Origin of the sequence: Aureimonas sp. AU4 (assembly GCF_001463765.1) — a bacterium.
GTDB lineage: Bacteria > Pseudomonadota > Alphaproteobacteria > Rhizobiales > Rhizobiaceae > Aureimonas.
The window spans coordinates 1-55,827 of record NZ_BBWK01000008.1; the positions used below are offsets into that span (position 1 = coordinate 1).

General features: G+C 69.6%; 55 protein-coding genes, 1 other RNA gene, 1 pseudogene and 1 other annotated feature (1 of these 58 only partly in view). Of the genes and pseudogenes, 39 read left to right on the forward strand and 18 right to left on the reverse strand.

The window, feature by feature from the left end:
• A pseudogene (locus tag AUL35_RS03730) lies at positions 1-249 on the reverse strand (hypothetical protein); the annotation flags it as partial.
• A 195-nt stretch (positions 250-444) separates the two neighbouring features.
• On the opposite strand from AUL35_RS03730, the gene AUL35_RS03735 reads away from it, so the two are divergent.
• From AUL35_RS03735 to AUL35_RS03745, 3 genes are read left to right on the forward strand one after another with little or no spacing between them, the layout of a single operon-like run.
• Positions 445-1,638, forward strand: a complete 1,194-nt coding sequence (locus AUL35_RS03735) for an MFS transporter (protein ID WP_062012156.1) — start codon at positions 445-447, stop codon at positions 1,636-1,638.
• A gap of 56 nt (positions 1,639-1,694) precedes the next feature.
• Complete coding sequence (locus tag AUL35_RS03740; protein ID WP_062012158.1) at positions 1,695-2,327, forward strand: SCO family protein; 633 nt, start codon at positions 1,695-1,697, stop codon at positions 2,325-2,327.
• Complete coding sequence (locus AUL35_RS03745) at positions 2,324-3,184, forward strand: 50S ribosomal protein L11 methyltransferase (RefSeq protein ID WP_062012160.1); 861 nt, start codon at positions 2,324-2,326, stop codon at positions 3,182-3,184. The genes AUL35_RS03740 and AUL35_RS03745 overlap by 4 nt, the downstream gene beginning before the upstream one ends.
• Before the next feature lie 48 nt (positions 3,185-3,232).
• Here AUL35_RS03745 and AUL35_RS03750 read toward each other — a convergent pair whose 3' ends face one another.
• Both AUL35_RS03750 and AUL35_RS03755 read right to left on the reverse strand, forming a co-directional pair.
• Entirely contained in the window at positions 3,233-3,442 is a 210-nt protein-coding gene (locus AUL35_RS03750; protein WP_062012162.1) for a hypothetical protein, read from the reverse strand.
• A gap of 192 nt (positions 3,443-3,634) precedes the next feature.
• Entirely contained in the window at positions 3,635-4,114 is a 480-nt protein-coding gene (locus tag AUL35_RS03755) for a MerR family DNA-binding transcriptional regulator (protein ID WP_082666083.1), read from the reverse strand.
• Positions 4,115-4,377: 263 nt separating this feature from the next.
• Here AUL35_RS03755 and AUL35_RS03760 point away from each other — a divergent pair, with 263 nt between their 5' ends.
• The 4 genes from AUL35_RS03760 to AUL35_RS03775 all read left to right on the forward strand — a co-directional run bounded on the left by AUL35_RS03760 (position 4,378) and on the right by AUL35_RS03775 (position 10,560).
• Positions 4,378-8,229, forward strand: coding sequence for a peptidoglycan-binding protein (locus AUL35_RS03760; RefSeq protein WP_062012164.1), 3,852 nt, complete (start codon positions 4,378-4,380; stop codon positions 8,227-8,229).
• A gap of 91 nt (positions 8,230-8,320) precedes the next feature.
• Complete coding sequence (locus AUL35_RS22740) at positions 8,321-9,247, forward strand: sulfite exporter TauE/SafE family protein (RefSeq protein ID WP_062012166.1); 927 nt, start codon at positions 8,321-8,323, stop codon at positions 9,245-9,247.
• Positions 9,244-10,062, forward strand: a complete 819-nt coding sequence (locus AUL35_RS22745) for a TIGR02186 family protein (RefSeq protein ID WP_062012168.1) — start codon at positions 9,244-9,246, stop codon at positions 10,060-10,062. The genes AUL35_RS22740 and AUL35_RS22745 overlap by 4 nt, the downstream gene beginning before the upstream one ends.
• Before the next feature lie 3 nt (positions 10,063-10,065).
• Entirely contained in the window at positions 10,066-10,560 is a 495-nt protein-coding gene (locus tag AUL35_RS03775; protein WP_062012170.1) for a DUF3429 domain-containing protein, read from the forward strand.
• 6 nt (positions 10,561-10,566) lie between these two features.
• Here AUL35_RS03775 and pdeM read toward each other — a convergent pair whose 3' ends face one another.
• Positions 10,567-11,286 carry a ligase-associated DNA damage response endonuclease PdeM gene (gene pdeM / locus AUL35_RS03780; protein WP_062012172.1) on the reverse strand — a complete coding sequence of 240 codons (720 nt, stop codon included), beginning with the start codon at positions 11,284-11,286 and terminating at the stop codon, positions 10,567-10,569.
• Between the two features lie 117 nt (positions 11,287-11,403).
• Positions 11,404-11,460 (forward strand) — a sequence feature (sul1 is cis-regulatory element that is thought to sense ions involved in sulfur or methionine metabolism; They are found in Alphaproteobacteria).
• A gap of 76 nt (positions 11,461-11,536) precedes the next feature.
• On the opposite strand from pdeM, the gene AUL35_RS03785 reads away from it, so the two are divergent.
• Positions 11,537-13,036 carry a SulP family inorganic anion transporter gene (locus tag AUL35_RS03785; RefSeq protein WP_062012294.1) on the forward strand — a complete coding sequence of 500 codons (1,500 nt, stop codon included), beginning with the start codon at positions 11,537-11,539 and terminating at the stop codon, positions 13,034-13,036.
• A gap of 52 nt (positions 13,037-13,088) precedes the next feature.
• On the forward strand, positions 13,089-14,249 hold the full coding sequence (locus AUL35_RS03790) for an HPP family protein (RefSeq protein WP_062012175.1): 1,161 nt from the start codon (positions 13,089-13,091) through the stop codon (positions 14,247-14,249).
• A gap of 4 nt (positions 14,250-14,253) precedes the next feature.
• On the opposite strand, the gene AUL35_RS03795 is transcribed toward AUL35_RS03790, so the two are convergent.
• The 3 genes from AUL35_RS03795 to AUL35_RS03805 are packed head-to-tail and all read right to left on the reverse strand — an operon-like array spanning position 14,254 to position 18,458.
• Positions 14,254-16,815, reverse strand: a complete 2,562-nt coding sequence (locus tag AUL35_RS03795; RefSeq protein WP_062012177.1) for a ligase-associated DNA damage response DEXH box helicase — start codon at positions 16,813-16,815, stop codon at positions 14,254-14,256.
• 39 nt (positions 16,816-16,854) lie between these two features.
• Positions 16,855-17,517 carry a YitT family protein gene (locus AUL35_RS03800; protein WP_062012296.1) on the reverse strand — a complete coding sequence of 221 codons (663 nt, stop codon included), beginning with the start codon at positions 17,515-17,517 and terminating at the stop codon, positions 16,855-16,857.
• A gap of 23 nt (positions 17,518-17,540) precedes the next feature.
• Positions 17,541-18,458 (reverse strand): methyltransferase domain-containing protein, encoded by a 918-nt coding sequence (locus AUL35_RS03805; protein WP_082666085.1) that lies wholly within the window; start codon positions 18,456-18,458, stop codon positions 17,541-17,543.
• A gap of 103 nt (positions 18,459-18,561) precedes the next feature.
• On the opposite strand from AUL35_RS03805, the gene AUL35_RS03810 reads away from it, so the two are divergent.
• Positions 18,562-19,593 carry a ligase-associated DNA damage response exonuclease gene (locus AUL35_RS03810; protein WP_062012181.1) on the forward strand — a complete coding sequence of 344 codons (1,032 nt, stop codon included), beginning with the start codon at positions 18,562-18,564 and terminating at the stop codon, positions 19,591-19,593.
• Positions 19,594-19,600: 7 nt separating this feature from the next.
• Here AUL35_RS03810 and AUL35_RS03815 read toward each other — a convergent pair whose 3' ends face one another.
• The 4 genes from AUL35_RS03815 to gap form a co-directional block, all read right to left on the reverse strand.
• Positions 19,601-20,332, reverse strand: coding sequence for an SGNH/GDSL hydrolase family protein (locus AUL35_RS03815; RefSeq protein WP_156417820.1), 732 nt, complete (start codon positions 20,330-20,332; stop codon positions 19,601-19,603).
• Positions 20,333-20,435: 103 nt separating this feature from the next.
• Positions 20,436-22,325, reverse strand: coding sequence for an autotransporter domain-containing protein (locus AUL35_RS03820; RefSeq protein WP_062012183.1), 1,890 nt, complete (start codon positions 22,323-22,325; stop codon positions 20,436-20,438).
• A gap of 155 nt (positions 22,326-22,480) precedes the next feature.
• On the reverse strand, positions 22,481-23,674 hold the full coding sequence (pgk, locus tag AUL35_RS03825) for a phosphoglycerate kinase (protein WP_062012185.1): 1,194 nt from the start codon (positions 23,672-23,674) through the stop codon (positions 22,481-22,483).
• Positions 23,675-23,771: 97 nt separating this feature from the next.
• On the reverse strand, positions 23,772-24,785 hold the full coding sequence (gene gap, locus AUL35_RS03830) for a type I glyceraldehyde-3-phosphate dehydrogenase (RefSeq protein ID WP_062012187.1): 1,014 nt from the start codon (positions 24,783-24,785) through the stop codon (positions 23,772-23,774).
• A gap of 323 nt (positions 24,786-25,108) precedes the next feature.
• Here gap and AUL35_RS03835 point away from each other — a divergent pair, with 323 nt between their 5' ends.
• From AUL35_RS03835 to AUL35_RS03855, 5 genes are all read left to right on the forward strand, one after another.
• A complete protein-coding gene (locus AUL35_RS03835) occupies positions 25,109-25,384 on the forward strand; it encodes a DUF4164 family protein (RefSeq protein ID WP_062012189.1) in 276 nt (91 codons plus the stop codon).
• A 25-nt stretch (positions 25,385-25,409) separates the two neighbouring features.
• A complete protein-coding gene (locus AUL35_RS03840; RefSeq protein WP_062012191.1) occupies positions 25,410-25,775 on the forward strand; it encodes a cell division protein ZapA in 366 nt (121 codons plus the stop codon).
• A 165-nt stretch (positions 25,776-25,940) separates the two neighbouring features.
• Positions 25,941-26,732, forward strand: coding sequence for an SDR family oxidoreductase (locus AUL35_RS03845; RefSeq protein ID WP_062012193.1), 792 nt, complete (start codon positions 25,941-25,943; stop codon positions 26,730-26,732).
• A 42-nt stretch (positions 26,733-26,774) separates the two neighbouring features.
• Positions 26,775-26,934: non-coding RNA, 6S RNA (ssrS, locus tag AUL35_RS03850), on the forward strand.
• A 42-nt stretch (positions 26,935-26,976) separates the two neighbouring features.
• A complete protein-coding gene (locus tag AUL35_RS03855; RefSeq protein ID WP_192847034.1) occupies positions 26,977-27,576 on the forward strand; it encodes a 5-formyltetrahydrofolate cyclo-ligase in 600 nt (199 codons plus the stop codon).
• Here the strand turns inward: AUL35_RS03855 and AUL35_RS03860 are convergent.
• Positions 27,524-28,072, reverse strand: a complete 549-nt coding sequence (locus tag AUL35_RS03860; protein ID WP_062012195.1) for a CAP domain-containing protein — start codon at positions 28,070-28,072, stop codon at positions 27,524-27,526. The genes AUL35_RS03855 and AUL35_RS03860 overlap by 53 nt on opposite strands.
• A 93-nt stretch (positions 28,073-28,165) precedes the next feature.
• Here AUL35_RS03860 and AUL35_RS03865 point away from each other — a divergent pair, with 93 nt between their 5' ends.
• From AUL35_RS03865 to AUL35_RS03875, 3 genes are all read left to right on the forward strand, one after another.
• Positions 28,166-28,795: a glutathione S-transferase family protein gene (locus tag AUL35_RS03865; protein ID WP_062012197.1), complete on the forward strand. Its 630-nt coding sequence runs from the start codon at positions 28,166-28,168 to the stop codon at positions 28,793-28,795.
• 59 nt (positions 28,796-28,854) lie between these two features.
• Positions 28,855-29,679 carry a TIGR00282 family metallophosphoesterase gene (locus AUL35_RS03870; protein WP_062012199.1) on the forward strand — a complete coding sequence of 275 codons (825 nt, stop codon included), beginning with the start codon at positions 28,855-28,857 and terminating at the stop codon, positions 29,677-29,679.
• A gap of 65 nt (positions 29,680-29,744) precedes the next feature.
• Entirely contained in the window at positions 29,745-30,002 is a 258-nt protein-coding gene (locus AUL35_RS03875; RefSeq protein WP_062012201.1) for a hypothetical protein, read from the forward strand.
• Here the strand turns inward: AUL35_RS03875 and AUL35_RS03880 are convergent.
• Positions 29,999-30,802, reverse strand: a complete 804-nt coding sequence (locus AUL35_RS03880; RefSeq protein ID WP_192847035.1) for an MBL fold metallo-hydrolase — start codon at positions 30,800-30,802, stop codon at positions 29,999-30,001. The two genes, AUL35_RS03875 and AUL35_RS03880, sit on opposite strands and share 4 nt — an antisense overlap.
• A 191-nt stretch (positions 30,803-30,993) precedes the next feature.
• Between AUL35_RS03880 and AUL35_RS03885 the strand changes: the two genes are divergently transcribed.
• On the forward strand, positions 30,994-31,743 hold the full coding sequence (locus AUL35_RS03885) for a YebC/PmpR family DNA-binding transcriptional regulator (RefSeq protein WP_062012203.1): 750 nt from the start codon (positions 30,994-30,996) through the stop codon (positions 31,741-31,743).
• Positions 31,744-31,758: 15 nt separating this feature from the next.
• Here the strand turns inward: AUL35_RS03885 and AUL35_RS03890 are convergent, their stop codons facing one another.
• From AUL35_RS03890 to AUL35_RS03900, 3 genes are read right to left on the reverse strand one after another with little or no spacing between them, the layout of a single operon-like run.
• Positions 31,759-32,310, reverse strand: a complete 552-nt coding sequence (locus AUL35_RS03890) for a TadE/TadG family type IV pilus assembly protein (protein ID WP_062012205.1) — start codon at positions 32,308-32,310, stop codon at positions 31,759-31,761.
• Positions 32,307-32,831 carry a TadE/TadG family type IV pilus assembly protein gene (locus AUL35_RS03895; protein ID WP_062012207.1) on the reverse strand — a complete coding sequence of 175 codons (525 nt, stop codon included), beginning with the start codon at positions 32,829-32,831 and terminating at the stop codon, positions 32,307-32,309. The genes AUL35_RS03890 and AUL35_RS03895 overlap by 4 nt, the downstream gene beginning before the upstream one ends.
• A gap of 3 nt (positions 32,832-32,834) precedes the next feature.
• Positions 32,835-34,238, reverse strand: coding sequence for a TadE/TadG family type IV pilus assembly protein (locus AUL35_RS03900; RefSeq protein WP_062012209.1), 1,404 nt, complete (start codon positions 34,236-34,238; stop codon positions 32,835-32,837).
• Between the two features lie 193 nt (positions 34,239-34,431).
• On the opposite strand from AUL35_RS03900, the gene ruvC reads away from it, so the two are divergent.
• The 5 genes from ruvC (at position 34,432) to ruvB (ending at position 37,353) form a co-directional block, all read left to right on the forward strand.
• On the forward strand, positions 34,432-34,950 hold the full coding sequence (gene ruvC / locus AUL35_RS03905) for a crossover junction endodeoxyribonuclease RuvC (protein ID WP_062012211.1): 519 nt from the start codon (positions 34,432-34,434) through the stop codon (positions 34,948-34,950).
• A 63-nt stretch (positions 34,951-35,013) separates the two neighbouring features.
• The gene (locus AUL35_RS03910; protein WP_062012213.1) at positions 35,014-35,271 is read left to right on the forward strand and encodes an AbrB/MazE/SpoVT family DNA-binding domain-containing protein; all 258 of its coding nucleotides are present in this window, start codon (positions 35,014-35,016) and stop codon (positions 35,269-35,271) included.
• Positions 35,252-35,659: a type II toxin-antitoxin system VapC family toxin gene (locus AUL35_RS03915; protein WP_062012215.1), complete on the forward strand. Its 408-nt coding sequence runs from the start codon at positions 35,252-35,254 to the stop codon at positions 35,657-35,659. Before AUL35_RS03910 ends, AUL35_RS03915 begins: the two co-directional genes overlap by 20 nt.
• Entirely contained in the window at positions 35,656-36,273 is a 618-nt protein-coding gene (ruvA, locus tag AUL35_RS03920) for a Holliday junction branch migration protein RuvA (RefSeq protein WP_062012217.1), read from the forward strand. The genes AUL35_RS03915 and ruvA overlap by 4 nt, the downstream gene beginning before the upstream one ends.
• Positions 36,274-36,303: 30 nt before the next feature.
• Positions 36,304-37,353, forward strand: a complete 1,050-nt coding sequence (ruvB, locus tag AUL35_RS03925; protein WP_062012219.1) for a Holliday junction branch migration DNA helicase RuvB — start codon at positions 36,304-36,306, stop codon at positions 37,351-37,353.
• On the opposite strand, the gene AUL35_RS03930 is transcribed toward ruvB, so the two are convergent.
• Positions 37,350-37,940 carry a phosphatase PAP2 family protein gene (locus AUL35_RS03930; RefSeq protein ID WP_062012221.1) on the reverse strand — a complete coding sequence of 197 codons (591 nt, stop codon included), beginning with the start codon at positions 37,938-37,940 and terminating at the stop codon, positions 37,350-37,352. The two genes, ruvB and AUL35_RS03930, sit on opposite strands and share 4 nt — an antisense overlap.
• A gap of 111 nt (positions 37,941-38,051) precedes the next feature.
• On the opposite strand from AUL35_RS03930, the gene ybgC reads away from it, so the two are divergent.
• The 14 genes from ybgC (at position 38,052) to serA (ending at position 54,145) form a co-directional block, all read left to right on the forward strand.
• Complete coding sequence (gene ybgC, locus AUL35_RS03935; RefSeq protein WP_062012222.1) at positions 38,052-38,498, forward strand: tol-pal system-associated acyl-CoA thioesterase; 447 nt, start codon at positions 38,052-38,054, stop codon at positions 38,496-38,498.
• 220 nt (positions 38,499-38,718) lie between these two features.
• Positions 38,719-39,441, forward strand: coding sequence for a protein TolQ (tolQ, locus tag AUL35_RS03940; RefSeq protein ID WP_062012224.1), 723 nt, complete (start codon positions 38,719-38,721; stop codon positions 39,439-39,441).
• A gap of 40 nt (positions 39,442-39,481) precedes the next feature.
• A complete protein-coding gene (gene tolR, locus AUL35_RS03945; RefSeq protein WP_062012226.1) occupies positions 39,482-39,937 on the forward strand; it encodes a protein TolR in 456 nt (151 codons plus the stop codon).
• A 10-nt stretch (positions 39,938-39,947) separates the two neighbouring features.
• Positions 39,948-41,078 (forward strand): hypothetical protein, encoded by a 1,131-nt coding sequence (locus tag AUL35_RS03950; protein WP_062012228.1) that lies wholly within the window; start codon positions 39,948-39,950, stop codon positions 41,076-41,078.
• A gap of 122 nt (positions 41,079-41,200) precedes the next feature.
• Entirely contained in the window at positions 41,201-42,499 is a 1,299-nt protein-coding gene (gene tolB, locus AUL35_RS03955; RefSeq protein WP_062012230.1) for a Tol-Pal system beta propeller repeat protein TolB, read from the forward strand.
• An 88-nt stretch (positions 42,500-42,587) separates the two neighbouring features.
• On the forward strand, positions 42,588-43,136 hold the full coding sequence (gene pal / locus AUL35_RS03960) for a peptidoglycan-associated lipoprotein Pal (RefSeq protein WP_062012232.1): 549 nt from the start codon (positions 42,588-42,590) through the stop codon (positions 43,134-43,136).
• A gap of 227 nt (positions 43,137-43,363) precedes the next feature.
• Entirely contained in the window at positions 43,364-44,359 is a 996-nt protein-coding gene (gene ybgF, locus AUL35_RS03965) for a tol-pal system protein YbgF (RefSeq protein ID WP_062012234.1), read from the forward strand.
• A 107-nt stretch (positions 44,360-44,466) separates the two neighbouring features.
• Entirely contained in the window at positions 44,467-45,669 is a 1,203-nt protein-coding gene (tilS, locus tag AUL35_RS03970) for a tRNA lysidine(34) synthetase TilS (protein WP_244493659.1), read from the forward strand.
• An 83-nt stretch (positions 45,670-45,752) separates the two neighbouring features.
• Complete coding sequence (gene ftsH / locus AUL35_RS03975; RefSeq protein WP_062012238.1) at positions 45,753-47,690, forward strand: ATP-dependent zinc metalloprotease FtsH; 1,938 nt, start codon at positions 45,753-45,755, stop codon at positions 47,688-47,690.
• A 166-nt stretch (positions 47,691-47,856) separates the two neighbouring features.
• Positions 47,857-49,203, forward strand: coding sequence for a phosphoglucosamine mutase (gene glmM / locus AUL35_RS03980; protein WP_062012240.1), 1,347 nt, complete (start codon positions 47,857-47,859; stop codon positions 49,201-49,203).
• Positions 49,204-49,339: 136 nt separating this feature from the next.
• On the forward strand, positions 49,340-50,173 hold the full coding sequence (locus tag AUL35_RS03985; protein WP_062012242.1) for an outer membrane protein: 834 nt from the start codon (positions 49,340-49,342) through the stop codon (positions 50,171-50,173).
• Between the two features lie 181 nt (positions 50,174-50,354).
• A complete protein-coding gene (locus AUL35_RS03990) occupies positions 50,355-51,116 on the forward strand; it encodes an outer membrane protein (protein WP_062012243.1) in 762 nt (253 codons plus the stop codon).
• A gap of 129 nt (positions 51,117-51,245) precedes the next feature.
• On the forward strand, positions 51,246-52,421 hold the full coding sequence (locus AUL35_RS03995) for a phosphoserine transaminase (protein ID WP_062012245.1): 1,176 nt from the start codon (positions 51,246-51,248) through the stop codon (positions 52,419-52,421).
• A gap of 131 nt (positions 52,422-52,552) precedes the next feature.
• A complete protein-coding gene (gene serA, locus AUL35_RS04000) occupies positions 52,553-54,145 on the forward strand; it encodes a phosphoglycerate dehydrogenase (protein WP_062012247.1) in 1,593 nt (530 codons plus the stop codon).
• Between the two features lie 66 nt (positions 54,146-54,211).
• On the opposite strand, the gene AUL35_RS04005 is transcribed toward serA, so the two are convergent.
• On the reverse strand, positions 54,212-55,150 hold the full coding sequence (locus AUL35_RS04005; protein ID WP_062012249.1) for a DMT family transporter: 939 nt from the start codon (positions 55,148-55,150) through the stop codon (positions 54,212-54,214).
• Between the two features lie 220 nt (positions 55,151-55,370).
• On the opposite strand from AUL35_RS04005, the gene AUL35_RS04010 reads away from it, so the two are divergent.
• A protein-coding gene (locus AUL35_RS04010) for an adenylosuccinate synthase (protein WP_062012251.1) crosses the window boundary here: on the forward strand, positions 55,371-55,827 show its beginning. Its footprint extends 839 nt past the window's final position; 457 of the gene's 1,296 nt are visible here — the first part of the coding sequence; the start codon lies at positions 55,371-55,373; its stop codon lies off the right edge, out of view.

Sequence of the window (55,827 nt, forward strand, 5' to 3'; positions counted from 1 at the left end):
CGCGCCCGCCATGCCGGCGGCGGCGCCCGCCGCCGGGGCCGCGGCCTGGCCGGGCGTCGTCATGGAGCGCTGCACGGGGGCGGCGGCCGGCGCGGTGCTGGTGGCCGGTGCCGACTGGTACGTGCGCGTGCCTCGGCTGCCGAACGAGCCGCCGCGACGGGCCTCGGCGTAGTCGACGGCCATGCTGGAGAAGATCAGCGTCAGGGCTGTCAGGCCCACGGCAAAGCGAGCGAAGGGGCGACGGGTCATGAACTCAAGGGTCCTCGAAGGCGATACACGGGTTGATATAGGTGGGCCGCACCGCCTTTTTGAATGAGCGAGGAGGCTTCGTCCCCGCACGCCGAGTTCACGATTGCGCCATCCGGCGCGGAACCGAGGCGGCGAGCGCCGGTTTGCGCTGCACAATCGGGCGTCCTATACCGCGCGCGAGGAAGGACCAGCGCCATGTCCCCGATCGTGTCGGAACCCGTTACCGCCCGCCTGTCGCGCGCGGCGGCGCTCGTCATGGCCGTCACGAGCGGCCTTCTGGCGGCCAACCTCTATTACGCCCAGCCGGTCGTCGCGCTGATCGGCCGGGATCTCGGCATGAGCCCGGCGCTCGAGAGTCTGATCGTCACCGCCGCGCAGATCGGCTACGCCCTCGGTCTCGTTCTTCTGGTGCCGCTCGGCGACGTCGTCGAGAACCGGCGCCTGATCCTTTCGAGCCTTGCGGCCTGCATTCTCGGACTCGTCGGCCTCGCGCTCGCGCCGGCGGCCGGCTGGCTCTTCCTCGCCATGCTGCTGGTCGGCCTCACCTCGGTGGGGGCTCAGATGATCGTGCCGCTGGCGGCCCATTTCGCCGCACCGCACGAGCGCGGGCGGATCGTCGGCAACATCATGACCGGCCTTCTCGGCGGCATTCTCCTCGCGCGGCCGCTGTCCAGCTTCGTGGCCGGCACGTTTGGCTGGCGGGCGATCTTCTGGATTTCGGCCGCGCTGCTTCTGGTTCTCGCGCTGATCGGCCGCCGCGCCTTTCCCGAACGGCGACCCGCCCATGCGCAAAGTTACGGCGCGTTGATCGCCTCGCTCGGCGGCCTCCTGCGCACGCAGCCCGTGCTGCGTCGTCGCGCGATCATCCACGCGGCGCTGTTCGCGAGCTTCGCCTTGTTCTGGACCGGCGCGCCCCTCCTTCTGCTCGGCGAGCCGTTCCATCTGTCGCCGCAGGCGATCGCGCTGTTCGCGCTGAGCGGAGCGCTCGGCGTCCTCGCCGCGCCCGTCGCCGGACGTCTGGCGGATCGCGGGCACGCGCGGGCGGGAACCGTCGGCGCGCTGCTTCTGGCCGCCGCCGCCATGGCTCTGGCTCTCACGGCCTCGCACTCGCTCGCCGCGCTGGTGGTCGCGGGCGTCCTCCTCGACCTCGGCGTCCAGGCCAACCTCGTGATCGGCCAGCGCGAGATCTTCCTGCTCGACGGGACGATCCGCAACCGCCTGAACGCGGTCTTCATGTCGACCTTCTTTCTCGGCGGCGCGCTCGGCTCGGCGCTGACGAGCCCGCTGATCGAGGCGTTCGGCTGGCATGCGGTGGCGCTCCTCGGAACGCTGTTCCCGCTCGCGGCGCTCGCCTATTTCCTGTTCGGCGAGCGACGGCGCGCCCGCTAGCGGGCCGTACCGCCGCCCGCTAAGAGGGGCGCGACACGCAGAAGGACATCGACGCCATGACCGCAACGCCTCCGCCCGCCCGGCCGCCGCGCCGTCGCCTGCCGATCCTTCGGATCGGACTCTGGCTGCTGGTGGCCGCGGTGCTGGCGCTTCTCGTCCTCGTCTGGGCCTTCGGTCGCATGGAAACCGCGAACGTCGCGGACGCGGCGGTCTATGGTACGCCGTTCCAGCTCGTCGACCAGAACAACAAGCCCGTGAGCGAGGCCGTCCTGCGCGGGCGACCGACGGCGCTCTTCTTCGGGTTCACGCACTGCCCCGACGTGTGCCCGACGACGCTCTACGAGATGGCGGGCTACCAGAAGGCGCTCAAGGCGGAGGGCAAGGACCTCGGCGTCGTGTTCGTGTCGGTCGATCCCGAGCGCGACACGCCCGACATCCTGCGCACCTATGTCGGCGCGCTCTCGCCCGACATCACTGCCGTCACGGGCGATCCCGCCAAGGTCTCCGAGATGGTGAAGGGCTTCGGCATCCATGCCGCCAAGGTTCCGCAGGGCGACGACTACACGATGGACCACACGGCCTCGGTGATCCTTCTCGACCGCGAGGGCCGCTTCTTCGGCACGATCGCCTATGGCGAGGACCCGAAGGCCGCCCGCGCCAAGCTCGAGCGCCTCGCGGAGCGCACATGACGCAGGTCCGTTTCCATGCCGAGGGCGCGCGTGCGAGCGTCTCGCCCGTCTTCGACCGCCTCGACGCGCTGTTCGGCGAGGAGGGCGCACCGGTCTCCATGGTGGAGCTCGACGAGGCCGCCGACCGGCACGAGGTCTCGGTGTACTTCGAGGATGGCGAGACGGTCGACACGGATGCCGTGCGCGCGGCCTTCGCGCCGCTGGAGCCCGAGCGCGAGGACCTGCCGGATATCGACTGGATGGCGAGCGTGCTCGCGGACCTGAAACCCGTCCGGGCCGGCCGCTTCCTCGTCCACGGCGCACATGACCGGCACAAGGTCCGGCCCCACGACCTCGCCATCGAGATCGAGGCCGGACAGGCCTTCGGCACGGGCCACCACGAGACGACGGCGGGCTGTCTTGAGATGGCGGGGCGCCTCATCGCGCGCCGCCGTCCCCGGCGGGTCCTGGATCTCGGCACGGGCAGCGCGGTTCTGGCGATCGGCGTGGCGAAGCTTTCCCGCATCGCGGTGACGGCGACCGACATCGATCCGGTCGCGGTTCGGGTCGCGGCCGCTAACGCGCGGCTGAACGGGGTTCACACGCTCGTGCGCACCAGCGTCGCGACGGGACTCGAGGGTGAGGCGATCCGGGAGGGCGCGCCCTTCGACCTGATCCTTGCCAATATCCTGGCGGGTCCGCTCATGCAGATGGCGCCGAAGATGGCGGCGGTGCTGGCCACCGGCGGCGATCTGATCCTGTCGGGCATTCTGGCGCGTCAGCGCCGCGGCGTCCTGGCCGCCTATCGCGGGCAGGGGATCTACCACCGCTCGACGCTGTGGCGAGGCGACTGGGTGACGCTGCACCTGTCGCGCTGACGGCGCCCGCGCGCGGCGCGGGCGTTCCGGCTTCTCGGTATGGCGCCTTCAGAAGCGCTGGGGCGCTGCGGCCTCGAAGCGCGAGCTGGCGAGCGTGCTGGCGAGATTGGCCGACTCGATGTCGAGCATCATCAACCGGCCCGTCCCGTGCAGCGAGCGCGCCGACGGACGAGACCGGTCACCGGTCACGGGGCGGCGCACCGGGGCGCGCAGGTGAGAGGAGACGTAGCCGAAACGTTCGGTGCGGGCGGACAGCATGGGATTCTTCGAGCCTTTCGGGATTTCTGGATCTCCCGAGGCTAATATGATGCACTGCAGCAGGATCAGCTACCCGCCTTGGCGCATAGGTTGTCTTCGCTTCTTGCAGGGCAGTCGAACTGTATTGTTCATGAATTCTTCACGATTGTCGGGCGGGAGCCTCGCCCCGCCCGCGCGCCGGCACCGGCCCCGTCAGGCCGAGCCGCGCTTTTCGCGGCCGCGAACGAAGCTCATCGTCACCTCCATCGCATGGAGCGACTCCTGAATTTCTCGCTCCTGCTCCTCCAGGATCTTTCGCTGCTCTTCCATGCGTGACAGGGCGAATTCGATCTGCTTCCGCTCGCCGTTCGGCTGATAGTAGATCTCGATGATCTGCTTGGCCTCCGTCAGCGAGAATCCGAGGATCTTGCAGATCAGGACGAGGCGCAGGCGCATCCGGTCGCGCCGCGAATACAGGCGCGTCGTGCCGCGCCGCTCGGGCGAGAGAAGACCCCGGTCCTCGTAGAAGCGCAGGGTGCGAAGCGTGACGCCGAACTCCCGCGCCAGGTCGCCGATCTTGAAGACCGTGCGCTCGCCGTCTCCGTCGCTGCGGACCGAAAGGCCGAGCAGTTCCTCGATCCCGACGCGGAATCCCTCCTCGTCTGCGCGTTCGAGGTCAGTGCGTTCTGTCATGTCATGCCACGCGTCGGCGCTTCAGTGCGCCATAAGGGGGATTCGCAGAAACACCCTCCCGAGTGCTTCCGCTTTGATGAGAAACAATTTGCGTCGATTTCTCAAGGCCGGACGAAAGGCCGCAGCGGCCGTGAATCCAGCTTCAATCCCGCTTGTCTTTCTATTCCGTTACCGAAATCCAGCGACGTTGAAGCGTCGACCTGGGGACGGCGGCGAGACGGACAGCTCGAGAGCCGGACAACACACGACGTCAGGGGCGGGCAATGTCGCGACAGGATGCGCAGGTTCAGAAGCGAACAGGGGACGCCGGTCGCGGTTCGGAGAACTCCTTCGCCTCGCTCAGCAAGACGCTGGAGGACCTGGAGGCGCGCCTGACGCGCCTGTCGAGCGCGCCGCGCCGGGGCGCCGAGCCCGTGGCCGCCCCGGAGCCGGCTCCCGCCCTTGCCGGGGAACTCGACGGCGCGCTGCCGACCCAGGCCGAGTTCGCGCTCGACACGCCGGTCCCATCCCCCAGTGACCGGCTCCGCGCGATGACGCAGGCCCGCCGCTCGCGCAACACGCTCGCCGCCGAAGCCTCGCCGCTGGCCATGGAGCGCCAGCGCCTGGCCATCGCCCTGCAGGAGCCCGCCGCCCGTCCGGCCGAGCCCGCCCGCCGCGCCAAGGCGGCCGCGCAGGCCGCCGAGGAGATGCGTCTCCAGAACGAGACCCTCAACCTCGTGCGCGATCTCGCCGGCGAGGTCGTGCAGCTGCGCGCCGAGGTCGGCTCGCAGCCGGGCGTGATGGACAGCCGCTTCGAGGAACTGCGCGCCTCCTTCGTCGAACTGAAGCGCATGATCGGAGCCCGCGAGGGCACGGACCGCATCGGGGCCGAGATCTTCGAGATCATGGAGGCGCTGACCGAGCTGACCGCCGGCACCGCCGACCAGGGATCGCTCGACGCCCTGCGCGCCGAGGTCGACCAGATTTCCGGGCTCGTAGGCCAGATGGCGCGCGAGGAGTCTCTGGAAGCGGTGCAGCGCCGGTGGGACGAGTTCGAGTCGCGCATCGGCGACCGGATCGAGCTCGACAACCAGGCCAAGCGCGACCTGCGGGTCGAGCTGGAGCGCCTGCGCGGCTCGCTCCGCTCGCTCGCCACCGAGGAGCAGATCCTCGCCGTCCAGCAGCGCTGGGACGAGTTCGAGTCGCGCTATCTCGAGACCGCCCGCGCCCAGACCGAGGAGACGCTGACGCGCTTCCTGCGCGACGAGCTCGGCACCCTGCGCGACAAGCTCGACGCCGTTGTCTCGCAGACCGGCGACGAGGCGATCGCCGCGCGCATCGAGGCGGCGTCCGAGCGCACCCGCGAGGCGCTGGAGGCCAGCGTCGAGCGCCTGTCGGACCGCATGGGCGAGATCGAGCTGACGCTCGCGAGCCTGCCCGAGCTTCTTCAGGTCGACCGCATGGAAGCCCGCATCCAGGCGCTCGCCGAGGGTGTGGAGGCCCTGACGCGGGAGGTCCGCGACCCCGACCTCGACCGCTTCGCGATCGTGGAAGAGCGTCTCGACGACATTTCCGCCGCGCTTCTGGTCGCGACCACGGCCGAGCGCCGCGTCGAGATCGACATGGCGCCCGTGGAGCGCATCGAGGCGCGCGTCGCCGAACTCAGCGCCCGTGTCGACAGCTTCGTCGAGGCGGGACATGCCGACATCCTCTCGACCCAGATCGCGGTCCTCACCGAGCGCATCGAGGGCATCGGCGCCCGTCCCACGGGCGACGAGGAGATCGTGCGCCGCATCGACCGGCTGAGCGAGCGTGTCGAGACGCTGTTCCGTACCGCCGCGCCCACGATCGATACCGCCGTGTGGGAGGAGCGCCTCGCCACCATGGCCGCCCGGCTCGAGGAGACGGCGGCCGGGCAGGGCGTCGACACCGACGCGGTGCGCGCGCTCGAGGTCCAGATCCAGCGCCTCGCCGAGCTCCTGGGCGATTCCCCGCTTCTGTCGGGCTCGGAAGGCGAGGTGTCGCGCCGGCTCGACGCGGTCGAGCAGCAGCTCGGCGAGAGCCGCGAGGCGGTGCTGATCGCCGCGCGCGCGGCGGCCGAGGAAGCCCTGCGCCGCATGCAGGAGGAGGGGCTCCGCCGCGAGACCGCCTATGTCGAGGAACTCGCGCAGGATCTGCGCAACCTCGAGGCGCTGAGCCGCGACAGCGACGAGCGCACCTTCGGCGTCTTCGACGCGGTTCACTCGACCCTCACCAAGATCGCCGAGCGCCTCACCTCGATCGAGGCCGAGATGCGGGCCGACGGCGCGCCGCCGGTGCTGCGCGAGGCGGCCAAGGCCGAAGCCGACGACGCGCGCCGCATCGAATGGGCTGCCGCCCGCGTGGCGGTGGGAACACCAGCGGCCGAGGCCGCCGAGCCCAAGGGCCTGCGCGCGGCGATCAACCGCCACCTGTCGCGCCGCGCGGCGCCCGTGTCCCGTCCGGTCGAGGCCGAGGCGCGCCGCGAGCCCGAGGTCGCCGCCGTGAGCGCGCCCGCCGTGCCCCCGGTCGAGGAGGCGCTTCCGCCGCCCGCCGAGCTCGAGGCGCCCGCGCTCGACACCACCGACATGGTGATGCGCGAGGCCAACCGGCCGCTCGAGCCCGGCTCCGGCACGCCCGACATCGCGGCCCTTCTGGAGCGGGTGCGCCTGCAGCAGCGCGGCCTCGAGCCCGCCAGCCCCGAGCCGGCCGCCAAGGCCGACTTCATCGCCGCCGCCCGCAAGGCCGCCATGGCCGCCGCCGCCGAGGCCGAGGCGCTGCGTGAGAGCGACCGCCAGGAGCCTAGCGACGGCAAGGCCGCCTCGCGCCGCAGCCGCAAGCCCATCCTGATGGCGGTGGGGGCCGTGCTCCTGGCCCTGATGGCGATCCCGCTCGGCCAGCGCTACCTCGAGACCGGTTCGCCCGTGGTCGCCGACCTGACGCAGGAGGCTCCCGTCGATGCCCCGGCGACGGCGCCTGTCGAGACGGCGGAGATGACGGCGTCCAACGGTCCGGCCGAGACGCTGGCGACGGCCGCCGAGCCGCCGCACGAGGTCTCCCCCGAGGCGCCCGCACCTGTCGAGACACAGCCCGAGGTCGCGGCCGAGGCCGCCGCGCCGCCCGCCGAGGAGACCACGCCGGTCGCCGGGACGGTCGCGCCGGTCGCCGCTGCGGAGGCTTCGGCCGCCCCGGCGGTTGAGGACGCAGACCTCCTCACGCTCGCCAGCCAGCGCCTGCCCGAAACCGCTCGCGGCGCTCTGCCCGCCATCCCCGCCGGCGTCGATGCGCCGAAGCTCGTCGAGGCCGTCCAGGCCGGCGAGCCCATGGCCCTCTTCGAGGTCGGCCTGCGGCTGATGGAGGGACGCAACGGCCCGGCCGATCCGGCCGCCGCGATCAACTGGTTCGGCCAGTCCGCCGCGCGCGGGTTCGCCCCGGCCCAGTACAGCCTCGGCACGCTCTTCGAGAAGGGCAACGGGGCGGCGCGCGACACCGTGGCGGCCAGCCAGTGGTATCGTCTCGCCGCCGACCAGGGCAACGTGCGCGCCATGCACAACCTCGCCGTTCTCTATGCCACCGGCATCGACGGCCGCTCGGACGCGGGCGCCGCCGCCCAGTGGTTCGAGAAGGCCGCGAGCTACGGCATGCGCGACAGCCAGTACAATCTCGGCATCCTCTACGCCCGGGGCTCGGGCGTCGACCAGAACCTCGCGCAGTCCTACCGCTGGTTCTCGATCGTCGGCGCGGCCGGCGACAAGGACGCGCAGGACAAGAAGCTCGAGGTCGCCAAGAGCCTGTCGCCCGAACAGAAGGCGGAGGTCGATGCTGAGGTCGCCGCCTGGAAGCCGCTGCCGCGCTCCGAGGAGGCCAACACCGTGCGCGTGCCGGCCGACTGGAACGGGGGCGACGGTCGCACGGCCTCGGTCGACATGAGCCGCGCCATCCGCAACGTCCAGGCCATTCTCGGCAAGCTCGGCTACGACGCGGGCACGCCGGACGGCGTGGTGGGCGCGCGGACCGAGGCCGCGATCCGCCAGTTCCAGTCGAAGTCCGGCCTCGAGGCCACCGGCCGCATCGACGAGCCGCTGATCCGCGCCCTTCTGGAGCGCAAGGACGCCTGAGGGGCGCTCCTCATGGTTTGACTTGGAAAAGGGGTTCGGGCCATGTCGGTCCGGGCCCCTTCTTGCATCGCACACCGCCGAGAGACGCGACGTGCTGCTCTATCTTCCGATTGCCGAGATCTCGGTCAATGTCTTCGTGATCGTCGCCATGGGCGCGGCGGTCGGCTTCCTGTCGGGCCTGTTCGGGGTCGGCGGCGGCTTCCTGATCACGCCGCTCCTGATCTTCTACAACATCCCACCGGCGGTCGCGGTCGCGACCGGCGCGAACCAGGTCATCGCCGCCTCTTTCTCGGGCGCGCTCGCCCACTACAAGCGCGGCACGGTGGACCTGAAGCTCGCCGCGATCCTGATCGCGGGCGGCGTGGCGGGCTCGGCGCTGGGCGTGTGGATCTACACGCTGCTGCGCCGCATCGGTCAGCTCGACCTCGCCGTCTCGATCCTCTACGTCCTGCTGCTCGGCACGGTGGGCGGGCTGATGCTCGCCGAAAGCGTGCAGGCCATGCTCCGCGTCAAGGGCGGCGGCTCGGGCGAGGTGCGGCGCGGCCACCACAACTGGGTCCATCGCCTGCCGCTCAAGATGCGCTTCAAGCGCTCCAAGCTCTACGTCTCGGCCCTGCCGGTTCTCGGCCTCGGCGCCGGGATCGGCGTGCTCGGCTCGGTGATGGGCGTGGGCGGCGGCTTCATTCTCGTGCCCGCCATGATCTACCTCCTGCGCGTGCCGACCAGCGTCGTGATCGGAACCTCGCTCGTCCAGATCATGGCGACCGCCGCGATCACCACGATCCTGCAGGCCGCGACCAACGAGACGGTCGACGTCGTGCTCGCCTTTCTCCTGATGCTGGGCGGCGTGGTCGGGGCGCAGTTCGGGGCGCAGGCCGGCGGCAAGCTGCGGGGCGAACAGCTGCGCGCGCTGCTCGCGGTCCTGGTCCTGATGGTGGCCGCGCGCCTCCTCGTGGAACTCGCCGTGGTGCCGGGCGACATCTTCTCGATCGCGCTGCCGAACGGGAGCGAGGGGTGAGGCGGCGTCTCGCGGCGCTCGCCGCCGCCGCGCTCGCGCTTCTCGCGGGTCCTGCGGTCTCGCAGCAGGCCGCGCCGGTGCCGGGCGCCGAGCCGACGCTTCAGACCGAAACCTTCGAGATCGGCCTGTCCACCGAGACGATCGCGGTCGGCGCCAATTTCGGCGGCGCGCGGCTCGTCGTCTTCGGCGCGCTCGACAATGCCGACCAGCGCCTCCTGCGCCAGGGCCGCTACGACATCGCCGTGATTCTGGAGGGGCCGCGCCGCGACCTCGTCGTGCGCGAGAAGAGCCGCGTTTTCGGCATCTGGATCAACAGCCGCTCGGAGCGCTTCCGTTCGGTCCCCCAGTCCTATTCCGCCGCCGCCACGCGGCCCCTTCGCGACATCGCGCCCGCCGCGACGCTTCGCCAGTTCGGCATCGGCATCGAGAACCTCGCCTTCTCGCCGCTCCGCCCGCCGACCGGGCTCCTCGACGAGCGGGCGGACTTCTCGGGCGCGCTGCGCCGGCTGAAGACGCAGAGCGGCCTCTTCGCCGACGAGATCGGTACGGTCGAGTTCGTCAGCCCGACGCTGTTTCGCGCCAACCTCGTCCTTCCCGCCGACCTGCCGGTGGGCCGCCACGTCGCGCGGGCCTTCCTGTTTCGCGAGGGCGTCTATCTTCGGGAGCGCGACGAGGACGTGTGGGTCCTCAAGACCGGCATCGAGAGCCGCATCTCGGCCTTTGCCGCCGAGAACGGCGTCCTGTACGGACTGCTCGCGGTGTTCGTCGCCATTCTGACCGGCTGGCTCGGCCGGCTCGCCTTCAAACGGGATTAGCTGATGCAAAAGGAATTCGACGACCGGCCGCGCCGCCCGCGCTCCGAGCAGATGGTGCGCGCCGCCTGGATCCTCGGGCTGGGCGGTCTCATCCCCTTCGTCGCCGGCACGTTTCTGATCGTCACCAACAACGAGACGGTGGACCCGACGACGCTCTGGTTCGCGGTCTCCGCCTACGCGGCGGTGATCCTGTCCTTTCTCGGCGGCATCCGCTGGGGCGCGGCATTGAACGAGACGGCGCGCCGCTCGCCCACCACGCTCGCGCTCTCGGTGCTGCCCTCGATCGCGGCCTGGGTGATCGTGCTCCTGCCCGCGCCCTGGAGCTTCGTGGGCTTCGCGGTCGCCTTCACCGTGCAGGGCGTGTGGGACGTGACGGCGATCCGCGAGGGCCGGATCGAGACGCCCTGGTTCGCCAAGTTGCGCGTCGTGCTGACCGTCGTCGTCGTCCTGTGCATGGTGGCCGTCAGCGTCGCGACCAACCAGCCACTGGCCTTCTGAGCGCGGTCAGCGCGGGCTTAGCATCCGGAACGGGATCGGATAGATCCGCGCCGATCCGATCACCAGCGCGCGGGCGGCGTCCGTGTCGAACAGTCCGCCGAAGGCGCGGTCGAGGACGTTGAGGCCGCCCGTCGTCACCCCGAAGCTCGGCATCACCATGCGGGTGCCGTCGGTCGCGAAGCACGCGCCCCGCACCGAACCGCCGCGCCCCGCGACGCGGGCGACCGGATGAAGGTGCCCGGCGATCTCGCCGGCGCGCGGACCCGCCGTGGGCTCGTGGCGCAGGACGAACGGGCCGATCTCGACTTCGTCAGCGGCCCGTCCGCCGAGACCCTCGGGCGGCAGGGGGTCGTGGTTGCCGACGATCCAGATCCAGTCGCGCGCTTGCGTCAGCGCGCGCAGCCGCTCGCGCAGTGGCTCGGGCATGAGGATCGCGCCCGCGCGGTCGTGGAAGCTGTCGCCGAGCGCCACGACGCGCGCCGGGCGGTAGCGCTCCAGCGCGCCTTCCAGAAGTCCGAGCGTCGCCATCGTGTCGTAGGGCGGCAGAAAGGCACCGCGCCGTGCGAAGGCCGCGCCTTTCTCGAGATGAAGGTCGGATACGACGAGAAGGTCTTCGTCCGGCGCGAAGACGACGCCCGACGGGTCGCAGACGAGACGTCCTCCGTTCAGAAGCGTCTCCACGCCCTCGCACTCCGCCTGTCTGATCCGCCGCGCCAGACTGTTCATGCCACTCGTTCCCGCCTCTCGTGAACCCTTGGAATCGTCTCGCATACCGTTTGGCAAGGCGTCCACACGTCGCGCCCGCTTGCCTTGACGGCCGGATCCGGCGATAACGCGGTGCACAACGGACCCGGCTTCCATGCCGGGTGGCTATGCCGGGCGCCGATCCCCCGGCCAATCCAGACGACGCAGCTTCGCAAACGAACCACCGCCCGGCCTCCCGGCGGCGCGTCGTCCAGATCTCGTGTTTCCGCTCATGTTCACATCCGCCAACTGGCGTGCCGCACCCTTCGGCACGCGTGCCGACTGGCTCGGCAACGTCCGGGGAGACCTTCTTTCCGGCCTCGTCGTCGCGCTTGCCCTTATTCCCGAGGCGATCGCCTTCTCGATCATCGCGGGCGTCGATCCGCAGGTCGGCCTCTACGCCTCGTTCTCGATCGCCGTCCTGATCTCGATCTTCGGCGGTCGTCCCGGCATGATCTCGGCCGCGACCGCCGCGACCGCCGTGCTCATGGTCACGCTCGTGCGCGACCACGGCCTGCAATATCTCTTCGCCGCGACGATCCTGGCCGGCGTCGTTCAGATGCTGGCCGGTTTCCTGCGGCTCGGCGATCTCATGCGCTTCGTGTCGCGCTCGGTGATGACGGGCTTCGTCAACGCGCTCGCGATCCTGATCTTCCTCGCGCAGCTGCCCGAGCTGATCGGCGTGCCGGCGATGACCTATGTCCTGCTCGCCGGGGCGCTCGCCATCATCTACCTCCTGCCGCGCGTCACCACCGCCGTGCCGTCGCCGCTGGTCGCCATCGTCGCGATCACGGCGGTCGCGCTCGCCTTCGGCATCGACGTGCGCACGGTCGGCGACATGGGCCAGCTGCCGTCCAGCCTGCCGAGCTTCTTCCTGCCCGACGTGCCGCTGACCTTCGAGACGCTGCGCATCATCGCGCCCTATTCGGTGGGCATCGCGATGGTCGGACTCCTGGAGTCGCTGATGACCGCGCAGGTCGTCGACGACCTGACCGACACCCCGTCCGACAAGAACCGCGAATGCGTGGGGCAGGGCATCGCCAACTTCGTGACCGGCTTCTTCGGCGGCATGGCGGGCTGCGCCATGATCGGCCAGTCGGGCATCAACATCCGCTCCGGCGGGCGCGGGCGCCTGTCCTGCTTCTTTGCCGGCGCGATGCTCCTGTTCCTGATCGTAGGCTTAAGCGACTGGGTGGCCGTGATCCCGATGCCGGCTCTGGTGGCCGTCATGATCATGGTGTCGATCGGCACCTTCGACTGGGGCTCGATCCGCAGCCTCGTGACCCATCCGCGCCGCTCCTCGGTCGTGATGCTGGCGACGGTGATCATCGTCGTCTGGACGCACAACCTCGCGCTCGGCGTGTTCGCGGGCGTGCTTCTGTCGGGCCTGTTCTTCGCCTCGAAGATCGCGCAGATCTTCGCCGTGTCCTCGCGCCGCGAGGGGGGGACGCGCACCTACATGGTGGAAGGTCAGGTCTTCTTCGCCTCGGCCGGCAAGTTCGTGGACAGCTTCGACACGCGCGAGCCGCTGGCACGCGTCGTGATCGACGTGACCCGCGCCCACATCTGGGACCTCACCGGCGTCGGCGCGCTCGACAAGGTGGCTCTGCGCTTCCGAAAGGCCGGCGTCGAGACGGAGATCGTCGGCCTCAACGAGGCCTCGCGCACGATCGTGGACAAGCTCAGCATCCGCGACCGCCCCGACGCTCTGGAACTGACGTCGGGCCATTGAGGCGGCGCCGGGGCGGGCTTGGCGTCCGCCCCGGCTCCCCTCATAAGGGGCCATGCCGATACGCCGTTTGATCCTGGGTCCCGTGCCCATCGCCGTCAGCCGCAGGGAGCGCCTTCGTTCGGCGCTGGGAGCGGCGATCGGCATAGCGGGGACGGGCCTCGTCTGCACGCTCGCCCTCGGGCAAGCGCCGTCGCTGCCCGCGCTGATCGCGCCGATGGGCGCCTCGGCGGTCCTCCTTTTCGCGGTGCCCGCCAGCCCGCTCGCCCAACCGCGCTCGATCCTCGGCGGAAACCTCATCGCCGCGATCGTCGGCGTGGCCTTCGCCCGCCTCGTGCCCGATCCGCTCGCGGCGGCCGCGCTCGCGATCGGCGTCTCGATCGCGATCATGATGTCGCTGCAATGCCTCCATCCGCCGAGCGGCGCGATCGCGCTGACGGCGGTGCTCGGCGGTCCGGCGATCCGGGAGCTCGGCTTCGGCTTCGTCGTCTGGCCGGTCGCGGCGAACTCGCTTCTCCTCCTTCTCGTCGCGCTCGCCTTCAACCGGCTGGTGGGGCGCACCTATCCGCACCGGCCTCCGATCGCGCCCCCCGCGCACGAGACACGCGATCCGCCGGCCTCGGCGCGGGTCGGCATCACGTCGGCCGATCTCGACGCGGTTCTCGCGGACTACGACGAGCTTCTCGATATCGACCGTGGCGACCTCGAAGCGATCCTGCGGCAGGCGCAGATGCGGGCCTTCGGCCGGCAATCGGGACGCGCGACCTGTTCCGCGATCATGTCGCGCGATGTCGTGTCGATCGATCCCGCCGCCTCGATCATCGAGGCCTTCGACCTGATCCGGCGCCACCACGTCAAGGCCCTGCCGGTGGTGGACGACGGTCGGACGGTGGTCGGCATCGTGACGCAGACCGACCTTCTCGACAAGACGCCCTGGGGACCGCGGGGCCCCGCGCTGCGGGCGCGGGACAGGGTCTTGCGGGGGCTCCGCCGGGGCCGACGAGATCCGGCCAGCATCGCCGACATCATGACGAGCCCAGTGCGTACGATCGCGCCCACAAGCACCCTGGCCGATGCCGCGCGCGTCATGGCTGTCGCGGGACTTAACCACCTGCCGGTCGTGGCGCCCGACGGGCGGCTGGTGGGCATCGTCTCGCAATCCGACCTGATCGTGGCGCTTCTGGCGGAGCGCGGCCTGGAGGCCGCGCCGGCCTGATGCGTCAGGTCACGTAGTTCGAGCGGTAGCGGCTGGCCTCGCCCAGCGCGCGGATGATGAGATCCTGCTCCATCGCCTCCTGCAGCACGTCGTCGCGCGCCTCGCCGTCGACGCGCTCGCGCCCCGCCTCCAGCATGATGGGAACCGCGAGCGGCGAGATTTCCTCGAGGTCGCGATGCAGGATGTGCCGCTTGATGCGGGCCAGCAGGTCCGACACGCGCTTGACGTCGAGGAGGCCGGTCGCCGCGTCCGCCCAGGTCGCGCGAAGCAGGATGTGATCGGGCTCGTGCTGGCGCAGGACGTCGTAGACGAGGTCCGAGGAAACCGTCATCTGGCGCCCCGTCTTCTCCCGGCCCGGGTGGTTCTTCGTCACCAGCCCCGCGATCACCGCGCATTGCCGGAAGGTGCGCTTCAGGAGCCAGGAGTCGGCCATCCAGGCTTCCAGGTCGTCGCCCAGCATGTCCTCGTCGAAGAGCTCGTCGAGCGAGAGCCGGCCATCGCCGATCATCTCGCCCATGTCGCCCTTGCCCCAGATCGACAGGGCGTAGTCCGTGGCGACGAAGCCGAGCGGCTTGGCACGCATGCGCTCCAGGCGGCGCGTCAGCAGCATGCCCAGCGTCTGGTGGGCGAGGCGGCCCTCGAACGGATAGGCGACCATGAAGAAGCGGTTGCCGTTCGGAAAGGTCTCGATCAGGAGGTCGTTCGGTCCGGGAATGCTCGACTTGCGAGCCTGGATCTCCAGCCAGTCGTGGACTTGGGGCGGCAGGGCGTCCCATTGCTTCGGGTCGGCCAGCATCTCGCGCACCCGCGCGGCGAGGAACGTCGTCAGCGGAAACTTCTGCCCGCCGTAGTAGGGCACCTTCGCCTCGTCGCCCTTCGCCTTGGTAACGAGGCATTCCATCTCGTGGATGCCCTCGAAGCGCAGGACCTGACCGGAGAAGAGGAACGTGTCGCCGGCGGCCAGGGTCTCGAGGAAGTTCTCCTCGATCTTGCCGAGCACCGGCCCGCCGCGGCTCATGCCGGAGCGCGTCTTGGCGCGGATCAGGCGCACGAGGAGCGTCTCCGACTCGATGATCGTACCGGCGTTCATCCGGTAGCCGGTGGCGACGCTTGGATGGGTGATGCGCCAGGTTCCGTCCTCGGTCAGGCGGATCTTGGCGTAGCGCTCGTAGACGCGCAGCGAGTAGCCACCGGTCGCCACGAAATCCACGACCTGGTCGAAGGTCGCGCGGTCCATGTCGCGGTAGACGCTCGCACTCGTCACCTCGGCGTAGAGGTCGTCCGCGCGGAAGGGATCGGCGCAGGCCATGCCCAGCACGTGCTGGGCGAGGACGTCGAGGCAGCCCTCGCGCATCGGCGGCGAATCCTGCGCGCCGAGGTAGTTGGCGTCGAGCGCCGCCTGGCACTCCATCACCTCGAAGCGGTTGGCCGGCACGAGGATGGCCTTGGAGGGCTCGTCCATCCGGTGGTTCGCGCGGCCGATCCTCTGCGCGAGGCGGGAGGCGCCCTTCGGCGCGCCGACATGCACCACGAGATCGACGTCGCCCCAGTCGATGCCGAGATCGAGCGTCGAGGTCGCCACCACGGCGCGCAGCTCGTTGGCGGCCATGGCGGCCTCGACGCGGCGACGCTGGCTGACATCGAGCGAGCCGTGGTGGAGCGCGATCGGCAGCGTCTCCTCGTTGATGCGCCAGAGTTCCTGGAAGAGGAGCTCGGCCTGGGAGCGCGTGTTGACGAAGAGAAGCGTCGTCTTGTGCGCCCCGATCGCCTCGTAGATCTCGGGCATGGCGTAGCGCGCCATGTGGCCCTGCCAGGGAACGCGCTCCTTGGACTTCAGGATCGTGATCTCCGGCTTCGCGCCGCCCTCGACCGTCACGAGGTCCGCCTGGTGCCGGTGGTCCGGCTCCTGCGCGACCAGCCACTCGCAGAGTTCGGCCGGGTCGGTGACGGTGGCGGAGAGCCCGATCGTGCGAAGGCCGGGCGCGTGCTTGCGCAGGCGCGCAAGGCCGAGCGCGAGGAGATGCCCGCGCTTGGAGGTGACGAGCGAGTGCAGCTCGTCGAAGATCACGGTCGTGAGGTCGCTGAAGAAGTCCGCCGCGTCCGCGTGGCTGAGGAGGAGCGCCAGCTGCTCGGGCGTCGTCAGGAGTATGTCGGGCGGGCTCGCCTTCTGGCGCTGGCGCCGCGAGGCCGACGTGTCGCCGGTGCGCGCCTCCATGCGGATGCGCAGGCCCATCTCCTCGACGGGCGCGGTGAGATTGCGCTGGATGTCGGTCGCGAGCGCCTTCAACGGCGAGATGTAGAGCGTGTGGACGCCCGGCAGGCGCGTGCCGGGCCGGTGCTTCGGGCGGCGCGACAGGTCCACCAGCGAGGGCAGGAAGCCTGCGAGCGTCTTGCCGGCGCCGGTGGGCGCGATGAGAAGCGTCGAGCGGCCGGCTTCCGCGCGGGCGAGAAGGTCGAGTTGGTGGGGGCGGGGGCTCCAGCCCTTCTTCGCGAACCAGCGTAGGAACACCTCCGGCAGGGCGAAGGTCTGGTCAGGGCTGAGGTCAGGCGGAAGGGGCGCGGTCACGGAAGGGGAGGTAAGGCTCCCCACCCGTCTCGCCAAGCATCAGGCGGCGAGATAGCGGTCCGTGCGGTGGTTGATCGCAAGGAAGAGGTTGAGGACCACGGCCCCGATCACCGAATAAAGGACGGCGATCGGTGGGACGGCGGCGAAGGCCGTCACGAGGACGACGAGGTCCACCGCCATCTGCGTCAGCCCCGCGCGCCAGCCGAAGCGGTCCTGCAGGTAGACCGCGAGGATGCCGATGCCGCCCGCCGAGGAGCGATGGCGGAAGAGGGCGAGCAGCCCGAAACCGATCATCAGGCCGCCGAGGCACGCGCCGACCAGCGGTTGCACGCGGGCGAAGTCGAGGACGTCGCCGCTGAAGGCCGTGGCGAGCGACAGGAGCGCGACCGCAAACGCGGTCTTCACCGTGAAGGCCCGGCCCATGCGCCCGATCGCCAGAAGGTAGAAGGGCAGGTTTAGGCAGAAGAAGACGAGGCCGAAGTTCCAGCCGGTGAGGTAGTGGACCACGAAGGCGAGGCCCGCCATGCCGCCGGTCAGGAAGCCGAGATGCCCGAGAATGGCGATGCCGACCGCCGTCAGGACGACGCCGGCCAGAATGCCGAGCGCGTCTTCCCAGGGCGAATGGCGCGTGGCGGTGGCCGCCCAGTTGCCGAAACGGTGCGCACGCCGCGTCGTCGCGAGCTCGACGTCCTCGGCGGTGATGGTGCCGGCCTCGTCGCGCGCGCTCAACGCCCCGCCCTCCGCGCCGTGACGATCGCGCCCGCGACGTCGGCCCCGGCATCCCGGCGGATCACAGCGCGCTCGATCGCGACGGTCTCGAAGCCGCATGCGACCAGAAGCGACCGGACGTGGTCCGGCCGGTGCGCGTAGCGAAGGCTCGCGCGAAGCGTGAAGGGCTCAGCCGTTTCCTCGACCTCGAACGAGAAGGCGACCGGCGCGCCGGGACGGGCGGTCTCGGCGATGCGGCGGAAAGCGGGTTCGAGGTCGCCGAGATAGGTCAGGACGTCGGCCGCCGTGACGAGATCGAAGGGCTCGGCCGCGAAGGGCTCGAGGATGTCGCCCTCGCGCAGCGCGTCGTAGAGGCCTTTCCGCCGCGCGCGCTCCAGCATGCCCGGCGAAAGGTCGACGCCCTCCAGCCAATCCGTGCGCTCGCGCAGCCGCTCCCCCATCAGGCCCGTCCCGCAGCCGAGATCCAGCGTGCGGGCAAAGCGCCGGTCGGTGCCGGCGAGCCGATCGATCGCCCCCAGAAGAAGGTCCGGCACCCGGTATCCCAACCGGTTCACCAGCGCCTCCTCGAAGCGCGGCGCGTACTGGTCGAAGAGGCCGGCGACGAAGAGCGGCGAGGGCGCGGCGGGCACGGGCAGGGCGCCGAGCGAGGCGAGCTTCAGCTCCGCGCCGTAGGGATCGGCCGGGTCGGCATCGAGTATGCCCTGGAATATGGTCCGCGCCTCGGTGTCGCGCTCGGCCTGGAGCAGGAAGTCCGCGAGCTGCATGCGTCCGGCGGTCCAGTCCGGAGCGCGCTCCAGCGCCTGACGCATGAGATCGGCGGCCACCTCGAACTCGCCCCCTTGCGCGTAGTCGCGCGCATGGGCGGCGCGCAGGTCGGCGATCGGGTCGCCCGAACGGTGGGGGTCGTCTGCCAAGGGGGTCACGGTTCCGGTTGGTGCGGCCTCCTATGCGGCGTCACGTGCCCTTCGCGCAAGGTGCCGCGATGCCGCCCGCTCGCGCGGCCCTATCTCCCGCACCATGGCCCGCTTCGAAGACCTTCTCCGCCCGACCCCGAAGGGGCTCTACTGCCCGCCCGGCGACTTCTACATCGACCCGGTCAAGCCCGTGGAGAGGGCCCTCGTGACCCATGGCCACGCGGACCATGCCCGCCCCGGCAACGAGGCCGTGCTCGCAACCCCCCGGACGCTGCGCATCATGGCGCTGCGCTACGGCGAGGACTTCTGCCGGACCCGGCAGGAGGCGCCCTGGGGAAAGCCGATCGAGGTCAACGGCGTCGCGGTTTCCTTCCACCCGGCGGGCCATGTGCTGGGCTCGGCGCAGATCCTCGTGGAATGGAACGGGATGCGCATCGTGGCGTCGGGCGACTACAAGCGCTCGCACGACCCGACGGCCGAGCCCTTCGAGCCGGTGCCCTGCGACGTCTTCATCACCGAGGCGACCTTCGCGCTTCCTGTCTTTCGCCATCCCGACCCGCGCACCGAGATCGCCAAGCTGATCCGCTCGACGCGCCAGTTTCCCGAGCGCGCCCATCTCGTCGGGGCCTATGCGCTGGGCAAGGCGCAGCGCGTCATCCGGATGCTGCGCGAGCAGGGCTACGACGAGCCGATCTACATCCACGGCGCGCTGCGCAAGCTCTGCGACTTCTACGAGGAGGAGGGCATCGACCTGGGCGAACTCCGCCCCGCTACGATCGCGCGCGGCAAGGATGCGGAAGGCGAGGCGAAGGCCAGCTTCGCGGGCGCCGTCGTGGTCGGCCCGCCGTCCGCCTTTGCCGACAAGTGGGCGCGGCGCTTTCCCGATCCGGTGGCGTGCTTTGCCAGCGGCTGGATGCGCGTGCGGGGCCGCGCGCGCCAGCGCGGCGTCGAGCTGCCGATCATCCTTTCGGACCATTGCGACTGGGACGAGCTGATCGAGACCATCGCCGAAATCTCGCCGCAGGAAGTGTGGGTGACGCACGGGCGCGAGGAAGCGCTGGTGCGCTGGTGCTCGCTCAAGGGCGTTCGCGCCCGTCCGCTCCACCTCGTCGGCTACGAGGACGAGGGAGACTGATCGCCGCTCAGGCCCCGGCGAGCCGCTCCGGCAGTATGAAGCCGGCGAGGTGCCCGGCCGTGTAGGCCGCCCCTTCCGCCGAGGCATGGAATCCGTCTCGCGAGAAGCCGGCAGGCTCGACGCGGGGCAAGGTGGTGGCCGGCACGATGCCGCGCTCGATGCAAAGGCGCCGTCCGAGCCGCTCCAGAAGCGCAGCGCGCAGCGCCAGCACGCGGGCGAGGCCTCTCGGGAGAGCGGGCACCCGCCGCATGTCGACCGGCGGCGACCAGACGATGCGCGCCTCCGGCCAGCGGGCGCGAAGGGCGTAGAGGAGCGTGCCGAAGGAGCGCTTGAAGCGGCGGGCGGAATGCCAGTTCTTCACGTCGTTCGTGCCGATCGACAGGAGGATGTGCGTGAAGGGCTCGCGGTCGAGGTTCGGCACCACGAAGTCGCGCACCTCGGCCGAGGTGGCCGAGTTCGCGCCGCGCGACGACCAGGACACGGCCCGGCCCGACAGGACCGAGAGCCGCTCGGCGAGGCGGGCTGCGAGGCTCTCCTCCATGGTGGCGACGCCGACACCGGCCGCCGACGAATCGCCGAGGACGAGCAACCGGATCTCCGGCTCGCCCGATCCCAGATGCCCCTGGCAGGGGCCGGGCGGCGGTGGCATGCGCTCGATGCGGCGGCGAAGGCCAAGGCCCTGCCAGACATAGACCGGGTAGAGCAGCCAGGACTGCACCGCCATTCTCACGCCCGTCATCCTCCTTCAGCGCGCCGGATCGGCGTCTCGAACCGCCAGCTTTATAGGGCGGGCGGGCTCGCAGCAGAAGGGCGGCGCGTCGGCGCGCCGCTCGGGCGGGATGTCAGAAGCGCAGCTTCAGCCCGACCTCGCCGACATGGCTGATGTCGATGTCGGAACTGGTGCCGACGGAGTAGCGGCCCGTCAGCGACAGGCGGTCGGTCAGTCCGGCATCGACGCCGACGCCCGCCACGAAACCGCGCGCGGCGAGATCATCGAGCCGGGCCGAACGGGCGCGGCTGATGCCGCCCGCGATGCGCGCCGAGACGCGCGCGTCGTCCTCGGTGAGGATGTCCTCGTAGCCGATGCGGCCGGTGAGGGCGAGCGGGCGGCCGCCCAGCTCGGTCGCATAGGCGAGGTGCAGGTTGGCCGAGCCGAGGAGCGCGTTGCGCTGCGTGTCGCCGTAGACGATCTGCGCCGCGGCTCCCGTCTCGCCGTAGCCGTCGGCGTCGGCATAAAGGTAGTCGAGCCCGAGCGCGGGCGTGACGGTGAGCGCCCCGGCGCGCAAGCCGTAGCCGGCCTCGAGGCCGACATTGGCCGAGACGCCGTTGGAATCGGTGCCGCGGTTGACCACGGTGTCGATCAGCGTTTGCCGGTCGAGGTCCTCGTAGTCCTGGTGCGCGACACCGCCGGACAGCGTGACGTAGGCCGAGCCGAACAGGGCCGTGGCGTAGAGGTCGGCCGCGAACGAGCGCGTGTCGTAGGACAGGCGCGCCTCGTCCACCTCGCCGGTCGAGGCCGACAGCGCGCCACCGAGAAGCAGGCTGTCGCTGAAGCGGTGGTCGAGGCCGATCCGCACGGTGCCGTTGTCGAAGCGGTAGTCGTTGGCTCCGTCGCGCTCGAAGCGGCTGCCGCCGAGCGAGACGTAGACATCAGAGAAGGGCACCGCGATCGCGGCATCGGACCCCGTGACGGGCGCGGGAACCTGGAGCGCGGCGAGGCGGGCGCGATCGCGCAGGGCGTCGTTCGCGCTCATGCGCTCCAGCAGCGCGGTCTCCGTCAGCGAGCCGACCGCCGAGGCCGACGTGCCGACCGACAGGTAGTCCTCGACGGTCTGCGCGAAGAGGCGGTGAACGGCGGTCGTCGGGTGAATGCCGTCCCAGTATTCGAAGGTGTTCTGGACGCTGGTCGGCGCGGCGGCGCAGGCGGGCGTCGAGAGGCAGGCGTCGCGGGCGTTCAGGAGGCCGAAGCGAGCGGGGTCGCTGAGGATCAGCGCGCCGACGCGCTGGATGTCCACCAGAACGACGTCGGTGTTGGGCAGCGTCGCCGCGACCTGGCGGACGCCGGTCTCGAGCGCGGTGTTGAAGGCGTTGGTGGCGAGCGTCGCGGCGACCGAGCCCTGCAGCGACGTCGAGAAGGCAGGCGTCGCGCCGATGTCGGGCAGGTTCAGGACCGCGACGGTCGGCGCGCCGAGGCTGCCGAGCCGGGCGAGCGAGGCCGCGACGTCTCCGGCCGAGGCCACCGCTTCCGCACCGACCAGGGCGGCCGTCGCGCCGGGCGTGTTGATCTCCTGGATGATGTTGTTGGCGCCGCCGTAGAGCGTCACGACGTCGTTCGCGCCGAAGCGCCCGTCCTGCAGGACGAAGGCGTCGATCTGCGCCCCGATGCCAGGCGGGCGCAGGCCATCCAGACGATCGGTACGGGCGTTGCCGAAGGCGTAGTTCTGCGAGAGTTCAGGGTTGATGCGGATGCCGCCGAGCGTTGCGGCGCCGGCCTGCTGCATCGGGCCGCCGTTCAGGTATTCGGTGAAGACCGGCCCGTTGGAGAAGCGACCCGCGAAATAGGGCGGCGAGGCCGGGCGGCCGCTGATGAGGAAGAGGTTGCCGTTGTCCGATAGCGAGTCGCCGAAGCTGATCACGGGGCCGGCGACCTGCGCGAGCGCCGGCATCGCGGTGGCGCTGGTCAGCAGCGCGGCGGTGGCGGCCAGGACGGCGCGGCTCTTCAGGCGGGTCATGCGAAGCGTCTCCCCATCGCCGGCCTGTTCCCAACCGGTCGGATGCGACCATGCGCGAGAGCGGGACGGGGCGACAGGGCGGATGCGGTGCGGAGCGGGGATCGCCGCGCGATTGCGGCAGCTCTGTGGCCGAGCTGCCGCAGGGTGAGGTCGGCTCAGGCGCGCAGCGCGTCGACGCCGGGAAGCGGCTTTCCTTCCATCCACTCCAGGAAGGCGCCGCCCGCCGTGGACACGTAGGTCAGATCGTCCGCGACCCCGGCCGCGTTGAGCGCCGCCACCGTGTCGCCGCCGCCCGCCACCGAGACGAGCTGGCCGTCGCGCGTGCGCGCGGCCGCATGGCGGGCCGCCGCCATGGTCGCCGCGTCGAAGGGCGGAATCTCGAAGGCGCCGAGCGGACCGTTCCAGATCAGCGTCTTCGACTTGTCGATCCATTCCTTGACCTGCCCGACGCTGGCCGGGCCGACGTCGAGGATCATGGCGTCCGCCGGAACCGCGTCGACCGAGACGGTCTGCGTCTCGGCATGCGCCTTGAACTCGCGCGCGACCACCGCGTCCACCGGCAGGAGCACGATGCAGTCCGCCTTCTCGGCGGCCGCCATGATGGTGCGGGCCGTATCGGCGAGGTCGTGCTCGCAGAGCGACTTGCCGACGTTCTTGCCGAGGGCGGCGAGGAAGGTGTTCGCCATTCCGCCGCCGATCACGAGGCAGTCGACCTTGGCGACAAGGTTCTGAAGAAGGTCGATCTTGGTCGAGACCTTCGCGCCGCCGACGATCGCGATCACGGGCTTTTCCGGCTTGCCGAGACCCTTCTCCAGCGCCTCCAGCTCGGCCTGCATGGTGCGGCCGGCATAGGAGGGCAGGTGATGGGCGAGCCCTTCCGTCGAGGCATGGGCGCGGTGCGCGGCGGAGAACGCGTCGTTGACGTAGACGTCGCCGAGCGAGGCGAGCTGCGAGACGAAGGTCTCGTCGTTCTGCTCCTCGCCGGCGTGGAAGCGCGTGTTCTCGAGAAGGAGGACGTCGCCGTCCTTCATGTTGGCGACGATGCCCTCGGCGACCGGCCCGACGCAGTCCTCGGCAAAGCCCACGGGCTTGCCGAGCTTCTCGGCCAGCGCCTCGCCGATCGGGCGCAGCGACTGGGCGGGGTCGGGCTTGCCCTTCGGCCGGCCGAAATGGGCCAGCAGGACGACGCGGCCGCCCCGGTCGGCGATCTCGCGGATGGTCGGCAGGACGCGGTCGATGCGTGTGGCATCCGACACGCGGCCGTCCTTGACCGGCACGTTGAGGTCCACGCGCACGAGGACGCGCTTGCCGGAGAGGTCGGCGTCGTCGAGGCTCTTGAACGGATTCATGGGACGGGCTCCGAGGGGAGGGCCGCCCCGATGGCGGCCGGGGAAACGAGGCGAGCGCGGGCGGGGCGCCGATGGCGTGCCGCCCGCGCTCCGGTCGTTACTTGGCGTTGTGCATCGCGATGGCGGTGTCCGACATGCGGTTCGAGAAGCCCCACTCGTTGTCGTACCACGAGAGGATGCGCACGAAGTTGCCGCCGAGCACCTTGGTCTGGTCCATGGCGAAGACCGAGGAGTGCGGGTCGTGGTTGAAGTCGTGCGACACGTTCGGATCGAGCGTGTAGCCGAGGATGCCCTTGAGCGGGCCGTCGGCCGCCGCCTTGATGGCGTTCTGGATCTCTTCCACGGTGGTGTCGCGCTTGGCGGTGAACTTGAAGTCCACGACCGAGACGTTGGGGGTCGGCACGCGGATCGAGGAGCCGTCGAGCTTGCCCTTCAGCTGCGGCAGGACGATGCCGATCGCCTTGGCCGCGCCGGTCGAGGTCGGGATCATCGACAGGGCCGCCGCGCGGGCGCGGTAGAGGTCCTTGTGCATCGTGTCGAGCGTCGGCTGGTCGCCGGTGTAGGAGTGGATCGTCGTCATGAAGCCGGTCTCGATGCCGACCGTCTCGTCGAGAATCTTGGCGACCGGCGCGAGGCAGTTGGTCGTGCACGAGGCGTTGGAGACGATCGTGTCGCTCGCCGTCAGCGTGTCGTGGTTGACGCCGAAGACGATCGTCTTCTCGTTCTCGGCCTTCGTGAGGGGGCCGGAGATCAGGACCTTCCTGGCGCCGGCCTCGAGATGGGCCGAGGCCTTGGCGGGATCGGTGAAGATGCCCGTGCACTCGAAGGCGATGTCGATGCCCATCTCGCCCCAGGGCAGGTTCTTGGGGTCGCGCTCGGCGGTCACGCGCATCGGGCCGCGGCCGACGTCGATCGTGTCGCCCTTGACCGTCACCGTGCCGGGGAAGCGGCCATGGACCGAATCGTAGCGGATCAGGTGGGCGTTGGTCTCGACCGGGCCGAGATCGTTGATCGCCACCACCTCGATATCGGTGCGGCCCGACTCGACGATGGCGCGAAGCACGTTGCGGCCGATCCGGCCAAATCCGTTGATCGCGACGCGAACTGCCATGGGAACTCTCCTAGCGATCCGGTCGGGACGACCGGCACGGGTGGGGTTTAACGCGCGGCGTGCGCGCGCAAAGGGGCGGGAGCGGGGATCGGAACGTCGGGTCGCGGCACGCAAACACCCCTCGAAGGGCCGGCTGGCGCGTCGTCTGGGAGCGGCGCGCCGCGCGGCGGCCTTCGCATGGCCCCAGAGGCGGAGCCTTGTCAACGCCGGCTCGCAAGCCGCCTTTTCCTCGCTGGCCAGTCGCGTTAAAGCGATGGATGAGGATCGCGACCCAAACCGGGGCGGGCGCGATGCCGCAAGCGACGCCCGCAAGAGGGGACGGCATGACGCGCGACCGCCTGGACGAGGCCACTTTGCGCCTGCAGCGCTCGATCGAGCGCCTGGAGCGGGCGGCCGAAGCGCGCGTCGTGCGCCAGGAAGTGGCCGACGGCGCCGAGGAGGAGGTCCAGCGCATGACCGCCGACCGTTCGCGCCTTGCCTCGGAGCTCGACACCGCGCTGACCCGCGCCGAGCGTCTGGAAACGGCCAACCGCGAGGTCTCGCGCCGGCTCGTGACGGCGATGGAGGCGATTCGCGACGTCCTCTCCCGTCGCGCCTGATCCCCTCCGCCAGAAGGCCCGACCCATGCCCCAGATCGTCGTCACCATCGATGCCAAGACCTACCGCATGGCCTGCGCCGAGGGCGAGGAGGAGCATCTCGTCCAGCTCGCCGCGCAGATGGACGCGCGCATCAACGAACTGCGCGGGTCGTTCGGCGAGATCGGCGACCAGCGCCTCGCCATCATGGCCGGCATCATGGCGAGCGACGAGCTGTCCGACGCGCGAGGCCGCATCGCCGACCTCGAGGCCGAACTCGCGGAGGCGCGCGAGCGCGAGCGCGACCTGTCGCGCGGCGGCGAGGCCGGCGACCGGCGTCTCGCCGAGCATCTGAACGGCGTCTCCGACGTCCTCGACGAGATCAGCGCGAAGCTCGAGGACTACCGCCGCTAGCGGAAGGCGCAAGGGGCAGGGCGGGGAGCCGTGCCAGAGCCTGCGCGAGGAACCGACGCTTCGGCGGCCAGCGAACTCGACGGTTGACCGCAAGGGCCGGTGCGCCAACTGCGGCGCATTCGTTTCAGCCGCCCGTCGTCCGGTTCGCATTTCCCGAGGTTTCCCATGGCATCTCATTCGCGCGCACTCGTCACCGGAGCCTCTGCCGGCATCGGCCGCAGCTATGCCGAGCATCTGGCGCGCACGGGCTGCGCGCTGGTTCTCGTGGCGCGGCGGCGGGACAGGCTGGACGAGCTCGCCTCGCAACTCCGGGACGCGCATGGCGTCGAGGTGGAGGTCCTGCCGGCCGATCTCGCCGATCCGGCGGGCGTGGCGACCGTGGCCGAGCGGCTCGCTGCGGAACCGGCGATCGACCTCCTGATCAACAATGCGGGCTATGCGGCCAGGGGCATGGTCGCCGAACTCGACCCCGCCGCGCTCGCCGACATGATCCAGGTCAACGTCGTGGCGCTCGCCCAGCTCTCCCATGCCGCGATGGAGGCCATGCGAGCCTTGGGGCGCGGGCGCATCGTCAACGTCTCGTCGGGCACGGTCTTTGCCGCCTTCGCCGGCAACGCGGGCTATGGCGCGTCGAAGAACTTCGTCATGGCCTTCACCCGCACCATGCAGGTCGAGGCCGAGGGGACGGGCGTCGAGGTCCAGCTCCTGATCCCCGGCGTGATCGCCACCGATTTCCACGCGGTCGCCGGCAACGATCTGGCGCGCTTTCCGGCCGAGCGCGTCATGCAGGCCGACGATCTCGTGGTTGCCTCGCTGCGGGCGCTGGAGATGGGCGAGCCGGTCTGCATTCCCTCGCTGCCGGACGTGTCGACCTGGGACGCCTATGTCGAGGCCGAGGCGGCCTGCTGGGCGAACGCGTCCCGCGACAAACCGGCTTCACGCTACCACGGCGCCTGAGGCCACTGGTCAGCGAGGTCCAACTCGCCTATCTTCTGTCTCGGCGGACTGCGCGGCGCGACAGGGACGACTTATTCCCCGGGGCCTTACGCATCCCTGAGGGAGCTGTCCCTGACCCGGCCCCTGGGCCGGGACACACGGCGCCCACCTACTCTGTAGGTTCCCGGGATCGACTGTTTCCATCGGCCGAGGTGGTCCGCCGCTTGATTTGCTTCTCCTCCCCTCCCGCCCTCGGGCCCGCGTCGTGACGCCGGTCGAGGACGTCGCCGCGCAGAAGCGTGCGCTGCGCGTCGAGGCCGCCCGGCGGCGCGACGCGCTGGATCCCAGCGACCGCTCGCTCGACTCCCTTGCGATCACACGCCACGCGCTCGCCTTTCTCCCCGAGGAGCGCCATGCGGTCGCGGCCTATCTCGCGATCCGCTCCGAGGTCGACACGGGGCTCCTCGTCTCTCTTCTTCGCCAAACGGGGCGGGTTGTCGGCGTGCCCGCGATCGAGGGCGAGGAGCTTCGCTTCCGCCGGATCTCGGAGGGCGACGCGCTGGAGCCGCAGGGCTTCGGCACGAACGCTCCCGGCGCCGAGGCGGCCGAGATCGCGCCGGCCGTGATCCTCGCCCCGCTTCTGGCCTTCGACGGCGCCGGCCGCCGCCTGGGCTACGGCCGCGGCTTCTACGACCGCGCGATCGCCCGCGTCCGCCAGGGCGGGCCCGTTCTCGTGGTCGGGCTCGGCTTTTCCGCGCAGCTCGTCGAGCGGGTTCCGACCGACGAGCGGGACCAGACGCTTGACGCGGTGATCACGGAAAACGGAGTTCTGGTCCCCAGCGCAGCGGCTTCTCGGACGCGCTAGCGACGGTCCGCTTCGAGGGCGTGGCAAGGATCTGCGTCCAGTAGCGCGTGCCGTCCTCGCCGATCCGGGCACCCGCGAAGCCGATCTCGGTGACGTTCGGGTTCAGGAGATTGCGCCGGTGGCCGGGCGAGCCGATCCAGCCCTTCATCGCGGCGCCGTAGTCGGCATAGCCGCGCCCGATATTCTCCGCGACCGTTCCCCAATGGTAGCCGGCGCGCTCGGCACGGCCGGGAAGGGCGCCCGCGACCTGATGGTCCATGCGGTCGGCCCGTGCCATGGCCTCGCTCTGGCGCGAGGCGGCAAGGTCGAGCTGGGCGTTGACGCTCAAGGGCTTGAGCCCGTTTTCCGCGCGGAAGGCGTTCACGGCGCGCAGCCCGGCGTCGCGGTCCATCGTGATCGGCCGCACGAGGCTGGCCGGGGTCTTCGGGCCGGCGGACAGGCAGCTCGCGAGCGCGAGGGCGGGCAGAAGGGAGAGAAGGGGAATGAGGCGGGGCACGTCGGGTCTGTCTTTCGGGGCGCCGGGCGCTCGAAGCCGGGGCGACGCCGCCCTAGCTCCCCGCCCGACCCCACATGGGAAGGAGATGCTGTGATGATCGAACTCTTCACCTGGACGACGCCCAACGGCGAGAAGCCGATCATCATGCTGGAGGAGTGCGAACTGCCCTACGAGCTGCGCCTCCTCGACATCTCGACGGGAAAACAGAAGGAATCGGACTTTCTTGCGATCAACCCGAACGGTCGCATCCCGGCGATCCGCGACACGGAGACCGGACAGCGCGTCTTCGAGAGCGGCGCGATCCTGATCCATCTCGCCGAGAAGAGCGGACGGCTGCTTGCCAGGAGCGGGCCCGACCGCAGCGAGGCACTGTCCTGGACCTTCTTCCAGGCCGGCGGCACGGGGCCGATGATCGGGCAGGTCCACTACTTCCGCAACGCCAAGGAGCGCTCCGACTTCGCGATCCGCCGCTTCGAAACGGAGTCGCGCCGGCTGCTCGGCGTGCTCGACGCGCATCTGAAGGATCGCGAGTGGCTGGCCGGCGACTATTCGATCGCCGACGTCATGAACTGGAGCTGGGCCGTGTCCGGGCTCAAGGGGCTGGACGCGCGAGGTGACTTCCCGAACCTCGCCGCCTGGGCGGACCGGGTCGGCGAGCGGCCGGCGGTGCGCCGCGCGCTCGACAAGCTCCAGAGCGCGAAGTCGGCCCTCGCGTCCTCCTGATCGCGCGTGCCCGAATCGCCGACCTGTGCTGAAGAGGGGCGTGACGAAAAGGAGAAAGCGTGCGGTTCCTGTTTCTGGGCGACATGGTGGGCCGGTCCGGCCGCACCGCCGTGGCGGAGCGGTTGCCGGGCCTCATCGAGGGCTGGCGGCTCGACTTCGTGGTGGTGAACGGTGAAAACGCGGCCGGCGGCTTCGGGATCACCGAGGACATCCTGGAGCGCACGCTTTCGGCGGGCGCCGACGTCGTGACGACGGGCAACCACGTCTTCGACCAGCGCGAGGCGCTGACCTTCGCCCCGCGCCAGGAGCGCTTCCTGCGGCCCGCCAACTATCCGCCGGGCACGCCGGGGCGCGGCTCGGGCCTGTTCGAGGCGCGCTCGGGCGCACGCGTTCTGGTGGCCAACGTCATGGGCCGCGCCTTCATGCATCCCGAGCTCGACGACCCGTTCCGCGCGGCCGAGACGATCGTCTCGTCCTGTCCGCTCGGCGAGCAGGCCGATGCGATCGTCCTCGACTTCCACGCCGAGGCGACGAGCGAGAAGCAGAGCATGGGACATTTCCTCGACGGGCGCGTCTCGGTGGTCGTGGGAACCCATACCCATGTGCCGACCGCGGACCACCAGATCCTGACGAACGGCACCGCCTACCAGTCGGACGCCGGCATGTGCGGCGACTACGACTCCTCGCTCGGCATGGACAAGGAGGAACCGCTCAACCGCTTCCTGACGCGGGTTCCGCGCGGGCGCTTCGAGGCGGCCGAGGGGCCGGCGACGATCTGCGGCCTCGCGGTCGAGATCTCGGACCGGACGGGGCTGGCGGAGAGGGTCGCGGCCGTGCGGCTCGGACCGAGGCTCTCCGAGAGCGCCCCGGACTTCTGGCGTTAACCCTTTCATCCGCCGCATTCGCACCGCAGCATCGCCGACACAGACGGCAGGCAACGGGGGTCGCCATGACGGATGAGCGAGCGGATGCAGGGAACGGAGGGCGCCGGGCGGACGAGGCCCTGCGCCATCTTCTCTGCGCGCTCGTGGCGCTCATATCCTTCGCCGTCTCGACGCCCATGCCGCTGCGCCTTCCGCACCCGCAGGCCGCGGATCTTCGTCGCGCCTCGTTCGTGCAACTCGACGACGACGAGGAGCGCGAGCTGCTTCTGGCGCTCCTCGAGGAGGACGAGGGCGACGACGACTGGGACGACGCGGCGGTCTAGACGCCCTGCAGGAGGATCACGGTCGGCCGGCGCGGCAGGGTACGGGCCGAGAGTTCGATCGATCGCTCCGGCCGCCGCTCCACCGCGAAGTCCGGTATCTGCTCCAGGAACCGCTCGATCGGCGTGCGGAAGCGGTGCATCGGCAGGACCACCGAGGAATGAAGGCGCTCGGCGATCTCGCCCATGCCGCGCTGGCTCATGGTCCAGGACCCGTCGACCGGTACCATCAGGACATCGAGCCGCCCGATCGCGGCGTAGTCCTCGTCTGTTAGCTGATGATGCAGGTGGCCGAGATGGCCGATGCACAGGCCTGCGACCTCCACGATGAAGATCGAGTTGCCGTCCGCCTCGAAGGCGCCGAAGCGGTTGATGTCGGTCGAAACGTTGCGCACGAGGATGTCGCCGACCGTGACGTTGTGCCGAGCCGCGCCGCCCGCCGGGTTCCAGCCGCGCAGCACGGTGCCGATCGCAGGGTCGGGGGTGTCCGTGTAGTGGGTGCCGTGCGCCTTGTTCATCGTCACGATGTCCGGGGTCGGGCCCGGCCCGGCGTAACCGGCATAGTCGGTCGCAAGGCGCACGCCATCCGGGCTCTCGACGAGGTAGGTCGCGTGCGCGGCATAGGTGATGCGGACCGTGTCGCCGGCCTTCGCCCGTGCCGCGCGATGGGGCGGGGGAGCGCCGAGCTGGGCGACGCGCACGCCGGGCAGTCGGTCCGCGACCGCGAGGCAGGAGGAGATTCCCTCCTGTGCGAGCGCGGGTCCTGCGAAAACGAGCGCAAGGACGGCGAGGGCAAGGCGCATCGGCAGGGCCTTTCGGCGACGGGACCGGGACGGGTCTCGGGATCGCAGCGTTTCACGGACCGTTCGACGCGCGAAGTCATATTTCCGGGAGCCCGGCCGGCCCCGATCGCGCTTCCCGTTGCTGGACGGCGCGGGGCCGGGCGCTTTATACCAGCCCACCTCACGAACCCACCCGAACGAGAAGGTGTCCGATGGCCGGTCATTCCCAATTCAAGAACATCATGCACCGCAAGGGCCGACAGGATGCGGTCCGTTCCAAGATGTTCTCCAAGCTCGCCCGCGAGATCACGGTGGCCGCCAAGACGGGCATGCCGGACCCCGACATGAACCCGCGCCTGCGCCTGGCGATTACCAACGCCAAGGCGCAGTCCATGCCCAAGGACAACATCCAGCGAGCCATCAACAAGGCGCTGGGCGGCGACACCGACAACTACGACGAGGTGCGCTACGAGGGCTACGGGCCGGGCGGCGTCGCGGTGATCGTCGAGGCACTGACCGACAACCGCAACCGCACCGCCTCCAACGTGCGCTCCTACTTCACCAAGGCGGGCGGCGCGCTGGGCGAGACGAACTCGGTGTCCTTCCTGTGGGACCGCGTCGGCGAGATCGTCTACCCCGCGAAGGCGGGCGACGCCGACAAGGTCATGGAGGCGGCGATCGAGGCGGGCGCCGACGACGTCCAGTCCGACGAGGACGGCCACCGCATCATCACCGCCCTCGGCGACCTGAACGATGTCTCCTCGGCGCTCGAGAAGAGCCTCGGCGAGGCCGAGAGCGTCAAGATCATCTGGCGCCCGCAGACCACCGCGCCCGTGGACGAGGACAAGGCGCAGTCGGTTCTGCGCCTCATCGCCAACCTCGAGGACGACGACGACGTGCAGAACGTCTACGCCAACTTCGAGGTGGACGAGGAGGTGATGGCCAAGCTCTCGGCCGCCTGAGGCACGACGGCGGCCTCAGCAGGGTGCGGAGGGGACCGACTCGTTCTTGATCGGTCCGCCCGTGCGCGAGCGGATCGCCGAGAAGTTCGCGAGCGTCATCGCCGGAAGGCCGACCGAGTCGAAGAGCGGCGTGGCGCGCACCGTGGTCTCGACGAGGAGCACCGTGTCGCCATCGGCGACCAGCGGCATCTGGGGTGTCGGGATGGTCGCGTCGACCATCTTGACCAGCGGCGACGGGGCGTCCGACCAGCAGACGGTGAAATTCTTGCCCTGGCGCTTGATGCTGGTGACGCGGAACGTCGTGTCGCTCGCGGCATGACGTGACATGGCGACGAAGATCGCGCGGTTCGTGCCGATCTTGTCGGTCGACGTCGAGTTCTCGCGCGACATGATGTCGGCGGTCGTGAAGGTCGCCTTCTCGGCGATGTGCGAGGCCCGGAAGAGGTCGTAGAGGGTCACCGCGCCCAGGAGAAGGGCGACGAGCAGCGGCGCGATGATGGCGAACTCGATCGCGGCGACGCCACCCTCGTCCCGTCGGAAGCGCAAGGGAAGCCGCCCAGCCGTCATGTTCCCTTCTTCGGCTCCTTCTTGAAGGCCGAGCTTGCCACCAGCCAGTATCCGCCGAGCGAGTCCTTGGGCAGTTCCAGCGCCACGCCGATGAGCGGCGTGAACGGATCGGCGACGAGGCAGGCGCGCACGAAGAGCGTCTCCTGTTCCGCGCCCGTCGTGTAGGCGCCGGTGGTGGCGACGGTGCTGCCGCGGTCGAGGCACTTGGCGCCGCTGAGCGGGATGTCCGAGGCCGATTTGACGGTCGTCATCTCGACCACCATCGCCGACGCGCAGGCGGGCACGACGAGCTTCATGTTCTCGCAGATCGAGGCCTTCATCGCGGCCTGGTCGGGCTCGGCGCCGATGCGCACCTGCCGCACCGCGATGTCGAGCGCGCGGTCGAGCGCGGTCGAGCGGACCATGATCCAGCCGGTCTCTATGGTCGAGAAGACGAGCCCGAAGAACAAGGGGGCGACCATGGCGAATTCGAGCGCCGTCGCCCCGCTTCGGTTCAGAAAGAACGTGCGCGCCGAGCCCATCGGCTACCTTGTGATCCGCAGCTGCTGCATCTGAGCCGCGATCGACTGGAACGCCGCCGACATGTCGAGGCCGTCGACCTTGTAGGCGTAGGTTGGATCCGAGGCACATTTGGCGATGTTGGCGGCGACGTCGTTCGAAACCTTGAAGGCGATCGTGAAGATCTTGATTTTCTCGAGCTTCGTGTAGTCGCAGACGGTCTTGTAGAAACCCGTCGCTTCCGTATCGGTGAAGGCGTTGAAGCGATTTTTGTAATCGTTGGTCGTGGTCGCATAGGGTTTTTTATTGGCATCGTTGCCGCTGATGTTGCGCGTCGTGACCTCCCACCGGTCCGGCGTGACATTGGCGTCCGTCGGCCGGGGCTGGAAGCCGATCTGGCCGTCGGTCATCAGGACGATGAATTTCAGGGTTTCCTTGTCATCGAAGGCCGAGGGGCGGGCGGAAAAGGCGGACGGAATCGGTGCGTAGCCCTTTGTGCGGATCGACTGGATGGTCGCACGCATCGAAGGGTTGAGCAGGAGCTCCGCCCATTTCATGCCGTAGGCCGTGCCGGTCCCGTCATAGGGCTGCAGCGCGTCCATCTTCGCCTTCAGCGTGACGAGGTCGTTCGTCATGTAGGTGATGGTCGGCCCGGTCGGGCACCACCACGGCTGCTTGGGCGCCGCGCTGATGTTGTAATAGCTGAAATGCGGAGTCTGATCGCGATCGTAGAAGACCGGGGTGCCTGACGAAAAGTCGCCCTTCGTCATCTCTACGCACCAGCTTTGATCGTGTTCCTTGCGCCAGTAAGGGAGGATACGCCCGTTGTAGGCGGCGCTCGTGATGTACTCGAACACGTCCTTGCCGACATTCACCTGTCCCGCGAAGGGGATGATATTGACGGAGGTGGTTGGGCGCGAATCCTCCTTCAGGACGACGTCAAGGAAGCTTTTCGCGGCCGGCCGCAGCTGCGTCATGCCGCCGTTGTCCTGCATCGAGCCCGAGATATCGAGAACGAGCGACAGTTCGACGTTGCTGCGCCGCTCCTCCGCGGTCGAGGACGCGTTGATCGCGAGGTTCTCGATATTGGCGAGCTTGAGGAAGCTGGTCGAATAGTCGATCGAGGCCGAAGCCGTGACCTGTCTCATCGTGAGCGTCTTCACCTCCGAGACGCTGAGCGAGGCGGCGTCGCCGTTGGGCACGCTCTTCAGGAAGGAGCGCACGACCTCGGTCGGGTCTTCGGTCTGGTTGAGCGAGGCTGCCGCCAGGACGCCCCGGTCGAGCGCATCCTGCAGAGCGACGCGCCCGCGCTCATGGACCACCAGATCCACCGCGCCGCCCGAGATCAGGACGAGCACCGGCAGGAGAAACGCGGCGATGATCGGGATGCTCGCGCGCCGGTCGCGGCGGAAGCGGGATGTCAGAAGCATGGCGCCTTCGCCGGAGGAGGATTTCCGCCATCATGAGGAGGACATGCTACGAATTTCTCTATGTGGCACGAACGTTTGAGTCGATGCCTTGCAGCGGCGACCGTCCACGGCACGTCCTTCATTCGTTTCCGCTTCGTTCACGATTCGTCTTCTAACACGGCCTTCCTTGGGTTAGAGACGGACGAGACGGGTCATGTATCAGGAGCGCGTCATTCGCATCATCGGCATCGATCCGGGCCTGCGCCGGATGGGGTGGGGCGTCGTCGAGACGGTCGGAAACTCCTTGCGGTTCGTGGCCTCCGGGACCGTGACCTCGGAAGGGGACGACGACCTGGCGATCCGCCTGCGCCAGCTGCATGACGGGCTGCAGGCGGTCATGGCCGATCACCGTCCGCACGAGGCGGCGGTCGAGCAGACCTTCGTCAACAAGGACGCCGTCGCGACGCTGAAGCTCGGCCAGGCGCGCGGCATCGCCATGCTGGTTCCCGCGCTCGCCGGCCTGCCGGTCGCCGAATACGCGCCGAACGCCGTCAAGAAGGCGGTGATCGGCGTCGGCCACGGCGAGAAGCAGCAGATCCACATGATGGTGAAGGTCCTCATGCCCAAGGCCACCTTCAACACGAGCGACGCGGCCGACGCACTCGCCATCGCCATCTGCCATGCCCACCACCGCCAGTCGGCTCAGGCGCGCGCGGCCTTTGCGGGCCTCTAGATGTTCTGGACTTGTTCCGGGTGGAACAATGAGTAATACCCATCGGTATTACGGAGACGTGTCGTGCGGTTGACCGAGAAGAGCCAAGTGACCGTTCCCAAGGCGGTGCGGGAGCGTTTGGGCATAGGGCCCGGCAGCGATGTGGATTTCGTGGCGGAGGGCGATGGCGTTCGCCTTGTGAAGCTCGATGACGCAGCGCGCAAACGCAGCGCGGTAGAAGATTGGCTGCGCTCCGCTTCCGGTAGCGGCAACGGGCGGCTGACCACCGAGGACATCATGGACGAGACACGCGGACCCTTCGATGACCTCGATCTTCGTTGACACGAACGTCCTGATCGACATCGTCCGGCCTGTTCCGGGGCGCTTCTTCCAATGGGCCGCGGTGCGTTTGAGCGAGTTGGCGCCGCATGCACCCTTTGTCGTCAACGCCGTGGTCGCCGCCGAACTGAGCTGTCAGTTCGATACGGCCGAAGACCTGGAGCGTGCCCTGCCGGGGGCCTTGTGGTCGCGCGAGGCGATAGCCTTCGTTACCGGCCAGGCGCACCGCCGCCACCGCGAGCGCAGCGGGCGGCACGAGCGGACCTTGCCCGACTTCCTGATCGGTGCCCATGCCCGCATCGGTGGTCACCGCCTCCTGACGCGTGACGGCTTCCGCTACCGGACCTACTTCCCGGATCTCGACCTCATCTGCCCGGAGACGCACCCTTGATCGGCAAGCTGAAGGGCACCGTGGACGAGGTCGGCGAGGACCACGTGGTGCTCGACGTCCACGGCGTCGGCTATCTCGCCTTCTGCGGCGCGCGCACGCTGCAGAACATGCGGCCCGGCGAGGCCGCCGTCCTGTTCATAGAGACCTACGTGCGCGAGGACATGATCCGGCTCTACGGCTTCGCCACCGAGGCCGAGCGGGCCTGGTTCCGCCTGCTTCTCGTCGTCCAGCATGTCGGCACGAAGGTCGCGCTGAACGTCGTCGGCACGCTGTCGCCGGGAGACCTCGCCAGCGCCATCGCGTTGCAGGACAAGGCGGCCATCTCGCGCGCGCCGGGCGTCGGGCCGAAGGTCGCCGCCCGGATCGTGGCCGAGCTCAAGGACAAGGCGCCGGCCTATTCGGGCGCGGCGTCCGCCGAAAGCTTCACGCTCCATCGCGACATCGGCGAGGGGGTCGCGGCCGCGCCCGTCACGGACGCCGTGTCTGCACTGGTGAACCTTGGCTACTCGCGCGACCAGGCCGCCAACGCGGTCGCGGTCGCGCTGCGCGAGGCGGGCGAGGACGCGCCCGCCACCCTTCTGATCCGGTCGGGGCTCAAGGTGCTCAGCCGTTGATCCATCGTCTGAAGTCGAGGCCCTAAGCCCATGAGCCAGCCCACCCGCCTCCTGACGCCCGAGAAGCACGGCGAGGATGTCGACGCCTCGCTGCGCCCGCAGCGGCTGGACGAGTTCGTCGGCCAGGCGGCGGCGCGCGCCAACCTCAAGGTCTTCATCGAGGCCGCGAAGACGCGCGGCGAAGCCCTTGATCACGTTCTCTTCGTCGGCCCGCCGGGCCTCGGCAAGACGACGCTCGCGCAGATCATGGCCAAGGAACTCGGCGTCAATTTCCGTTCGACCTCGGGTCCGGTGATCGCCAAGGCGGGGGACCTGGCCGCGCTCCTGACGAACCTCGAGGAGCGCGACGTCCTCTTCATCGACGAGATCCATCGCCTGTCTCCGGCGGTGGAGGAGATCCTCTATCCCGCGATGGAGGATTTCCAGCTCGACCTCATCATCGGCGAGGGCCCGGCGGCGCGCTCGGTGAAGATCGATCTGTCGCGCTTCACGCTGGTGGCGGCCACCACCCGCATCGGCCTTCTGACGACACCCTTGCGTGACCGCTTCGGCATTCCCGTGCGGCTCAACTTCTACACCGTTCCCGAACTCGAACACATCGTGAAGCGCGGCGCGCGGCTGATGGATCTTCCCATGGGGGACGACGGCGCGTCCGAGATCGCGCGGCGCGCGCGCGGAACGCCGCGCATCGCGGGCCGGCTTCTGCGGCGCGTGCGCGACTTCGCCACCATGGCCGAGGCCCCGATCGTCGACCGCCGCATCGCCGACGAGGCGCTGACGCGGCTGGAGGTGGATTCGCTCGGGCTCGACCAGCTCGACCGCCGCTATCTCGACCTGATCGCGCTGAACTTCGGCGGCGGTCCGGTCGGAATCGAGACGATCGCCGCCGCCCTGTCCGAGCCGCGCGACGCGATCGAGGACATCGTCGAGCCCTATCTCCTGCAGCAGGGCTTCATCCAGCGCACCCCGCGCGGCCGCATGATGACCGCGCACGCCTTCAAGCATATCGGCATGGCGGTGCCGGGCGGCTGGCAGGGGGCTCAGGCGACCTTGTTCGAGGACGGCGGCGACGCGGACTAGCGGCGGCGGGTCGCGCGTGCCCCAAGGTCGAACAGGCCGAGCGAGAGCGCGGCGGCGGCAAGGCCGATGACCGTGCCGGCCGCCAGATCCGAAGGGTAGTGCTTCGCGCGAGGCAGTTGCGCGAGCGAGGCGCCGGCCGCCAGCGCGAAGGCGGGAAGGGCGAGCCATGGCACGCGCACCGACACCACGGCGGCGACCGCCACCGCACCCGCCGTGTGGCCGGAGGGAAAGGACCGCTCGTCCGGATCGTGCGTGTCGCCCGCCTCGCGCTCGTAATGACCTTCCTCGATCACGACCTCGGGTCGGCTGCGCCGGACGCGGTCCTTGATCCAGCCCTTGGCCGCGGTCGCCAGCGCATGGGCGGCGAGCATGCGCGCGCCGGTTCCCACGAGATCGAGGCGCCGGAACCCGAGCCCGGCCGCCATCGTCGCACCGCAGATCGCGGCGAGCTGCGGCTGGTCCGCGATCTCGCTCGCCCACCCGGCCCAGCGCACGAGCGGCCGGTGGCGATGACGCCCGGCGGCCTCCGCCAGCTCGATGTCCTGCCGTTCCAGATCGGGAAGCGTGGCGTCTTGCGGATGCGTCATGCTGGGCGAAAGTCGCGTGGCACCCAACGGTTCCCGCGTTCACCTTGCGCGGTCGCGCTCCTCGTCGATCGACCCTTCCGTTTCGCGGTGCGGACAGGCTAGGACGCCGGCATGACCGATCCGCTTTCCGGCCAGCTCACCGAGTTCGGCCACGTTCTGCCCGTGCGCGTCTACTTCGAGGACACCGACTTCTCGGGGGTCGTCTACCACGCGCGCTACCTCCATTTCCTCGAGCGCGGTCGCACGGACTACCTGCGTCTCCACGGCATCGGGCATCGCGAGCTGATGGAGGGCGTCTTCGGCGAGCCGATGGCCTTCGCCGTGCGGCGCATGGAGATCGACTTCCTGCGGCCCGCCCGCATCGACGACGTGCTCCACGTCGAGACGCGCACGGCGACGCTCGGCGGGGCGAGGGTGGTTCTCGACCAGCGCATCCTGCGGGGCGAGGAGGTTCTCATCGAGGCGCGGGTGAAGGTCGCCGTGATCTCGCCGGAGGGCAGACCACGTCGCATGCCGCGGCGGGTCGCCGAGCGCCTGGGCGCGCCGTCGGAGGACTGACGCAGCGCCGCGCGACGGATTTTCACCCCGTCGCAAACGCTTTGTTAACCCTAACGGTGCTTCATACGAATCACCGGAAGTCCTTGTCGCGCCATTCTTTTACCGGAATGTCCGTGGAAAGGCGCGTCTGGACGGGGCGTCTTCGGCTTGGAGGCCGGGGACGGAAGAGGCGGGACATCGATCCCCGCCGTGACCGCTTGATCGAGGGACACCGACAGACATGAACGACGTCGCCCAGACCGCGCTCGCCGCCACCTCGCATGGCAGCGACATGTCGCTGATGGGGCTTTTCTGGCAGGCGGGCTTCGTCGTCAAGTTCGTGATGCTGGGCCTGCTCGCCGCCTCGGTCTGGACCTGGGCGATCATCTTCGACAAGACCGCCCGCTACGGGCGCTTCCGCCGCCAGCTCAACCAGTTCGAGAACACGTTCTGGAGCGGCCAGTCGCTGGAGGAACTCTACCACACGCTCTCCGACCGCAAGACCAGCGGCATGGGCGCGCTGTTCGTCGCCGCCATGCGCGAGTGGAAGAAGAGCTTCGAGAAGGGCGCCCGCTCGCCGGTCGGTCTGCAGACCCGCATCGAGAAGGCGATGGACGTCACCATGGCCCGCGAGATCGAGGGCCTGGAGTCGCGTCTCGGCTTCCTCGCCACGGTCGGCTCGGCCGCGCCCTTCATCGGCCTGTTCGGCACGGTGGTCGGCATCATGACCTCGTTCCAGTCGATCGCGGCCTCCGAGCAGACGAGCCTCGCCGTGGTCGCGCCCGGCATCGCCGAGGCGCTGCTCGCCACCGCGATCGGCCTCGTCGCCGCCATTCCCGCGGTTGTCGCCTACAACAAGCTCTCGGCCGACGCCGGCAAGCTCGGCGGCCGCCTTGAGGCCTTCGCCGACGAGTTCTCCGCCATCCTGTCGCGCCAGATCGACGAGAAGATCCCGGCCCGCTGAGGCGCCGGGACGAACAGACGCGGTCGAGGGGGCCACACACATGGGTATGTCGACGGGCGCGGCATCTTCGGGCGGCGGTTCGCGCCGGCGGCGCGGCAAGCGCCGCCAGCCGATGGCCGAGATCAACATGACGCCGATGGTCGACGTCATGCTCGTGCTTTTGATCATCTTCATGGTGGCCGCGCCCCTGATGACCGTGGGCGTGCCGCTCGAGCTTCCCAAGACGGAAGCCAAGGCGCTCAGCGCCAAGAAGCAGCCCATCACCATTTCCGTGCAGCAGGACGGCTCGGTCTTCCTTCAGGAGACGCCGGTCGATCCCTCGGGCATCGTCGAGCAGCTCAAGGCCATCGCGGAAGCGGGCTACGAGGAGCGCATCTTCGTGCGCGCCGACCAGGCTGCCGGCTACGGCACGGTGATGCGCGTCATGGCGCTGATCTCGGCCGCCGGCTATCGCAACATCGGCCTCGTGACCGCCCAGGACACGGCGAAGAGCTGACGGCCGTCCGATGAGATCCGCATCCGTCGCCTCCACCGTTCTGCACGTCGCGATCCTGACCTGGGGTCTGTGGTCGTTCGGCCAGCCCGAGCCGCTCGAGATGGGCGGCGAGGCGCTGCCCGTTTCGCTCGTGCCGATCGAGGAGTTCAGCCAGGCGACGCAGGGCGAGGAGACGGCGCCCGTGGCCGAGAAGTCGGCGCCCACGCCGACCAAGACGCCCCAGAAGCTGCCCATGCCCGCCGAGAACGTCGGCGACAACGAGACCGACCTCCCGACGCCGCCCGCGCCCAAGCCCTCGCCGCGCGAAAGCGTCCAGACGGCCGCTGCCGAGGCGCCGCCACCCCCGCCGCCGCCGACCCCGACGGTCGCGCCGAAGCCGCCCGAGCCGACGCCCGCGCCCAAGCCGCCGGAGCCGACGCCCGAGCCCCCGGCCGAGACCGCCGAAGCCGAGGCGAAGCCGGAGCCGTCGCCGCCCGAGGAGGCCGCGCCGATCGATGAGCTGTCGGAGATCATTGCGAAGGCCCCGCCCGTGCCCGAGCCGCCGCGCAACGTTCCGCGCCCGCAGGCCAAGCCCAAGCCGCCGGAGCCCGTGAAGGTCGCCGAGGCCAAGCCGCCCGAGCCGGCCAAGCCCGCGCAGCCGACGAAGAGCACCGAGCCGACCCGCGAGAAGACGTCCGAGAAGTCGAAGGACGCCAAGAAGCCCGCGACGCAGACGTCGGCGGACGCGTTCGACGCGCTCGTCAACGCCGCGCTCGTGAACAAGCAGGAGTCGTCGGGCGGCGGTGCGAAGCGCTCCACTGAAACGGCCGCGCTGGGCGCCAAGAAGGCGACCGGCGGCACGCTCTCTCAGAGCGAGATGGACGCACTGCGCGGTCAGATCTCGAAATGCTGGAACCCGCCGGCCGGCAACACGGACGCGGGCGGCTTCCGCGTGAAGATCTCGATGCAGCTGTCGCCGAGCGGCGAGGTCGAGGGCATGCCGCAGATCGTGCAGGGCGGCGGCGCCACCGGCGCCGAGCGCGCGGCCGGCGAGGCCGCCGTGCGCGCCGTGCGCCGCTGCGCGCCTTATTCGCTGCCGGCCGACAAGTACGACACGTGGGCCGAGGTCACCGTCAACTTCGACCCGAGCCAGATGTTCTGATTCATGCCCCGCCGGCGGCCTCGCGCCGCCGCATTCTTCTGACCAACATGCCCTCCGACGGACGCCCTCCGCCGGGGCCGGTCATCCGGCACCGCGCGTCCCCGGCCGAACGGGAACCCATCATGACCAAGCTTTCCGCCCTTGCCCTGGCGCTCGCCGCCGCCGTTGTCCTGCCGGGCCTGTCGCCCGCGCATGCCGCCGTCGAGATCGACGTGACGCAGGGCAACGTCCAGCCCCTGCCGATCGCGCTGCCCGCCTTCCAGTCGCGCGACGGCCTCGGCGCCAAGATCATGGAGGTCGTGAGCGCCGATCTCAAGCGCTCCGGCCTCTTCGCGCCGGTCAACCCGGCCGCCTTCATCCAGAAGGACCTCAGCCCCGACCAGACGCCCCGCTTCCAGGACTGGACGGTGATCAACGCGCAGGCCCTCGCCTCGGGCCGCGTGTCGCCGGAGGCCGACGGGCGCCTGCGCGTCGAGTTCCGCCTGTGGGACACGTTCGCCGGCCAGCAACTCGACGGCCAGCAGTTTTACGCTTCGCCCGACAACTGGCGCCGCATCGCCCACATCATCGCCGACGCGATCTACGAGCGGCTGACCGGCGAGAAGGGCTATTTCGACACGCGCATCGTCTTCGTCGACGAGACCGGCACCAAGGACAAACGCCGCAAGCGGCTCGCCATCATGGACCAGGACGGCGCCAACGTGCGCTATCTCAGCCAGGGCAACGACCTCGTGCTGACGCCGCGCTTCTCGCCGAACCGGCAGGAGATCACCTACATGTCGTTCGGCCAGGGTGAGCCGCGCGTGTATCTCCTCCAGCTCGAGACGGGCCAGCGCGAGGTGGTCGGCAACTTCCCCGGCATGACCTTCGCGCCGCGCTTCTCGCCGGACGGATCGAAGGTGGTCATGAGCCTCCAGCAGGAGGGCAACGCCAACCTCTACGCGATGGACCTGCGCTCGCGCGCCACGACGCGCCTGACCTCGACCGCCGCGATCGACACGTCGCCCTCGTACTCGCCGGACGGCTCCAAGATCGTCTTCGAGAGCGATCGCGGCGGGCGACCGCAGATCTACGTCATGGGCGCCGACGGCTCGGGCCAGACCCGCATCTCCTTCGGCCAGGGTAGCTACAACACGCCCGTCTGGAGCCCGCGCGGCGACCTCATCGCCTTCACCAAACAGTCGGGCGGCCAGTTCCAGATCGGCGTCATGAAGCCGGACGGCTCTGGCGAGCGCATCCTGACCTCGTCCTTCCACGCGGAAGGCCCGACCTGGGCGCCGAACGGGCGCGTCATCATGTTCTTCCGCGACCAGGGCGGCGGTCCCCAGCTCTATTCCATCGACCTCACGGGCCGGAACGAGCAGCGCGTCGGCACGCCCAACTTCGGCTCCGACCCGGCCTGGTCGCCGTCGCTCGAATAGTTTCCCGCAGCGCCGTGTTTAGGGGGCGTTAACCCCGAACATGGTAAACGGGACCCATCGAAATTCCATCGACTGCAAGGAGACGGCCATGCGCCGCATCGTGACTGGGGCCCACGGCCGGATCGCGCTCGCACTTGTTGCGGCGCTCTCGCTCTCGGCCTGCGCCAAGAAGAACAACGCGCTGCCCGACAACGCCGCTGGCCTCGGCCTCGGCGGCGCGGGCGGCATGGGCGGGGCAGGCGGCATGGGCGGCGCCGGTTCGGCCGCGCCGGGCACGACGCAGGACTTCACCGTGAACGTCGGCGACCGCATCTACTTCGACACGGACTCGACCTCGATCCGCGCCGACGCTCAGCAGACGCTCGCCCGCCAGGCCCAGTGGCTGAACCAGTACCCGCGCTACCAGATCACGGTCGAAGGCCACGCCGACGAGCGCGGCACGCGCGAGTACAACCTCGCGCTCGGCGCCCGCCGCGCCGCCGCCACGCGCGACTATCTCGCCAGCCAGGGCGTCGCGTCGAACCGCATGCGCACCATCTCCTACGGCAAGGAGCGCCCGGTGGCCGTGTGCGACGACATTTCCTGCTGGTCGCAGAACCGCCGTGCGGTGACCGTCCTGTCGGGCGCGGGTTCCTGATCCAGGTCCTGCGGGCCGCACTGCGGCATTTACGCAACATGCACGCATGCGAAGCGGCCCTCCGGGGCCGTTTTGCGTAGGCGGGCCACCGCATATGCTACGTCCGTCAAACTTTGGACGCCTTCGATCCGTCCCTCTCGAACCCGACGCTCGCGACCGCAGCCGCCGCCGGGGAAGGGGTTAGGCCGGGACGCGGCGCCCTTGGCTCCCGAAGGTCGTATCCGCGCATGGCCCAGTCCCGTCTACTTCTCCCGATCCTTGCCCTGACGCTGGGGTCCCAGGCCCTGCCGGCACGGGCTCTCGAGCTGCCCTTCGGCATCGGTGGCGGCGACCGCGCGGCGGCCCGCCCGGCAGAACGTGCGCCCGAGGTGCGCATGGCGCAGGCCGGCGACGGCGGCGTGCGCGTCGCCCAGATGGAGGAGGAGATGCGGCGCCTGACCGGAAAGGTCGAGGAGCTCAGCTTCCTTGTGCTCCAACTGCAGGAGCAGCTCCGCAAGACGCAGGAGGACAACGAGTTCCGCTTCCAGGACCTCGAGAAGGGCGCCGGCACGAGCAAGGCCTCCGCGCCTCAGCGTAAGACCGAGGTGACCCCGCCGGTCGCCCCCGCCGCCGTTGCCACCCCGCCTGCCGCGACGCCGCCCTCCACGTCGTCTCGCGTCGCCTCCGTGACGCCGCCCAGCGCCAACGACGCGACGGCGCCGCGCGCGGCCGCGCCCGCCCCGGCGCCGCAGACCGACGAGATCGGCGCGCTCCTCAACGGGTCCGCCGTCTCGCAGCCGCTGCCCACGACCGAGCCGAGCGTGCCACCCTCCGACAAGGTCGCCTCGATCCGCGCCGAGGGGCCGGTGGAGCTCTACAGTCTCGGCTACAACTACATGCTGGCCGGGGACTACCACCTCGCCGAGACGACCTTCCGCCAGTACACCCAGGCCTATCCCACCTCGTCGGACGCGCCCGACGCGCAGTACTGGCTGGGTGAGGCCCTCTACGCGCAGGCCAAGTATCGCGACGCGGCCGAGGTGTTCCTGAACGCGCAGAAGGCCAACCCGCAGGCACCCAAGGCGCCCGAGATGATGCTGAAGCTCGGCATGTCGCTCGCCCGCCTCGACAATCGCGAGACGGCCTGCGTCACCTACGGCGAGGTGTCGCGCCGCTACCCCGCGATGAGCGCGAACGTGAAGCGCAAGCTGCAGGCCGAGGAGAAGTCGGCGAGCTGCTCCTGACGCGAGAGGGGGCGGGGGCACGCCTTCCGCCGCTTGCGGAACGCATCCGCGACGGTCTCGGCCTCGTCGCCGTGTCGCGAGCGCTTTCCCCCGGACTTCTCGTTGCGGTGTCGGGTGGTCCCGACTCGCTCGGTCTCCTGATCGCCGCCGCCGCACTGTCCGGCGAGCACCGCGTCCGCGCCGCGACCGTCGACCATAGGCTACGGCCGGGCTCCGGTGCCGAGGCCGAGACGGTGGCGCGCTGGAGCGCCGAACTCGGCATTCCCCATCGAACCCTTCGCTGGCGACGCGATAGATCTCTCACCGGCAATCTGCAGGCCGTGGCCCGCGCCGCCCGTTACGCGCTCCTGGCCGCCGAGGCTCGGCGTTGCGGCGCCGGCATCATTCTCACCGCGCACCACCGTCACGATCAGGCCGAAACGCATGTCCTGCTGCACGAGCGCGGGGCACGCGGTGGCGCCCTGGCCGGGATGCGCGCGTGGCGCGACCTGGAGCCGGGCGTCGTCCACCTGCGGCCGTTTCTGGAGCACGATCCCGTCGACCTCGCCCAACTGTGCGAGGTGGCGGGATGGCGTCCGATCCTCGATCCGAGTAACCAGGACGAGCGTTTCGCTCGCGTTCGCCTGCGCACGATTATGACGGAGGCCGCGCGCCGCTCGGCCCTGAAGGCTGCGGCCGATGCTGAGTGTCTGCGGCAGGCGGAGGACCGGGACCTTGCCTCCCGTCTCGCCGCCATGGCGGGGGCGGGAAGCCTGCGGCTGGATCCGGCCGCCTCGATCGACGTCTTGGGTGACCTCGAACTGCTGGACGAACGCCTGCTCGCGCGCGCCGTCACCACTGCCGGGGGTGCTCTGTATCCCCCGTCACGCGATTCGCTCGACCGTCTGCGGCAGGCGCTCAAGCGGCAGGGGAGGGCGACGCTGGACGGTTGCCTGGCCGAAGCGCGCGACGGCGGACTCCGCCTATCGCGTGAGTTCGGCCGCGTCGGACCGCCTCCCGCGCTGACCGGCGAGGACGGCATCGCCGTGTTCGATCGGCGGTTCATGGTCGGACCGCTGCCCGCCGGGGCGCTCGTCGAGGCGGATGGCGCGAATGTGAAGAGGCGCACGCTGCCGGCGATCCGCCGGGCGGACGGGACGCTCGATCCCGTGGAGCTTGCCGATGGCCCCTTGCCGAAGGGGCCCGGCCCAAAAGCGGCTTCCATGGCCGGCTGGCGGCTCTGGGCCGACCTGCCGGGTCCCATGCCGCAGGGGTTAACCGCCCGGCCCCAAATTGCCGCAAAGAAGCCCTTGGCTGTTGGCAAGGTCTAGGCGGCCACCTATCTTTACGCCTGATGTCATGGTGTCTTCGCGCTCAGCGAGGCTGATGCCACGGCGCTATCCCAGGACGGATAATGAACCAGAATTTCCGGAACTTCGCCCTTTGGGCGATCATCGCGCTTCTCTTGATCGCGCTCTTCCAGCTGTTCTCCAACAGCTCGCAGACGGCGAACTCGCGCGAGGTGCCCTATTCGCAGTTCCTGTCCGACGTCGATGCCAATCGCGTCCGTTCGGTGACGATCCAGGGACAGCGCATCTCGGGCACCTACACGGACGGCTCCGCGCCCTTCCAGACCTACTCGCCGGGCGACCCGCAGCTCGTCTCGCGCCTCGAGGGCCATCAGGTCCAGATCAACGCGAGCCCGCCTTCCGACAACACCAACCCCATCTGGTCGATGCTCCTCAGCTTCGGCCCGATCCTCCTCATCCTCGGCGTCTGGATCTTCCTGATGCGCCAGATGCAGGGCGGGGCCGGCGGCAAGGCCATGGGCTTCGGAAAGTCCAAGGCCAAGCTTCTGACCGAGGCGCACGGCCGCGTGACCTTCGCGGACGTCGCGGGCGTGGACGAGGCCAAGGCCGATCTGGAGGAGATCGTCGAGTTCCTGCGCGAGCCGCAGAAGTTCCAGCGCCTCGGCGGCAAGATCCCGCGCGGCGTGCTGCTGGTGGGCCCTCCGGGCACCGGCAAGACGCTGACGGCGCGTGCCGTCGCGGGTGAGGCCAACGTGCCCTTCTTCACGATCTCGGGCTCGGACTTCGTCGAGATGTTCGTGGGCGTCGGCGCCAGCCGCGTGCGCGACATGTTCGAGCAGGCGAAGAAGAACGCGCCCTGCATCATCTTCATCGACGAGATCGACGCGGTCGGCCGCCATCGTGGCGCGGGCCTCGGCGGCGGAAACGACGAGCGCGAGCAGACGCTGAACCAGCTTCTGGTCGAGATGGACGGCTTCGAGGCGAACGAGGGCATCATCCTCATCGCCGCGACGAACCGCCCCGACGTGCTCGACCCCGCGCTGCTTCGTCCGGGCCGCTTCGACCGTCAGGTCATGGTGCCCAATCCGGATGTCGGCGGCCGCGAGAAGATCCTGAAGGTGCACGTGCGCAACGTGCCGCTCGCGCCCAATGTCGATCTGAAGACCATCGCGCGCGGCACGCCCGGCTTCTCGGGCGCAGACCTTGCCAACCTCGTCAACGAGGCGGCGCTCATGGCGGCCCGCCGCTCTAAGCGCCTCGTCACGATGCTCGAGTTCGAGGACGCCAAGGACAAGGTCATGATGGGCGCCGAGCGCCGGTCCATGGCCATGACGGAAGAAGAGAAGAAGCTGACCGCCTACCACGAGGCCGGCCACGCCCTCGTCGGCATCCACGTGCCGGGCAATGACCCGCTCCACAAGGTGACGATCATTCCGCGCGGCCGCGCGCTCGGCGTCACCATGAATCTGCCGGAGCGCGACCGCTACGGCATGAAGAAGATGGAGATGGAGGCGCGTCTCGCCATGATCTTTGGTGGCCGCGCGGCCGAGGAGATCATCTACGGCGACGAGAACGTCACCACCGGCGCCTCGAACGACATCCAGCAGGCCACCAACATGGCCCGCGCGATGGTCATGGAATACGGCATGAGCGACAAGCTCGGCCGCCTGCGCTACCGGCAGAACCAGGAGGAGATCTTCCTCGGCCACTCCGTCGCGCAGCAGCAGAACATGAGCGAGGAGACCGCCAAGCTCATCGACTCGGAGGTGCGCGGCATCATCGAGGTCGCCGAGAACCGGGCGCGCGCCGTCCTGCGCGAGCGGATCGACGAGCTCCACACGCTGACCAACGGCCTTCTCGAATACGAGACGCTTTCGGGCGACGAGGTTCGCGACCTCCTGGCCGGCAAGACGCTGGCCCGCGACATGGGCGACGACACGCCGCCCTCGCGAGGGTCGGCCGTTCCCAAGGCCGGGTCCGCCAAGCCCTCCGGTCCGCGCGACGACAAGGAAGGCGGTCTGGAGCCGCAACCCTCCGCCTGAGGCGGGCGGTTTTCGAAGAATGGTTTGAGAAGGGGGCGGCGCCGCAAGGTTGCCGCCCCTTTCTCATGGGATCATCACGCTTCTCGTCGGCCTGCGGCAAGTCTTTACTCGCCCATGCTAGAAGGGCCGCGATACACCGATCGCCCAAGACGCAAGGAGAGGCGGGATGGCAAAGTCCTATTTCGGCACGGACGGCATTCGCGGACGGGCCAACCGTCATCCCATGACGCCCGAGATCGCGATGAAGGTCGGGATGGCCGCCGGCCTCGCCTTCCGTCGCGGCAACTACCGCCACCGTGTCGTGATCGGCAAGGATACACGCCTCTCGGGCTACATGCTCGAACCCGCACTCTGCGCCGGCTTCACGGCCGTTGGCGTCGACGTGCTGATGCTCGGACCCATCCCGACGCCGGCCGTCGCGATGCTGACGCGCTCCATGCGCGCCGACATCGGCGTCATGATCTCCGCCTCGCACAATCCCTTCGAGGATAACGGCATCAAGCTCTTCGGCCCGGACGGCTACAAGCTGTCGGACGAGGTCGAGACCGAGATCAACCGGCTGATCGACGAGGACCTGTCGAAGCGCCTGGCGGATGCCTCCCATCTCGGCCGCGCGCGGCGCTACGACGACGGCGGGCGCGACCGCTACGTCGAGTTCGCCAAGCGTACGCTGCCGCGCGACCTGACGCTGGACGGCGTGCGCGTCGCCATCGACTGCGCCAATGGCGCGGCCTATCGCGTGGCGCCCGACGTGCTGTGGGAACTGGGCGCCGACGTCGTGAAGCTCGGCGTCGAGCCGAACGGCACCAACATCAACCTCAACTGCGGCTCCACGAGCCCGGCGACGCTCAGCGCCAAGGTGCGCGAGGTGAGGGCGGACATCGGGATCGCGCTCGACGGCGACGCGGACCGCGTGCTGGTGGTGGACGAGCATGGCGAGGTCGTCGACGGCGACCAGATCATGGCCGTGATCGGCGAGGCGTGGGCCGGGGACGGGCGGCTCGCCGCCGGCGGCGTCGTCGCCACCATCATGTCGAACCTTGGCCTGGAGCGCTTCCTGAACGAGCGCCAGATCCAGCTCGCCCGCACCAAGGTCGGCGACCGCTACGTGGTCGAGCACATGCGCCAGCACGGCTACAATGTCGGCGGCGAGCAGTCCGGCCACATCGTCCTGTCGGACTTCGGCACGACCGGCGACGGCCTCGTCTCCGCGCTGCAGCTCCTGGCGCTGGTGCGCAAGGCGGGCGGCACGGTGTCCGAGGTCTGCCGCAAGTTCGAGCCGGTCCCGCAGGTTCTCAAGAACGTGCGCGTGGCGGGCGGCGAGCCGCTGGAAAGCAGCGGCGTACGCGACGCGATCGAGGCCGCGCTGGCACAGCTGGGCAACAGCGGCCGGCTCGTGATCCGCCCGAGCGGCACCGAGCCCCTGATCCGCGTGATGGCCGAGGGCGACGATCCGCACCTCGTCAACACGGTGGTGGACGACATCATCGGTGCGCTCAAGCGCGCGGCCTGATCGTCAAGTGTTAGCCGGGAAGGGGCCTTTCCGTCAGGGAAGCACACGGTAAACCGTCCATTAATCATTAATCTTTAGATTTGCTCGTATCGCGGGACCCAAGCCGCGCGATCGTGCAAATCTGGAGATCTCAGCAATGGCTCGGCTTGCCTTCGGCCTCTTGGCCTCGGCCCTCTTCCTGCCCACCCTTTCCCACGCAGCGGACATCCTCGAGCCGATCCCGGTCGTCGAGCCCGCGCCCGCCTTCAGCGGCTGGTACATCCGCGGCGACGTCGGCTACGTCTTCAAGTCGAAGACCGACGGTCACTGGGCGTTCTACAACCAGTTCCCGGGCGTCGAGGGCATCGACGACTACTACCGCTACGACGAGCTGCGCCTCGACAACGCGGCCAGCTTCGGCGGCGGCGTCGGCTACCGCTTCTCCGACATGTTCCGCGTGGACGCGACGGTCGACTACTTCCGCTCCGAAGTGAACGGCCGCACCAAGTGCCCGCTCATGATCAAGACCGATCCGGCCCACGGCCTCGGCCCCTTCGACGAGTGCGACTACGGCAACGAGTCGAAGGCCGACGTCTGGACGCTGATGGCCAACGCCTATGTCGACCTGCCGACCTTCGGCATCGTCACGCCCTACATCGGCGCGGGCATCGGCGCGGCCTATGTGGGCTACGACGACGTGAAGACGCAGGAGAACTGCCCGACCTGCAAGCCGGGCTACGTGCCCTACACCAGTACCAGCACCGGCGCCGACGACTGGCGCTTCGCCTCCGCCCTCATGGCCGGCGCGAGCGTGGACCTGACGCAGAGCCTCGCGCTCGACGTCGGCTACAAGTTCACCAAGATCTGGGAAGGCGACGCCTGGGATTACGACGCGGCCGACAAGTCCTTCGGCGCGGTCGGCGTCCAGACCAAGGACAACGGCTTCAACGTCCACACGATCCGCGCGGGTCTTCGCTACTCGTTCTTCTGATCCCTCGCGTCCTCCCGTTCCGGGAAGCGCCGGAAGGGCCGTTCCGAAAGGAGCGGCCCTTTTTGCGTCCTGGCACAAGCTCCGCACCATAGCGCCGCCCTAGGGTCCGGCGGACTTTTCGACCGATGCCACTCGCAGCGGGCCCCAGCGGCACCGCGCGGGTGCATGAGGGCCCGTCCGCATGATCCTTCGCCTCCTCATCCTGCCGCTTCTGGGCCTTTCGCCGAGCCTTGCCCATGCGGCCGACGCGGACCTCCTCGCCAGTGCCCCCGAAGTCCAGCTGAGCGAGACACGCTCCGGCTTCTACCTGCGCGGCGACGTGTTCTACGATGTCGGCGGCGATCTCGACGGCACGCGCGCCCTTGCGCAAGGGCAGGCTTTGGCCACCGCCCCTTTGCGCGGAGAGTTCGACGACGGCGCGAGTCTTGCGCTTGGGCTCGGCTACCGCTTCACCGACATGCTGCGCGCCGATCTCACTGTCGGCTACGGCGAGCGCGACGTGTCGGCGAACGCCTTCGCCGTGCCCGGCTGCGGCTCGCTCTGCCTTGCGCGCGAGGCGGCGACCGCTCGCACCTACGACATTCTCGCCAGTACCTATCTGGACCTCGGCACCGTCGCCGGCTTCACGCCCTATGTCGGCGCGGGCCTCGGCGCGGTGCGCGTCGACTACGACGACGTGACGCTTCTCGGCTGCGGCCTGGGCGGCTGCGAGGCGACCGGCGGGGAGGGGAGCGAGGACTGGCGTTTCGCCTACGCCCTCGACGCCGGGCTCGCCTACGACCTCAGCGACGCGCTGACGCTCGACCTCGGCTACCGCTACCTCGACACCGCGGGTGGCCGGAGCTGGACCCTCGGCACGCCGGGCGGAGCGGCGCTGGCCGTCACGGATGAAGGCCTCGACCGCCATTCGATCCGCCTCGGGCTGCGCTACCGCTTCCACTAGGCGACACCCTTCAGGCCCGGGCAGGGCTCCCACGGATTGCCGCTTGACGCCGGCCGGGCTTCCGGCCTATCGCCGTCAGCGGGACACGCCTCCCCAACGAGGCGCTTCTATCTGTAAGGGTAGCTTCAGATGGCCAATACCGCCAGGCCGGACGTGCGTCCGGCCGACCCCCGCTTCTCCTCCGGCCCCTGCGCCAAGCGCCCGGGATGGACGCTGGACGCCCTGAGCGATGCTCCGCTCGGCCGCTCGCACCGCGCCAAGCTCGGCAAGAACAAGCTGGCCCAGGCGATCGAGGAAACCCGCGAGATCCTCCAAGTGCCCGCCGACTACCGCATCGGCATCGTTCCGGCCTCCGACACGGGTGCCGTCGAGATGGCCATGTGGTCGCTGCTCGGCGCGCGGCCCGTCGACATGGTGGCCTGGGAGAGCTTCGGTTCGGGCTGGGTGACGGATGCGGTCAAGCAGCTGAAGCTCGAGAACGCCCGCGTCCTGGAAGCGGGATACGGCGAGATCGTCGACTTCGCGGACGTGAACTTCGATCACGACGTCGTCTTCACCTGGAACGGCACGACCTCCGGCGTGCGCGTGCCCAACGGCGACAAGATCCCGGCCGATCGCCAGGGCCTGACGATCTGCGACGCGACCTCGGCCGCCTTCGCGCAGGACCTTCCCTACGACAAGCTCGATGTCGTCACCTTCTCCTGGCAGAAGGTGATGGGCGGCGAAGCGGCTCACGGCATGCTGATCCTCAGCCCCCGGGCCGTGGAGCGGCTCCTTTCCTACAAGCCGGCCTGGCCGCTGCCGAAGATCTTCCGCCTGACCTCGGGCGGCAAGCTGATCGAGGGCATCTTCAAGGGCGAGACGATCAACACGCCCTCCATGCTCTGCGTCGAGGACTATCTGGACGCGCTGGCCTGGGGCAAGCGCATCGGCGGCCTCGAGGCGCTCAAGGCCCGAGCCAACGCCAACCTTTCGGTGATCGAGCGCTTCGTCGCCGGGAACAGCTGGATCGGCTTCCTCGCCAAGGACCCGGCGACCCGCTCCAACACCTCGGTCTGCCTCCAGTTCACCGACCCCGCGCTCGCCAACCTGCCGCGCGAGGCGCAGGACGCCTTCGCCAAGGGCGTCGCCACGATGCTGGAGAAGGAGGGCGTCGCCCTCGACATCGGCAGCTACCGCGACGCCCCTCCGGGCCTGCGCATCTGGTGCGGCGCGACCGTCGAGACGGCTGCCGTCGAGGCGCTGATGCCATGGATCGCGTACGCCTACGAGGCGCAGAAGGCCGCGCTCGCGCAGGCGGCCTGAGCGTTGGCTCCTGCTGGCGGCCTCGTCCGCCGGCGCTTCTCCCTTTCGCATGAACGACGCCGTTTCCCGCTCGACGAGCGGGGAGGGGCGCAGCGCATCTTCCGGTCACACCCTTCAACGGAGCCCCGCCCGTGGCACCCCGCGTTCTCGTTTCCGACAAGCTTTCCCCGACCGCCGTCCAGATCTTCAAGGACGGGGGCGTCGAGGTCGACTACCTGCCCGACCTCGGCAAGGACAAGGACCAGCTCCTCGCCGTCATCGACCAGTATGACGGCCTCGCCATCCGCTCGGCCACGAAGGTCACCGAGAAGGTGATCGAGGCGGCGTCGCGGCTGAAGGTGATCGGGCGCGCCGGCATCGGCGTCGACAACGTCGACATTCCGGCCGCCTCGCGGCGCGGCATCATCGTAATGAACACGCCCTTCGGCAACTCGATCACCACGGCCGAGCATGCGGTCGCGATGATGTTCGCGGTCGCCCGCCAGCTTCCCGCCGCCGACCAGTCCACCCAGGCCGGCAAGTGGGAGAAGAACCGCTTCATGGGCGTCGAGATCACCGGCAAGGTGCTCGGCGTCGTCGGCTGCGGCAACATCGGCTCGATCGTGGCGACGCGCGGCGTCGGCCTCAGGATGAAGGTGATCGGCTTCGATCCCTTCCTTTCCCCCGAGCGCGCCTCCCAGCTCGGCATCGAAAAGGTCGAGCTCGACGAGCTCTTCCGCCGCGCCGACTTCATCACGCTGCACACGCCGCTCACCGACAAGACGCGCAACATCATCGACGCCAAGGCGATCGCCACGATGAAGAAGGGCGTGCGCATCATCAACTGCGCGCGCGGCGGACTGATCGTCGAGAAGGACCTCGCCGAGGCCATCCGGTCCGGCCACGTGGCGGGCGCGGGCATCGACGTGTTCGAGACGGAGCCGGCCACCGATTCGCCGCTGTTCGGGTTGGAGAACGTCGTCTGCACGCCGCATCTCGGCGCCTCGACCACCGAGGCACAGGAGAACGTCGCGCTGCAGGTCGCCGAGCAGATGGCGGACTATCTCGTGAAGGGCGCCGTCTCCAACGCGCTCAACATGCCCTCGATCACCGCCGAGGAAGCGCCGATCCTCACCCCGTACGTGAAGCTCGCCGAGATTCTCGGCTCCTTCGCGGGCCAGCTGACGGAAGAGGCGATCGACGCGGTCGAGATCCTGTACGACGGCGCGCCGGGCACGATGAACACGCGCGCCCTCACGGCCGCTGCGCTCGCCGGTCTTCTCAAGGCGCAGGTCCAGACCGTCAACATGGTCTCGGCCCCGCTCATGGCCAAGGAGCGCGGCATCGCCGTCTCCGAGGTGCGACGCGACAAGTCGGGCGTCTTCGACGGCTACATCAAGGTCACCGTCACGACCAAGAAGCAGACCCGCTCGGTGGCCGGCACCACCTTCTCGGATGGCAAGCCGCGCTTCATCCAGATCAAGGGCATCAACATGGAGGCCGATGTCGGCCGCTACATGCTCTACACCGCCAACAAGGACGTGCCGGGCGTGATCGGCCAGATCGGCACGGCCTTCGGCAAGGCGGGCATCAACATCGCGAACTTCCATCTCGGCCGCGACGAGCAGGGCGGCAGCGCCATCGCGATCATCTACCTGGACGAGCCCCTGAGCGAGTCGTTCTTGGAGGAGCTGCGCGGCCTCAACGCGATCGGCCAGGCCCGGATGCTGACCTTCGACGTCTGATCGCGTCCGGCGAAGGCCTTCGATGCGGGAAGGGCGGGACCCGGCGGGGTGCCGCCCTTCTTCGCGTCAGGCCGCTTCCTGGCCGACCGGCGTCTTGGGCCGGTTGGCGACCCGCTCGGCGCGCTTGCCGCGCTCGGCAAGCACGATGCCAGAGAAGACCAGCGCCAGCGCGGCGAGATGGTAGCCGAAGAGAGGCTCGCCGAGGATCAGGACCGCGAGCAGCGCCGCGAAGATCGGCGAGGCGTTGACGAAGAGGTTCGCGCGGTTCGCGCCGATCATCTCGATGCCCCGGATGTAGAGGGCCTGCGAGACGATCGAGGGCATGACGGCCGAAAAGACGACGACCGCCCAGCCCTGCGCGTCCGGCCAGCGCGTCGCGCCGAGCGCGGTCTCGATCACGAGAAGGGGCAGCGAGGCGAGAAAGGCGATGACGCAGAGTGCCAGGAGGTTCGTGCTCCAATGCACGGGCGGGCGGCGCGTCACGATCACCGTGTAAAGACCGAAGATGCCGACGGCGACGAGGGCGAGCACGTCGCCCCGGTTCAGCACGAGATGCAGGAGCGCGGCCGGCTCGCCGTGCGCGGTGGTGACGAGGACGCCGAGAAGCGTCAGCGCGAAGCCCGCAAGCTGCAGTCCCGTCACCTTCGCGCGGAACAGGAAGAAGGTGCCCGCGAAGACGAAGAGCGGCATGGCCGCCTGCACGATCGCGACGTGGATCGTCGTCGTGAACTGCAGCGCGACGTAGAAGAGGGCGTTGAAGCCGGTGAAGCCGGCGACGCCGAGGAAGAGATAGAGACGCTTGTGGCGCCGGATCAGCGGCCAGTCCCGGGAAAGATGCGGGCGCGCGATCGGCAGGAGCATCAGTCCGGCGAGAAGCCAGCGCATCATGGTCAGGACCATGGGCGAGACGTGGCCGACGGCGAGCTTTCCCGCCACCGCGTTCGCGCCCCAGATCAGGGCCGTGAAGGTGAGGACGGCGTAGGGGTGGGTTGCGAAGCGCTTCATTCGCCTCCCTTAGGGCCAGCACCTCGTTCTCGGCAATGGGCCTTGTGCGCAAGGGCCGACAAATCGCGCGACGCCCCTCGCGCGGACCGCTCGCTCCCCCTATAGTCCGCCCGTTTTGAGGGTCGGCGCGAGGCGCTCCGGCCGGTCTTGGCGCGTGCGCGCGGGACCCGAGGAATTCGCAGAGCCGGCCTTCTGTCTGCCGGCGCGCCAAGGAGTAGGCATGGCAAACGTCGTGGTGGTCGGCTCGCAGTGGGGCGACGAGGGCAAGGGCAAGATCGTCGATTGGCTGAGCGAGCGGGCCGATGTCGTGGTGCGCTTCCAGGGCGGCCACAATGCCGGGCACACGCTCGTGGTGGACGGCACCTCCTACAAGCTCTCGCTTCTGCCCTCCGGCGTGGTGCGCCAAGGCAAGCTGTCGGTGATCGGCAACGGCGTCGTCTTCGATCCGCACGCCTTCGTGGCCGAACGCGGCCGCCTCGCCGCGCAGGGCGTCACCATTTCGCCCGAGACGCTGCGCATCGCCGATAACGCCGCTTTGATCCTCTCGCTCCACCGCGAGCTCGACGCGATCCGCGAGAACCAGGCCGCCGCCGGCACGAAGATCGGCACGACGGGGCGCGGCATCGGCCCGGCCTACGAGGACAAGGTCGGCCGCCGCGCGATCCGCGTCATGGATC

Coding starts and splice junctions, on each gene's coding strand:
- AUL35_RS03995 (WP_062012245.1), top strand. CDS start 51,246: ATGGCCAATACCGCCAGGCCGGACGTGCGTCCGGCCGACCCCCGCTTC.
- AUL35_RS03990 (WP_062012243.1), top strand. CDS start 50,355: ATGATCCTTCGCCTCCTCATCCTGCCGCTTCTGGGCCTTTCGCCGAGC.
- AUL35_RS03875 (WP_062012201.1), top strand. CDS start 29,745: ATGACGGATGAGCGAGCGGATGCAGGGAACGGAGGGCGCCGGGCGGAC.
- AUL35_RS03815 (WP_156417820.1), bottom strand. CDS start 20,332: ATGACGGGCGTGAGAATGGCGGTGCAGTCCTGGCTGCTCTACCCGGTC.
- AUL35_RS03785 (WP_062012294.1), top strand. CDS start 11,537: ATGTTCACATCCGCCAACTGGCGTGCCGCACCCTTCGGCACGCGTGCC.
- AUL35_RS03900 (WP_062012209.1), bottom strand. CDS start 34,238: ATGCTTCTGACATCCCGCTTCCGCCGCGACCGGCGCGCGAGCATCCCG.
- AUL35_RS03885 (WP_062012203.1), top strand. CDS start 30,994: ATGGCCGGTCATTCCCAATTCAAGAACATCATGCACCGCAAGGGCCGA.
- AUL35_RS03895 (WP_062012207.1), bottom strand. CDS start 32,831: ATGGGCTCGGCGCGCACGTTCTTTCTGAACCGAAGCGGGGCGACGGCG.
- AUL35_RS03840 (WP_062012191.1), top strand. CDS start 25,410: ATGCCCCAGATCGTCGTCACCATCGATGCCAAGACCTACCGCATGGCC.
- ruvC (WP_062012211.1), top strand. CDS start 34,432: ATGTATCAGGAGCGCGTCATTCGCATCATCGGCATCGATCCGGGCCTG.
- AUL35_RS03740 (WP_062012158.1), top strand. CDS start 1,695: ATGACCGCAACGCCTCCGCCCGCCCGGCCGCCGCGCCGTCGCCTGCCG.
- tolR (WP_062012226.1), top strand. CDS start 39,482: ATGGGTATGTCGACGGGCGCGGCATCTTCGGGCGGCGGTTCGCGCCGG.
- AUL35_RS03845 (WP_062012193.1), top strand. CDS start 25,941: ATGGCATCTCATTCGCGCGCACTCGTCACCGGAGCCTCTGCCGGCATC.
- AUL35_RS03930 (WP_062012221.1), bottom strand. CDS start 37,940: ATGACGCATCCGCAAGACGCCACGCTTCCCGATCTGGAACGGCAGGAC.
- AUL35_RS03835 (WP_062012189.1), top strand. CDS start 25,109: ATGACGCGCGACCGCCTGGACGAGGCCACTTTGCGCCTGCAGCGCTCG.
- AUL35_RS03820 (WP_062012183.1), bottom strand. CDS start 22,325: ATGACCCGCCTGAAGAGCCGCGCCGTCCTGGCCGCCACCGCCGCGCTG.
- AUL35_RS03985 (WP_062012242.1), top strand. CDS start 49,340: ATGGCTCGGCTTGCCTTCGGCCTCTTGGCCTCGGCCCTCTTCCTGCCC.
- tolB (WP_062012230.1), top strand. CDS start 41,201: ATGACCAAGCTTTCCGCCCTTGCCCTGGCGCTCGCCGCCGCCGTTGTC.
- tolQ (WP_062012224.1), top strand. CDS start 38,719: ATGAACGACGTCGCCCAGACCGCGCTCGCCGCCACCTCGCATGGCAGC.
- ruvB (WP_062012219.1), top strand. CDS start 36,304: ATGAGCCAGCCCACCCGCCTCCTGACGCCCGAGAAGCACGGCGAGGAT.
- AUL35_RS03890 (WP_062012205.1), bottom strand. CDS start 32,310: ATGACGGCTGGGCGGCTTCCCTTGCGCTTCCGACGGGACGAGGGTGGC.
- AUL35_RS03865 (WP_062012197.1), top strand. CDS start 28,166: ATGATCGAACTCTTCACCTGGACGACGCCCAACGGCGAGAAGCCGATC.
- AUL35_RS03735 (WP_062012156.1), top strand. CDS start 445: ATGTCCCCGATCGTGTCGGAACCCGTTACCGCCCGCCTGTCGCGCGCG.
- gap (WP_062012187.1), bottom strand. CDS start 24,785: ATGGCAGTTCGCGTCGCGATCAACGGATTTGGCCGGATCGGCCGCAAC.
- pdeM (WP_062012172.1), bottom strand. CDS start 11,286: ATGAACAGTCTGGCGCGGCGGATCAGACAGGCGGAGTGCGAGGGCGTG.
- ybgC (WP_062012222.1), top strand. CDS start 38,052: ATGACCGATCCGCTTTCCGGCCAGCTCACCGAGTTCGGCCACGTTCTG.
- AUL35_RS03810 (WP_062012181.1), top strand. CDS start 18,562: ATGGCCCGCTTCGAAGACCTTCTCCGCCCGACCCCGAAGGGGCTCTAC.
- AUL35_RS03745 (WP_062012160.1), top strand. CDS start 2,324: ATGACGCAGGTCCGTTTCCATGCCGAGGGCGCGCGTGCGAGCGTCTCG.
- AUL35_RS03950 (WP_062012228.1), top strand. CDS start 39,948: ATGAGATCCGCATCCGTCGCCTCCACCGTTCTGCACGTCGCGATCCTG.
- AUL35_RS03915 (WP_062012215.1), top strand. CDS start 35,252: ATGACCTCGATCTTCGTTGACACGAACGTCCTGATCGACATCGTCCGG.
- AUL35_RS04005 (WP_062012249.1), bottom strand. CDS start 55,150: ATGAAGCGCTTCGCAACCCACCCCTACGCCGTCCTCACCTTCACGGCC.
- AUL35_RS03750 (WP_062012162.1), bottom strand. CDS start 3,442: ATGCTGTCCGCCCGCACCGAACGTTTCGGCTACGTCTCCTCTCACCTG.
- AUL35_RS03790 (WP_062012175.1), top strand. CDS start 13,089: ATGCCGATACGCCGTTTGATCCTGGGTCCCGTGCCCATCGCCGTCAGC.
- ftsH (WP_062012238.1), top strand. CDS start 45,753: ATGAACCAGAATTTCCGGAACTTCGCCCTTTGGGCGATCATCGCGCTT.
- AUL35_RS03775 (WP_062012170.1), top strand. CDS start 10,066: ATGCAAAAGGAATTCGACGACCGGCCGCGCCGCCCGCGCTCCGAGCAG.
- ybgF (WP_062012234.1), top strand. CDS start 43,364: ATGGCCCAGTCCCGTCTACTTCTCCCGATCCTTGCCCTGACGCTGGGG.
- glmM (WP_062012240.1), top strand. CDS start 47,857: ATGGCAAAGTCCTATTTCGGCACGGACGGCATTCGCGGACGGGCCAAC.
- AUL35_RS03880 (WP_192847035.1), bottom strand. CDS start 30,802: ATGCGCCTTGCCCTCGCCGTCCTTGCGCTCGTTTTCGCAGGACCCGCG.
- AUL35_RS03755 (WP_082666083.1), bottom strand. CDS start 4,114: ATGACAGAACGCACTGACCTCGAACGCGCAGACGAGGAGGGATTCCGC.
- pgk (WP_062012185.1), bottom strand. CDS start 23,674: ATGAATCCGTTCAAGAGCCTCGACGACGCCGACCTCTCCGGCAAGCGC.
- pal (WP_062012232.1), top strand. CDS start 42,588: ATGCGCCGCATCGTGACTGGGGCCCACGGCCGGATCGCGCTCGCACTT.
- AUL35_RS03760 (WP_062012164.1), top strand. CDS start 4,378: ATGTCGCGACAGGATGCGCAGGTTCAGAAGCGAACAGGGGACGCCGGT.